The organism is Pseudomonas nitroreducens, from assembly GCF_014204515.1.
In the GTDB taxonomy this organism is placed as follows: Bacteria; Pseudomonadota; Gammaproteobacteria; order Pseudomonadales; family Pseudomonadaceae; genus Pseudomonas; species Pseudomonas nitritireducens_A.
The window spans coordinates 281,643-336,510 of sequence record NZ_JACHLI010000002.1 but is presented as its reverse complement, the minus strand read 5'-3'; the positions used below and the strand labels follow the sequence as shown (position 1 = coordinate 336,510).

56 protein-coding genes (2 of these 56 only partly in view) are annotated in these 54,868 nt (G+C 67.0%); 22 read left to right on the top strand and 34 right to left on the bottom strand.

What is annotated here, in order from left to right; all coding sequences use genetic code 11:
• From HNP46_RS04335 to HNP46_RS04255, 17 genes are all read right to left on the bottom strand, one after another.
• Nucleotides 1-297: the start of an OmpA family protein gene (locus HNP46_RS04335; protein WP_184586274.1), read on the bottom strand. It extends 708 nt beyond the left edge of the window; only the first 297 of its 1,005 coding nucleotides appear in the window; it begins with the start codon at nt 295-297; its stop codon lies beyond the left edge, outside the window.
• Nucleotides 294-1,166, bottom strand: a complete 873-nt coding sequence (gene motA, locus HNP46_RS04330) for a flagellar motor stator protein MotA (RefSeq protein ID WP_138213252.1) — start codon at nt 1,164-1,166, stop codon at nt 294-296. Before motA ends, HNP46_RS04335 begins: the two co-directional genes overlap by 4 nt.
• A gap of 13 nt (nt 1,167-1,179) precedes the next feature.
• Entirely contained in the window at nt 1,180-1,941 is a 762-nt protein-coding gene (locus HNP46_RS04325; RefSeq protein WP_260403077.1) for a FliA/WhiG family RNA polymerase sigma factor, read from the bottom strand.
• Nucleotides 1,942-1,947: 6 nt separating this feature from the next.
• Complete coding sequence (locus HNP46_RS04320) at nt 1,948-2,436, bottom strand: flagellar basal body-associated FliL family protein (protein WP_184586273.1); 489 nt, start codon at nt 2,434-2,436, stop codon at nt 1,948-1,950.
• A 44-nt stretch (nt 2,437-2,480) separates the two neighbouring features.
• Entirely contained in the window at nt 2,481-3,629 is a 1,149-nt protein-coding gene (locus tag HNP46_RS36035; RefSeq protein WP_184586272.1) for a flagellar hook-length control protein FliK, read from the bottom strand.
• Nucleotides 3,630-3,632: 3 nt separating this feature from the next.
• Nucleotides 3,633-3,950, bottom strand: coding sequence for a hypothetical protein (locus HNP46_RS04310; protein ID WP_184586271.1), 318 nt, complete (start codon nt 3,948-3,950; stop codon nt 3,633-3,635).
• Complete coding sequence (gene fliS / locus HNP46_RS04305) at nt 3,934-4,332, bottom strand: flagellar export chaperone FliS (RefSeq protein WP_184586270.1); 399 nt, start codon at nt 4,330-4,332, stop codon at nt 3,934-3,936. The genes HNP46_RS04310 and fliS overlap by 17 nt, the downstream gene beginning before the upstream one ends.
• Entirely contained in the window at nt 4,329-5,678 is a 1,350-nt protein-coding gene (gene fliD / locus HNP46_RS04300; protein ID WP_184586269.1) for a flagellar filament capping protein FliD, read from the bottom strand. The genes fliS and fliD overlap by 4 nt, the downstream gene beginning before the upstream one ends.
• Nucleotides 5,679-6,310: 632 nt before the next feature.
• Nucleotides 6,311-6,751 (bottom strand): flagellar protein FlgN, encoded by a 441-nt coding sequence (gene flgN, locus HNP46_RS04295; protein ID WP_184586268.1) that lies wholly within the window; start codon nt 6,749-6,751, stop codon nt 6,311-6,313.
• Nucleotides 6,748-7,032, bottom strand: a complete 285-nt coding sequence (gene flgM, locus HNP46_RS04290) for a flagellar biosynthesis anti-sigma factor FlgM (protein WP_184586267.1) — start codon at nt 7,030-7,032, stop codon at nt 6,748-6,750. The genes flgN and flgM overlap by 4 nt, the downstream gene beginning before the upstream one ends.
• A gap of 201 nt (nt 7,033-7,233) precedes the next feature.
• A complete protein-coding gene (locus HNP46_RS04285; protein WP_184586266.1) occupies nt 7,234-7,656 on the bottom strand; it encodes a flagellar FliJ family protein in 423 nt (140 codons plus the stop codon).
• The gene (gene fliI, locus HNP46_RS04280; RefSeq protein ID WP_184586265.1) at nt 7,656-8,987 is read right to left on the bottom strand and encodes a flagellar protein export ATPase FliI; all 1,332 of its coding nucleotides are present in this window, start codon (nt 8,985-8,987) and stop codon (nt 7,656-7,658) included. Before fliI ends, HNP46_RS04285 begins: the two co-directional genes overlap by 1 nt.
• 1 nt (nt 8,988) lies before the next feature.
• Nucleotides 8,989-9,687 carry a flagellar assembly protein FliH gene (gene fliH / locus HNP46_RS04275; RefSeq protein ID WP_184586264.1) on the bottom strand — a complete coding sequence of 233 codons (699 nt, stop codon included), beginning with the start codon at nt 9,685-9,687 and terminating at the stop codon, nt 8,989-8,991.
• Between the two features lie 6 nt (nt 9,688-9,693).
• Nucleotides 9,694-10,734 (bottom strand): FliG C-terminal domain-containing protein, encoded by a 1,041-nt coding sequence (locus HNP46_RS04270; RefSeq protein ID WP_184586263.1) that lies wholly within the window; start codon nt 10,732-10,734, stop codon nt 9,694-9,696.
• Nucleotides 10,712-12,406 carry a flagellar basal-body MS-ring/collar protein FliF gene (gene fliF / locus HNP46_RS04265; protein ID WP_184586262.1) on the bottom strand — a complete coding sequence of 565 codons (1,695 nt, stop codon included), beginning with the start codon at nt 12,404-12,406 and terminating at the stop codon, nt 10,712-10,714. Before fliF ends, HNP46_RS04270 begins: the two co-directional genes overlap by 23 nt.
• Nucleotides 12,407-12,415: 9 nt before the next feature.
• Nucleotides 12,416-12,763: a flagellar hook-basal body complex protein FliE gene (locus HNP46_RS04260; RefSeq protein ID WP_184586261.1), complete on the bottom strand. Its 348-nt coding sequence runs from the start codon at nt 12,761-12,763 to the stop codon at nt 12,416-12,418.
• A 22-nt stretch (nt 12,764-12,785) separates the two neighbouring features.
• Complete coding sequence (locus HNP46_RS04255; protein WP_221454643.1) at nt 12,786-14,243, bottom strand: sigma-54 dependent transcriptional regulator; 1,458 nt, start codon at nt 14,241-14,243, stop codon at nt 12,786-12,788.
• Nucleotides 14,244-14,636: 393 nt separating this feature from the next.
• Between HNP46_RS04255 and HNP46_RS04250 the strand changes: the two genes are divergently transcribed.
• Genes HNP46_RS04250 through HNP46_RS04220 form a run of 7 tightly spaced genes read left to right on the top strand, consistent with a single transcriptional unit; the run spans nt 14,637 to nt 20,938 of the window.
• Complete coding sequence (locus tag HNP46_RS04250) at nt 14,637-15,476, top strand: flagellar motor switch protein FliM (protein WP_184586259.1); 840 nt, start codon at nt 14,637-14,639, stop codon at nt 15,474-15,476.
• A complete protein-coding gene (locus HNP46_RS04245; RefSeq protein WP_017521280.1) occupies nt 15,473-15,844 on the top strand; it encodes a FliM/FliN family flagellar motor switch protein in 372 nt (123 codons plus the stop codon). Before HNP46_RS04250 ends, HNP46_RS04245 begins: the two co-directional genes overlap by 4 nt.
• Nucleotides 15,844-16,614: a flagellar type III secretion system pore protein FliP gene (gene fliP / locus HNP46_RS04240; RefSeq protein ID WP_184586258.1), complete on the top strand. Its 771-nt coding sequence runs from the start codon at nt 15,844-15,846 to the stop codon at nt 16,612-16,614. Before HNP46_RS04245 ends, fliP begins: the two co-directional genes overlap by 1 nt.
• A 21-nt stretch (nt 16,615-16,635) precedes the next feature.
• Nucleotides 16,636-16,908, top strand: a complete 273-nt coding sequence (locus HNP46_RS04235; RefSeq protein WP_184586257.1) for a flagellar biosynthetic protein FliQ — start codon at nt 16,636-16,638, stop codon at nt 16,906-16,908.
• Nucleotides 16,909-16,912: 4 nt separating this feature from the next.
• Nucleotides 16,913-17,713 (top strand): flagellar biosynthetic protein FliR, encoded by an 801-nt coding sequence (fliR, locus tag HNP46_RS04230; RefSeq protein ID WP_184586256.1) that lies wholly within the window; start codon nt 16,913-16,915, stop codon nt 17,711-17,713.
• A complete protein-coding gene (gene flhB / locus HNP46_RS04225; protein ID WP_184586255.1) occupies nt 17,706-18,839 on the top strand; it encodes a flagellar biosynthesis protein FlhB in 1,134 nt (377 codons plus the stop codon). The genes fliR and flhB overlap by 8 nt, the downstream gene beginning before the upstream one ends.
• A gap of 2 nt (nt 18,840-18,841) precedes the next feature.
• Complete coding sequence (locus tag HNP46_RS04220; protein WP_184586254.1) at nt 18,842-20,938, top strand: flagellar biosynthesis protein FlhA; 2,097 nt, start codon at nt 18,842-18,844, stop codon at nt 20,936-20,938.
• Nucleotides 20,939-21,347: 409 nt separating this feature from the next.
• Here HNP46_RS04220 and HNP46_RS04215 read toward each other — a convergent pair whose 3' ends face one another.
• Complete coding sequence (locus HNP46_RS04215; protein WP_184586253.1) at nt 21,348-21,710, bottom strand: PilZ domain-containing protein; 363 nt, start codon at nt 21,708-21,710, stop codon at nt 21,348-21,350.
• Between the two features lie 358 nt (nt 21,711-22,068).
• Here HNP46_RS04215 and HNP46_RS04210 point away from each other — a divergent pair, with 358 nt between their 5' ends.
• From HNP46_RS04210 to HNP46_RS04185, 6 genes are all read left to right on the top strand, one after another.
• The gene (locus HNP46_RS04210; RefSeq protein WP_184586252.1) at nt 22,069-23,190 is read left to right on the top strand and encodes a PAS domain-containing protein; all 1,122 of its coding nucleotides are present in this window, start codon (nt 22,069-22,071) and stop codon (nt 23,188-23,190) included.
• On the top strand, nt 23,187-24,623 hold the full coding sequence (locus HNP46_RS04205) for a sigma-54 interaction domain-containing protein (protein WP_184586251.1): 1,437 nt from the start codon (nt 23,187-23,189) through the stop codon (nt 24,621-24,623). Before HNP46_RS04210 ends, HNP46_RS04205 begins: the two co-directional genes overlap by 4 nt.
• Before the next feature lie 522 nt (nt 24,624-25,145).
• A complete protein-coding gene (locus tag HNP46_RS04200) occupies nt 25,146-25,745 on the top strand; it encodes a dimethylamine monooxygenase subunit DmmA family protein (protein ID WP_184586250.1) in 600 nt (199 codons plus the stop codon).
• Entirely contained in the window at nt 25,742-26,710 is a 969-nt protein-coding gene (locus HNP46_RS04195; RefSeq protein ID WP_184586249.1) for a PDR/VanB family oxidoreductase, read from the top strand. The genes HNP46_RS04200 and HNP46_RS04195 overlap by 4 nt, the downstream gene beginning before the upstream one ends.
• Nucleotides 26,711-26,724: 14 nt before the next feature.
• On the top strand, nt 26,725-27,741 hold the full coding sequence (locus HNP46_RS04190; protein ID WP_184586248.1) for a heme-dependent oxidative N-demethylase family protein: 1,017 nt from the start codon (nt 26,725-26,727) through the stop codon (nt 27,739-27,741).
• A gap of 110 nt (nt 27,742-27,851) precedes the next feature.
• Nucleotides 27,852-29,381, top strand: coding sequence for an APC family permease (locus tag HNP46_RS04185; protein WP_184586247.1), 1,530 nt, complete (start codon nt 27,852-27,854; stop codon nt 29,379-29,381).
• 406 nt (nt 29,382-29,787) lie between these two features.
• On the opposite strand, the gene HNP46_RS04180 is transcribed toward HNP46_RS04185, so the two are convergent.
• Nucleotides 29,788-30,723, bottom strand: coding sequence for an AEC family transporter (locus tag HNP46_RS04180; RefSeq protein WP_184586246.1), 936 nt, complete (start codon nt 30,721-30,723; stop codon nt 29,788-29,790).
• Between the two features lie 101 nt (nt 30,724-30,824).
• On the opposite strand from HNP46_RS04180, the gene HNP46_RS04175 reads away from it, so the two are divergent.
• Nucleotides 30,825-31,706, top strand: a complete 882-nt coding sequence (locus HNP46_RS04175; protein ID WP_184586245.1) for a LysR substrate-binding domain-containing protein — start codon at nt 30,825-30,827, stop codon at nt 31,704-31,706.
• Between the two features lie 212 nt (nt 31,707-31,918).
• On the opposite strand, the gene HNP46_RS04170 is transcribed toward HNP46_RS04175, so the two are convergent.
• Together HNP46_RS04170 and HNP46_RS04165 are read right to left on the bottom strand one after the other, a co-directional pair.
• Nucleotides 31,919-32,599 (bottom strand): SDR family NAD(P)-dependent oxidoreductase, encoded by a 681-nt coding sequence (locus HNP46_RS04170; protein WP_184586244.1) that lies wholly within the window; start codon nt 32,597-32,599, stop codon nt 31,919-31,921.
• Nucleotides 32,600-32,961: 362 nt separating this feature from the next.
• Nucleotides 32,962-33,912 carry an adenosine deaminase gene (locus tag HNP46_RS04165; protein WP_184586243.1) on the bottom strand — a complete coding sequence of 317 codons (951 nt, stop codon included), beginning with the start codon at nt 33,910-33,912 and terminating at the stop codon, nt 32,962-32,964.
• A gap of 198 nt (nt 33,913-34,110) precedes the next feature.
• Between HNP46_RS04165 and HNP46_RS04160 the strand changes: the two genes are divergently transcribed.
• The 4 genes from HNP46_RS04160 (at nt 34,111) to HNP46_RS04145 (ending at nt 36,947) form a co-directional block, all read left to right on the top strand.
• On the top strand, nt 34,111-34,590 hold the full coding sequence (locus HNP46_RS04160; protein WP_184586242.1) for a hypothetical protein: 480 nt from the start codon (nt 34,111-34,113) through the stop codon (nt 34,588-34,590).
• Nucleotides 34,591-34,719: 129 nt separating this feature from the next.
• Complete coding sequence (locus HNP46_RS04155; RefSeq protein WP_184586241.1) at nt 34,720-35,202, top strand: hypothetical protein; 483 nt, start codon at nt 34,720-34,722, stop codon at nt 35,200-35,202.
• Nucleotides 35,203-35,358: 156 nt separating this feature from the next.
• Nucleotides 35,359-36,441, top strand: a complete 1,083-nt coding sequence (locus tag HNP46_RS04150) for a calcium:proton antiporter (RefSeq protein WP_184586240.1) — start codon at nt 35,359-35,361, stop codon at nt 36,439-36,441.
• 2 nt (nt 36,442-36,443) lie between these two features.
• A complete protein-coding gene (locus tag HNP46_RS04145) occupies nt 36,444-36,947 on the top strand; it encodes a nucleoside 2-deoxyribosyltransferase (protein WP_184586239.1) in 504 nt (167 codons plus the stop codon).
• A gap of 145 nt (nt 36,948-37,092) precedes the next feature.
• Here the strand turns inward: HNP46_RS04145 and HNP46_RS04140 are convergent, their stop codons facing one another.
• On the bottom strand, nt 37,093-38,118 hold the full coding sequence (locus tag HNP46_RS04140; protein ID WP_184586238.1) for an energy transducer TonB: 1,026 nt from the start codon (nt 38,116-38,118) through the stop codon (nt 37,093-37,095).
• Nucleotides 38,119-38,203: 85 nt separating this feature from the next.
• On the bottom strand, nt 38,204-39,166 hold the full coding sequence (locus HNP46_RS04135) for a CobW family GTP-binding protein (RefSeq protein ID WP_184586237.1): 963 nt from the start codon (nt 39,164-39,166) through the stop codon (nt 38,204-38,206).
• A gap of 76 nt (nt 39,167-39,242) precedes the next feature.
• Here HNP46_RS04135 and HNP46_RS04130 point away from each other — a divergent pair, with 76 nt between their 5' ends.
• On the top strand, nt 39,243-39,596 hold the full coding sequence (locus HNP46_RS04130) for an NADH:ubiquinone oxidoreductase (protein ID WP_184586236.1): 354 nt from the start codon (nt 39,243-39,245) through the stop codon (nt 39,594-39,596).
• A 149-nt stretch (nt 39,597-39,745) separates the two neighbouring features.
• Here HNP46_RS04130 and HNP46_RS04125 read toward each other — a convergent pair whose 3' ends face one another.
• The 3 genes from HNP46_RS04125 to dksA are packed head-to-tail and all read right to left on the bottom strand — an operon-like array spanning nt 39,746 to nt 42,004.
• Nucleotides 39,746-40,378, bottom strand: coding sequence for a DUF1826 domain-containing protein (locus HNP46_RS04125; protein WP_184586235.1), 633 nt, complete (start codon nt 40,376-40,378; stop codon nt 39,746-39,748).
• Nucleotides 40,378-41,580 (bottom strand): zinc metallochaperone GTPase ZigA, encoded by a 1,203-nt coding sequence (gene zigA, locus HNP46_RS04120; protein WP_184586234.1) that lies wholly within the window; start codon nt 41,578-41,580, stop codon nt 40,378-40,380. Before zigA ends, HNP46_RS04125 begins: the two co-directional genes overlap by 1 nt.
• A 19-nt stretch (nt 41,581-41,599) precedes the next feature.
• Nucleotides 41,600-42,004, bottom strand: coding sequence for an RNA polymerase-binding protein DksA (gene dksA / locus HNP46_RS04115; RefSeq protein WP_184586233.1), 405 nt, complete (start codon nt 42,002-42,004; stop codon nt 41,600-41,602).
• Nucleotides 42,005-42,120: 116 nt separating this feature from the next.
• On the opposite strand from dksA, the gene HNP46_RS04110 reads away from it, so the two are divergent.
• The gene (locus HNP46_RS04110; protein WP_409372399.1) at nt 42,121-42,519 is read left to right on the top strand and encodes a hypothetical protein; all 399 of its coding nucleotides are present in this window, start codon (nt 42,121-42,123) and stop codon (nt 42,517-42,519) included.
• A 69-nt stretch (nt 42,520-42,588) separates the two neighbouring features.
• Nucleotides 42,589-43,476 (top strand): GTP cyclohydrolase FolE2, encoded by an 888-nt coding sequence (gene folE2 / locus HNP46_RS04105; protein WP_184586231.1) that lies wholly within the window; start codon nt 42,589-42,591, stop codon nt 43,474-43,476.
• An 8-nt stretch (nt 43,477-43,484) separates the two neighbouring features.
• Here folE2 and HNP46_RS04100 read toward each other — a convergent pair whose 3' ends face one another.
• Together HNP46_RS04100 and cfaB are read right to left on the bottom strand one after the other, a co-directional pair.
• Complete coding sequence (locus HNP46_RS04100) at nt 43,485-43,961, bottom strand: GNAT family N-acetyltransferase (RefSeq protein ID WP_184586230.1); 477 nt, start codon at nt 43,959-43,961, stop codon at nt 43,485-43,487.
• A 131-nt stretch (nt 43,962-44,092) separates the two neighbouring features.
• Entirely contained in the window at nt 44,093-45,277 is a 1,185-nt protein-coding gene (cfaB, locus tag HNP46_RS04095) for a C17 cyclopropane fatty acid synthase CfaB (RefSeq protein WP_184586229.1), read from the bottom strand.
• A gap of 408 nt (nt 45,278-45,685) precedes the next feature.
• Between cfaB and HNP46_RS04090 the strand changes: the two genes are divergently transcribed.
• Entirely contained in the window at nt 45,686-47,104 is a 1,419-nt protein-coding gene (locus HNP46_RS04090; protein ID WP_409372398.1) for an MDR family MFS transporter, read from the top strand.
• A gap of 15 nt (nt 47,105-47,119) precedes the next feature.
• Here the strand turns inward: HNP46_RS04090 and HNP46_RS04085 are convergent, their stop codons facing one another.
• From HNP46_RS04085 to HNP46_RS04060, 6 genes are all read right to left on the bottom strand, one after another.
• Nucleotides 47,120-48,421: an MFS family transporter gene (locus HNP46_RS04085; RefSeq protein ID WP_184586227.1), complete on the bottom strand. Its 1,302-nt coding sequence runs from the start codon at nt 48,419-48,421 to the stop codon at nt 47,120-47,122.
• Nucleotides 48,422-48,941: 520 nt separating this feature from the next.
• Nucleotides 48,942-50,777 carry a glutamine--fructose-6-phosphate transaminase (isomerizing) gene (glmS, locus tag HNP46_RS04080; protein ID WP_184586226.1) on the bottom strand — a complete coding sequence of 612 codons (1,836 nt, stop codon included), beginning with the start codon at nt 50,775-50,777 and terminating at the stop codon, nt 48,942-48,944.
• A 15-nt stretch (nt 50,778-50,792) separates the two neighbouring features.
• The gene (locus HNP46_RS04075) at nt 50,793-51,563 is read right to left on the bottom strand and encodes a DeoR/GlpR family DNA-binding transcription regulator (protein ID WP_184586225.1); all 771 of its coding nucleotides are present in this window, start codon (nt 51,561-51,563) and stop codon (nt 50,793-50,795) included.
• 246 nt (nt 51,564-51,809) lie between these two features.
• Complete coding sequence (locus HNP46_RS04070) at nt 51,810-53,852, bottom strand: GGDEF domain-containing protein (protein ID WP_184586224.1); 2,043 nt, start codon at nt 53,850-53,852, stop codon at nt 51,810-51,812.
• Nucleotides 53,849-54,721: an endonuclease/exonuclease/phosphatase family protein gene (locus tag HNP46_RS04065; protein WP_184586223.1), complete on the bottom strand. Its 873-nt coding sequence runs from the start codon at nt 54,719-54,721 to the stop codon at nt 53,849-53,851. Before HNP46_RS04065 ends, HNP46_RS04070 begins: the two co-directional genes overlap by 4 nt.
• Before the next feature lie 12 nt (nt 54,722-54,733).
• Nucleotides 54,734-54,868, bottom strand: the end of a protein-coding gene (locus HNP46_RS04060) for a thiol:disulfide interchange protein DsbA/DsbL (protein ID WP_184586222.1). Its footprint extends 507 nt past the window's final position; only the last 135 of its 642 coding nucleotides appear in the window; its start codon lies beyond the right edge, outside the window; it ends in the stop codon at nt 54,734-54,736.

Here is a 54,868-nt window from a genome sequence, read left to right as displayed (position 1 = left end):
TTTCTCCGGCGTCTTGAGCGGCTGCGGCATGCCGTCCAGTTCGACGGGCGTGCGGCTGGCGCCATCGAACACGCCGGCGCCACCATCCACCACCGGGTTGGCATCCTGATCGCCCACCGCCACCGGTTGCGGCTCGGTCTGCGGGTGGACGATCCACAGCACCATGAACAGCGCCATCATCGCCAGGGTGAAGTCGGCGAAGGCGACTTTCCAGGCACCGCCGTGTTCATCATCGTGGCCCTTCTTGCTGCGCCGCTTGATGATGACTTCGCTGTGCTTGTCGGCACGTTTCTTCATGCTGCGTCCCGCTCTTCCTCATAGCGGGTGACCCAGGTCTCCAGCTGCTTGAAGGCCGGCTTGACGTCCTGCTCGATCAGCTTGCGCCCGGCGTCCACCGCCAGCAGCGTGGGCTTGCCGGCGACATGGGCGACCAGCGTGGTGCGCACGCACTCCAGCGCCGACAGTTCGGTCTTCACCCGCTGCGACATGGCGTTGGACAGCGGGTCCATCAGGCAGTAGCAGACGAAGATGCCGAAGAAGGTGCCCACCAGCGCGGCGGCGACGTGGGCGCCGATCTCGGCCACCGAGCCGCCAATGTTGCCCATGGTGATGATGATGCCGAGGATCGCCGCGAGGATGCCGAAACCGGGCATCGCCTCGCCGACCTTGTGCAGCGACTTGGACGGCTGCAGCAGGGCGTGCTCCATGGCGTCCAGCTCCTGTTCGAGGAAGCCTTCGAGTTCGTGGGCGCTGATCTTGCCCATGGCCATCAGGCGGAAGTTGTCGGCGATGAACGCCATCAGGTTCTTCTCCTGGAGGATCAGCGGGTAGCGGGCGAACAGGTCGCTCTGCTCCGGCTCCTCGATGTGCGCGTCGAGCACCTTGAGGCCGCCGACGTCGACCATCTCCAGCAGCTCGTAGAGGAGCATCAGCAGCTGGCGCTGGAACTCTTCGCCGCGGCGCTTGAAGACGAACACGCCCTTGATCTGCGAGCACATCTCCAGCAGCACTTCGCGCGGGTTGGCAACGACCAGGGTGCCCAGGCCCGCGCCGAGGATGATGAGCATCTCCGCCGGCTGCCAGAGCGCGCGCATGTCGCCGTGGGCCATGGCGTAGCCGCCGAGCACGGCGGCGATGATGATCAGGGCGCCGATGATTTTCTGCATGGTTGTGGGTTCTTCAGAGAGTGTCGGGGTCGTTGAGGAAACGGCTGCACTTGCCGATCGCCTGCTTCATCAGCTGGCAGATGCGCGCATCGGTCAGCTCCAGCACCAGGGCGATTTCCTTGAGGTTCAGCTCGTGCTGGTAATACAGGTTGAGGATCAGCCGCTCGCGCTCGTTGAGGCGCTCCAGGGCCTGGGCCAGCAGGCGCTCCTTGAGCACCCGTTCTTCCAGCACGTCGCCGCTGCCCTGCACGCCGTCGTGGCCGTTCTGCAGCAGCGCGTCGAAGCTCTCGATGGCCTCGGAGGATTCGGCGCGCAGGTAGTCCTGGTAGCCGGCTTCGTCGAGGCCGGTGGCGGCGAGCACTTCCTCGTCGCTGGGCACCCGGCCGAGCCGGCGGGCCAGGGAGCGGATCGCATCACGCACCTTGTGCGCCTGCTGCCGCACCTGGCGCGGGCGCCAGTCCTGGCGGCGCAGTTCGTCGAGGATGGCGCCGCGGATGCGCAGCGCGGCGAAGCGGCCGAACTGCTCATCCGGCTCGCCATAGCGGCGCAGGCCTTCGAGCAGGCCCATCAGGCCGATCTGCTCCATGTCCTCGCGATCCAGCACCTGGTTGGCCTGCAGCGACAGCTGGCTGACGATGCGCCGCACCAGCGGCAGGTACTGCATCATCCAGCGCTGTTCGGCTGCCGGCGACAGGCGCGCGTGGCCGCCATCGGGGCTGGCGTAGCCGGCGGCGCCGCTGGCATGGCTGAGGGCAGGATCGCGAAGGGCGTGCATCACGGCTTACTGGACGATCATCTTGCTGAGCAGCACGTGCTCGAAAGGCACCACCACCTTGCGCGCGGCAAAGTCGTCGATCACCGCCTTTTCCAGGCGCGTCTGCACCTCGCCGATGGGCATCGCGCGCAGCACTTCGAACTTCTCCGGGGTCAGGTTGGCGACCACCGAACTGCGCACCATCGGCGCAACGCTCTCAAGCTTCTTGCGCTCCTGCTCGGCCTTGGCCTGCAGCACCAGGTCGATCACGAAGTAGTGTTCGCGGTCCTCGCCACGGGAGCTGACGATGATCTTCTCCACCGGCACGAAGAGGTATTCGGCGCTCTCCTGCTCTTCCTCTTCCTTGGCTTCTTCCTTGCTGCCGTCCTTGTCGGCGGCAGCGGCGGCCGGGCCGAGGCTGGCAGACTTGATCATCTGGTAGTTGATGAACACGCCACCCAGTACGACGGCGATATTCACGATGAGCATCAGTAGAACGAGACGCGGCGTGGACATGGGGTTTCTCGAAAAATCCTGTGGAAGTAGGGGCCGCTGGCGGCCTACACGGTAATCAGTACGTCGCTGTCGCCTCGCGGCGCGGAGCGCTGGCCCGACTGCGCATCGCGCGGGTTGGCGTCGACCACGGCCTGCTCGTCGGTGAAGCGCTGGCGCTGCTGCTGGCCCGGCTGGCCGGACTGCGAGTCCGGCGAGACCTGCACGTTGACCTGCAGGAAGTTCTGCCCGACCAGATCCTGGCGCAGGCGCTCGCTGGTGTTCTGCAGCAGGCGCACGACGTCGCCGTTGCTGGCGGAAATCTGCACGTTGAGCTGGCCGGCTTCGTGACGCACGAGGATTTCCAGGGCGCCCAGCTCCGGCGGGTCGAGGCGGATCGTGGCGTTCTGCACGCGCTGGCTGATCTGCAGGTCGACGTTGTCGCGCAGCGCGCCGAGCATCTGCTCGCCCCAGTGCGCCTCGTTGTTGCCCTTGAGGTGCAGCGGTCGGTCGAAAAGCGGCGATACCGGTGGTGTGGCGATGGCGGGTTGGGCGTTGCCATCGGTGGCCGGCAGGCGCGCATCGAGCGCAACGGTCGGCTGCGTTGGCACTGTGGAATCCGGTGCCTGCGCGGTAGCGGCCAGGTGCTGCTGGAGCAGGGTCTGCGCCTGGCTCTGAGTGGCCTCGCGGGGCGCTGGCGTTGTGGATTTGGCGGGCTCTTCGGAGAGCTCGGCGGGCGGCAGCAGCAGGTCTTCCGGCTTCACGGCGGCGGGTGCCGGCTGGACGGAAGCATCCGCCGCCTGGGTGGCGAAGCCGGCGACCTGGGCGCGGGTCTGCGCGGGCGGATTGTACCGCGCCTGCACCACCAGGCCGGCCTGGCTGAGCATCCCAGCCAGCCAGTTTTCCGCGCCGGAGGGCGAAGGTTCCCCGGCCGGCTCCTGCACCTCGTTGTCGCGGGTTTCCGCCGGCAGCGCCTCGGGCAGCACCGGCAATGCAGCGTCGGATGGCGGCAGCGAATGCTCGACCTGCGCGGTGTCGAACTGGGCCAGGAAGGATTGCACCGTGAGCCGGCGTTCAGCGGCGCCGGGCTGCTCGTCTCGCGCGCGGAATCCGGCCACCGCAGCATCGTCGTGGGCAGGCTGCTGCGGACGCGCTTCGGCCACCGCAGGCGCGCCGCGGTCGGTGTTCGGCAGGGATTGAGTCGGTAGCTGGATCACGGTCTAGCGACCCTCCTGGTAGGTGTCCACCTGCAGGTACGCCGAGCGGCCCTCGGCGTATTCCAGGTGCGAGAGCAGCAGGCGGCGCAGGCGCTCGCACTCCTCGGCGCAGGCCTGCGACGCCTGCTCGTGCAGGCGCTTGAGGTGTTTCCTGGCCAGCAGCACGTCGGCGGCCAGCTCGGTCTGCGACGACATCGCCACCAGTTGCGCACGGATCGCCAGGTCGACCTGCCCCATGGCTTTCCAGTCCTTGCGCTGCAGCGCCCCGCCGAGGCGTTCGTACAGCAGCAGCAGGCGCTGGCGATCATCCACGGGCGGCACTCACGCCCTCCCAGCCTTCACGCAGGATGCCCAGCAGGCGCACCACTTCGTCGATGCCGGCGACCTCCAGCGACACGCTGACGTCGGAGAGGCGGTAGATGCAGTAGTCATACAGGCGCGCCAGGCCCTGCACGGTCTCGCCGCCGTTCTCGTAGTCGAGGGCGCCGTTGAGGCCGTTGAGGATGTTCAGGCACTTCTCCAGGGAGCGGCCCTTCTGCTGGTAGCGCTTGTGCTCGATGTGCCCGCGGGCGCGGGCCAGTTCGTCGAGCAGGCCGTCGAACAGCACCAGCACCAGTTCATAGGGCGAGGACGACGCGGCCTTGGACTCCAGGTCGATCATCCGGTAGCTGTCGTAGCTTTCGTTCATGCCGTAGGCGCTCATCCGAACATCCCGCTGGTCTGGTCCATCGACTGCATGGTCTGCATCATCGAGGTGTATTGCTTGAGGTAGCGCGCGTAGTAGGTGTCGTACTGCTTCTGCAGGTTGTCGTAGTCATCGTCGACGCGGCGCAGGCTGTTGTTCAGGGCGTCCTTGCGGTTCTTCATGACGCCGTTGGTGCTGTTGGTGTAGACGGCGACGCCCTTGTCCAGGCTGTCGAGCAGGTTGCCCTTGCTCATGAACAGCTTGTCCAGGGCCTCGGGGTCGCTGCTGATGGCCTTCTCGAAGCGGCTGGCGTCGAGGGTCAGCTTGCCGCTGCGATCGGCGCTGATGCCCAGGGAGATCAGGTTGGCGCCGCCGAAGCTGGTGCGGACCATCTGGTTCAGCGCGTTGTCGATGGCGCGCACGCTGGAGTCGCCGGCCAGGGCGCCGCGAGCATTGCCGCTCTGGTCGCCGGCGGCGGTCAGGCTGTCGATGGTGCTGGCCAGGGCGTTGAAGGCGTCGATGAAGGTCTGCACCTTCTTCTTGGTTTCGCTCTGGTCCTGCGCCACGGTCAGGCGGATCGGCTGCTCGCCGGACTTCTGCGCCTGGGTGAAGGTGGCGCTGACGCCGTCGATGATGTTGTCGAAGGTGTTGCTGGCGTTGGTCAGCAGCATGCCGCTCTCGCCGCCCAGGCGGACGCGGGCATCCTGCGCCCTGGACAGCTCCTGCGGGTTGCCGATGGCGTTCTCGAAGGCGCTGTTGGCGCCGTCGGTGCCGCTCAGCGACAGGCTGATGGCATTCGCTGCGCCGGACTTCTCGGCGCCCAGCACCAGCGACACCTGGCCGTTGCTGCGCACCAGGGTGGCCTTCACCCCGGTGTTGTCGCTGGCCTTGTTGATCGCCGCGGCCAGCTCGTCCAGCGAGTTGGCGCCATCGCCGTCGGTGTCGACCTTGCTCAGGTCGATATCGAAGGACTTGCCGTTCTGGCCGATGGTCAGGGTGCCCTGGGTGTCGATGTCGCCGGCCTGCAGGCCGGAAAAGGACAGCTGGTGGCTGGTGGCGAGCTGCTCGACGAAGAAGTCGTAGCTGCCGGGCACGGCGTTCTTGTCCACCTTGGCGGTCAGGTAGCCGTCCTTGCTGGTGGTGGCGCTGTTCACCAGCATGCTGGCGTTGCTGCCGGTCACGCCCTGCAGGCTCTTCACCGCGCTGGAGAAGGTCTTGAGCGCCGACTCCAGGGAGGTCACCGCGGTCAGCTGGGACTGGTACGAGGACTTGTTGCGGTCGGCCTTGTTCAGGCCGTTCTGCACTTCGTACGTGGCCAGCTGCTGGGCCATGCTTTTGACGTAATCGGAATCTATGGTCGCCATCTGGTTCCACCTCTTTCATGCCGGAAGAGCAATTACGATGCCAATGCCGGAAGGCCCGCCGTGCGGGGCTTTGCGGGTTTACCGGGGAGAAGTTTCACTTCCGCCCGGGGTGCTTTGGCGCGCAGCGGGAAGCGGCCTTTCCGCCTGCCGGGCGCACGCCCTGATGCAGGGAAAGGGCGACCGTGGAGTGGGATTGGTTAAGGGCGGCTGGCGGATGTTTTTGTGGGTGCGGTGAGCTTGTTCGGACGCTGGGTGCGGCGGCTTTCCCTCACCCCAGCCCTCTCCCAGAGGGAGAGGGGGCCGTCCGTGCCGGCTGACACTATGGCTGCTCCCTGCACTGGCCTATCCCCTCTCCCTCCGGGAGAGAGTCGGCCCGAGCGCAGAAACTTCCCGTCGGAGCGGACCTTGTCCGCGAAATCCATCGCGACGAAATCCGCATCGATCGGGAAACGCTTCAATACTGCGCTTGCGCCGACAGGGGCATTCAACCTTCGCCACGGGAGCTGCTTCAGGACTTCGCGGACAAGGTCCGCTCCTACGAAGAGCACACCGGAGTTCAGCGGTAGGAGCGAGCTTGCTCGCGAACCGCTTTGCGCCGAACCAACCAGCGGATGAAGGGATCGACGCCGCGCTCAGTACAGCTGGCGGGAATACACCGCCTGCTCGCGCGGGTCGCCCATCAGCTGGCTGAGGATGTCGTGGTGCATCGCCAGCAGCTTGCCGTTGCGTTCGTTGAGGCGCTTGCACTGGGCAGTGAGCTGGCCCAGTTGCAGCCACTCCTGCTGGAGCTCCTCGCGACGCGGCGGCGGGTAGTTGGACAGCAAGGTGCGCATGCCGTCGGCGTCCATCGGCAGGTGGAAGGCGCGCAGCACGCGGCTGCGGCGCTGGGCGCGGGCGGCGACGGACTCGAGCAGCGCCTGGATGTCCGGGTTCAGCGCTTCGATCTGCGCGCTGTCCCGCGCCAGCAGGTGGCGATACAGCTCCTGCAGGCGGTCGCGCAGCGCCAGGCAATCGCGGCCGTCCTGCTGGACGTCCTGCTCGATCACCTGCAGCAGCCGCGCGCGCTGGGTCATGCGTCGCTGCCGCGGTGGTAGGAGAGGATGCTGCTGGCGAGCACGCTGGTGTCGTTCTGCAACTCGCCATTCATCAGGGCGCGGCGGATTTCCGCGACGCGGGCCTGATCCACGTCGGGCATGGCGCGCAGGGTTTCCTGCATCTCGTCCAGGCGCAGCGAATCATTGACCGGCGCGCTGGCGCTGGCCTGCGCCACCGGGGCGGTAGGCTCGCTGCGCGCGGTCCTGGCGGACTCGCTGGTGGCCAGCGCAACGCTGGTCAGTTGCCGGGTGATTTCCATGGTGGGTATCCGAATGTTCTGGGGCTTTCCCTCAGAGGGCGACCGCCGCGAAGGAAAACTTAAATGCTGTATTCACTGGCGCCGATTGCGCTCGAATCGGCGGATAACCGCAATCGGTTATTCGCCCTACAGGTCGAGGTTCCGTCATGGGTTCCTGCGTAGGGCGCATAACGCGGAACGCGTTATCCGCCATTCCCGTGCTCAAGCCCGCGCCCGCCACCAGGACTGCGCGGCGAGGCCATCCTGGATCTTCTGCTCCTGCTGCGCCAGCTGCAGCTGCCACTGGCCGATCTTGGCCTCGATGACTTGCGTGAGGACCTTCTCGCTGCGCATGGCGACCATCAGTTCGCCCTGGATGCGCGCCAGGGTCTGCTCGGCGACTTCCAGCTCGCGGCGCTGCAACTGCAGCATCTTGTGCAAAGTGGCCTTGTACTGCTGCTGGTTGTGCCGCTGCAGCGGCGTGCTGGTGGCCACGCTGAAGCCGCACAGGCGGTCCAGCCCGGTGATGTTGTTGCGGTAGCGCTGGCAGAGGTTCTGCTGGTAATTCACCCGGCCCAGCAACTCGCGGACCTTGCCGCCGCGCACGTCGGCCAGGCGCCCGAGCATGTCGATCTGCGCCTTCATCAGCGGCCCCCGACGATGCTTTGCAGGGTGGCGACGCTGTTGCCCAGTTCGGCGCCGTCAGCCGTCTCCTGGCGCAGGTAGCGTTCCAGCATCGGCGCCAGCTGCACGGCGCGGTCGGTCTTCACGTCCATGCCCGGCGTGTAGCCGCCCAGCGGGATCAGCTCCTTGATGCGCTCGTAGGTGCCGCTGAATTCCTTGAACTGCCGCGCCGCGGCCAGATGCAGCGGGTCCGCCACCTGGCTCATGCAGCGGCTGACCGAGGCGCCGATGTCGATGGCCGGATAGTGGCCGACGTCCGCCAGCCGGCGCGTCAGCACGATGTGCCCGTCGAGGATGGCGCGGGCGCAGTCGACGATCGGGTCCTGGTGATCGTCGCCCTCCGCCAGCACCGTATAGATGGCGCTCAGACTGCCTGTCTCGCCCTCGCCGTTGCCGGCGCTTTCCACCAGTTCCGGGAGCATGCCGAACACCGATGGCGGATAACCCTTGGTGGCCGGCGGCTCGCCCAGGGCCAGGGCGATCTCGCGCTGGGCCATGGCGTAGCGGGTCAGCGAATCGACCAGCAGCAGCACGTCCTTGCCCTGGTCACGGAAGTAGGCGGCGATGCTGTGGCACAGCTCGGTGGCCTTCAGGCGCATCAGCGGCGACTCGTTGGCCGGCGCCACCACCACCACGGCTTTCTGCAGGCCTTGCGGGCCGAGGGAATGCAGGATGAATTCCTGCACCTCGCGGCCGCGCTCGCCGATCAGCCCGACCACCACCACATCGGCCTTGGTCTGCCGGGTAATCATGCCCAGCAGCACGCTCTTGCCCACGCCGCTGCCGGCAAACAGGCCGACGCGCTGGCCCTTGCCCAGGGTCAGCAGGCCGTTGATGGCACGCACGCCGACGTCCAGTGGCTCCGACACCGGGCGCCGACGCAGCGGGTTCACCTGCGGCAGCTCGCTGGGCAACGGGTGGCGACCGGCGAGCTTGCCGAGGCCGTCGAGGGGTTCGCCAAGGCCGTTGACCACGCGCCCCAGCCAGGAATGATCGATATGCAGCACAGCTTCGTCCGGTGCCGGGAAGACCCGCGAGCCGGAGGTCAGGCCGACGGGCTTCTTGAAGGGCATGAGGTAGGTGATGTCACGGTTGAAGCCCACGACCTGCGCTTCCAGGCGCTCGCCGTCGGCGACTTCCACGTAGCAGCGCTGGCCGGTCATGCGCCGGCAGCCGAGGCTTTCCAGCAGCAGCCCGGAGACCCGCACCAGGCGACCGCTGACCCGCGCCAGCTGGACCGAGTCCAGCGAGCGCAGCGCTTCTTCGAGCTTGAAGCCGTCGCCCAGGGCCATTTCAGTCTTCGTCCTGCAGGTGCGCGCTCAGGGCTTCCATGCAGCTGTCCAGGCGCTGCTGGCAGCCGATGTCGGCTTCGGCCTGGGCGGTGACCACGCGGCACTCGCCCAGCGCCAGGCGCTCGTCCGGCACCAGTCGCCACTTGGCGGCGCGCTCGGGGTTCAGCTCGCGGATGCGCGCGCACTCTTCCGGGTTGAGCAGGATCTGCACCTCGCCCTGCTCGCCCGGCATGGCGGCCAGAGCTTCTTCGGCCAGGGTCAGCAACTGCGTCGGGTTGAGCGTCAGCTCGACGCGAATCACCTGCTTCGCCACCTTCTGCACCAGCTCCAGCAGCTCTTTCTGCCGCGCACCCTGGAAGGCCTGGTGGTAGTCGGTGAAGGCATCGACGGCAGCCTGCAGCGGCGCACTGGCTTCATCGAACACCTGGCGGCCGGTGGCGCGGCCTTCGTCGCGGCCCTTGCGCAGGCCGTCCTGGCGGCCGGCTTCGAAACCTTCGCGCAGGCCGGCTTCACGGCCTTCGGCCACACCGTCCTGATAGCCCTTCTCCAGGCCTTCCTGAAAGCCCTCGGAGATGGCGCGCTGGCGCGCCGCCGGGTCGCTGTCCCAGCCGTGGTTGTCGGCGCTGGCGGTGGCGCAGCGCGGCGGGAAGCGGTACGGGCGCCAGGGGCGGCTGTCGGCCTTGATGACTTTGATCGCCATGCCCGGTTACTCCACCGTCTGCTCGCGGAACAGCTGCACCTGCAGGTCGCCCTCGGCGGCCAGCTCGCGCACCACGCCCATGATGTCCTTGCGCACCTGCTCCACGCGGCTCAGCGGCACCGGGCCCTGGCGGCGGTTGATCGACTCCATCTGCTGCGCCTGGCGCTTCGGCATGGCGCCCTGGATGGCGCGCACCAGCTCGGGCTCGGCGCCCTTGAGGGCAACCACCCACTCGTCCAGCGGGATGACTTCCAGCAGGGTCTGCAGCACTTCCTGGTTCTGTCGCGAAAGAATGAAGAAGTCGTACATCTCGTCTTCGATCCGGCCGACCAGGCTGTCGTTATGGGCGCGCAGCAGTTCGAACATCTGGTTACGGTCGCCCTTGAAGCGGTTCATGATGTCCGCCGCCTGCTTGACCCCGCGCACCTGCGAGCCCTGGGTAGAAAGCACACGCAGGCTGCGGTCGATCAGTTGCTCAAGCTCGGCGATGACATCGCTGTTCACCTCGCTGAGGTTGGCGATGCGGAACAGCAGCTCGTCCTGGCGCTCCGCCGGCATCGCTTCGAGCACGTCGGTGGCCATGCCCGGCGGCAGGAAGGCGAGGAACACCGCCTGCATCTGCGCGTGTTCCTTGGCGATCAGCGCGGCGAACTGCTTGGGATCGATCCACTCCATGCGCGCCATCTTGGCGCGGATTTCCTCGCCGTAGATGCTGTCCAGCAGGTTGCGCGTGATGTCGCTGCCCAGCGCCTTGCCGAGCATGCCGGCGAGGTAGGAGCGCGAGGCGCCCTTGATGCTGGACTGCAGCTTGTAGTCGTCGAAGAACCGGCCGATCACGTCGGACACGGTGTTCTGCTTGACGTTGGACAGCCGCGCCATCGCCTGGCTGATGCTGACGATCTCCTCGCGGCTGAAGTTGCGCAGGATGCCGGCAGAGGCTTCGTCGCCCATGCTCAGCATGAGGATCGCCGCCTGTTCCAGGGAGCTCACGGCGCGCAGCTGCGGGCCGCGCTTTTTCGTTTCTTCAGGCAGGCTCGTGTCGGTCATTGCGGCCAATCCAGTGCTTGATCACTTCCGAAACCCGTTCCGGGTCGTTTTTCGCCAGCATCTGCAGATGCTCGATCTGGTGCTCCAGGCCCGAGCCCGGCGCCGGCAGGCGGATTTCCGAGAGCGGGTTCAGCTCGCCGAGCACGTTGAGCCCGCCGACGCTTTCGCTGCCCAGCGCCAGGCGCCGCTCGGCGTCGACCGCCAGCGGATACTCGCTGCTGCCTTCGGGCAGCGCGGCGGTGGCCGTCGGCTGCGCACGCTGGGTGAGGCTGCGCACTGCCGGGCGCACGCCGAACAGCAGGAACAGCAACGCGATCAGGCCCAGCACCGTGTAGCGCACCAGCGACTGCAGGGCGCTGCTTTCCCACCAGCTGGCGGAAGACTCTTCCACCGCCGTGGCGGCGAAGGGGAATACGCTGACGGTGATCAGGTCGCCGCGCTGGGCGTTGAAGCCCACGGCGCTCTTCACCATGGTTTCCAGGTCGGCTCGGGCCTTGTCGGTCCAGCCGCCCTCGGGCGCGGTGGCGGCGTTGATCACCACGGCAACGCTCTGCTGGCGCAGGGCGAAGGCCGGGTACTTGATGTGGGTGACGCGCTGGTCGAAGTCGTTCTGCCGGGTGGTTTCCTGGCGGGTCGAGGTCGCGGCCTTGTTGTCGGTGCTGGCGACCTTGCCGGTGCCCGGCGGATTGGCAGCCTGGGCGTTGTTCTGCCCTTGCTGCTGTTGCGGCGGCGGTTCCGGCGGACGGTTGCTCAGCGAGCCGGGCACGCCGAGGGCTAGCTGGTCCAGGGTGCTCTCGTTGCGCAGGGATTCGCTGCGCAGGCGCGGTGCCTCGCCGTAGGCCTGCTGGGTCTCTTCCTTCTGGCTGAAGTCGATGTCGGCAGACACGCTGATGCGGTAGTTGCCCAGGCCGAGCACCGGCGCCAGCACTTCCTCGACGTTGCCCACGGCCTTGCGCTGGTACTCGTCCACCGCCTGCCAGTTCTGCGCGGGACCACCGGCGCCGTTGATGCCACGCGAGAGCAGCACGCCGTTCTGGTCCACCACGCTGACGTCTTCGGGCTTGAGCTGCGGCACACTGCCGGCCACCAGGTTGACGATGGCGCCGACCTGCTCCGGGCTCAGCCGCTGGCCGGGCGCCAGTTGCAGCAGCACCGAGGCCTTGGCCGGATCGCGGCGACCGACCACGAAGGAGTTGCTGTCCTCGCGGGCGACGTGCACGCGGGCCTGCTCGATGCCCTTCAGGCCCATGATGGTGCGGGCCAGCTCGCCTTCCAGGCTGCGCTTGAGGCGCACGTCCTGGAGGAAGTGGCTGGTGCCCAGCGGCTCGTCCTTGTCGAACAGCTCGTAGCCGGCCGGCACCGAGACCTTCACGCCCTTGGCCGCCAGCAGCATGCGGGCGCGCGCCAGGTCTTCCTCGCGCACCAGCACCTGGCCGCTCTGCGGGTGCAGGCGATAGTCGAAGGCTTCGGCGTCCAGCACCTGCATCACCTCGGCAGCCGGATAGGCCTCGCCGGCACCGTACAGCGGGCGGTAGGCACCCTGGTCGCGCCACAGGTAGAAGACCACGGCAGCCGCCAGCAGCGCGGCGCCCAGGGCGATGCCGAGCAGGCCCAGGCGCGGGTCGAGCTTGAGTTTGTCGAGCGGCAGGCGCCCTTTGAGATTCTGCAGCACTGTCAGTCCTTACAGCGGCATGCGGATGATTTCGTCGAAGGCGCCGGTGAGCTTGTTGCGCACCTGCAGCAGCGCGGAGAACGACACGCTGGCCTTCTGGCTCTGGAGCATGGCGCCGACCAGGTCTTCGCTCTGGCCGCTGTCCACCGCGGCCATGGCGGCGCTGGACTTGTGCTGTTCGGTGTCCACCGAGCGCAGCGCCTGCTCGAAGCTGGCGCCGATGCCGGGAGCCTGCGCGCGCTCGTCAAACTGCGTGGCAAGCTGCGCGGCGGGCCGCACGGCCGGACCGCTGGCGAGGTCGGCGTAACGGTTCATCCGGTCCAGCATGTCCTGCTGCACCTGCATGATCGAACTCATGGAAGTCTCCTGGGGAAACGAATCAGAACTGCACCTGCACGCCCTGCTCGCGCATCGCGTTGAGCCGGTAGCGCAGCGCGCGGGTGGTCATGCCCAGGCTCTCGGCGGCCTTGGTCTTGTGCCCGCCGAAGCGGCGGATGGTGTCGATCACGTGCTGGTATTCGGCGAGCTTGCCGCTGGCGCGCAGGGCGGCGCGGCCGCCTTCGGCCGCCAGCGGGATCACCGCGGCGACGGTGGCCAAGGGCGCTGCCGGCGCCGCCAGGCCAAGGTCGCGGGGCTGGACGAACAGGCCGTTGCGCAGCACCAGGGCGCGTTGCAGGGTGTTCTCCAGCTCGCGCACGTTGCCCGGCCAGTCGTGTTGCAGCAGGGCGCGGCTGGCAGATTCGGTGAGCAGGTCGTGCTCGGCATCCTGCGGGGCGTACTGGCGAATGAAGCGGCGCGCCAGCGGCAGCACGTCTTCCTTGCGCTCGCGCAGGGGCGCGATGTGCAGTGGCAGCACGTCGAGGCGGAACATCAGGTCGGCGCGGAAGCGTCCTTCGCTGACTTCGGCCTGCAGGTCGCGGTTGGTGGCGGCGATGATGCGCACGTCCAGCTCGATTTCGCGGCGGCCACCCAGGCGCTCCACGCGCTGTTCCTGCAGCACACGCAGCAGCTTGGCCTGCAGGGCCAGCGGCAGTTCGCCGATCTCGTCCAGCAGCAGGGTGCCGCCGTTGGCCAGCTCGAACTTGCCCGGCTGGGCAGTCACCGCGCCGGTGAAGGCGCCGCGTTCGTGGCCGAAGAGGATGGATTCGAGCATCGCCTCGGGAATCGCCGCGCAGTTCACCGCGATGAAGGGCGCGTCGGGGCTGGCGATGCCGTGGATGTAACGGGCGAGCAGCTCCTTGCCGGTACCGGTCTCGCCGGTGATCAGGATCGGCGCGCGGGTCTGAGCCACCCGCTGCGCCATGGCCAGCAGACGGCGGCCGGCCTGGGAGCGCGAGACGAACAGTTCCTGGGCCGCGCTGGAAGCTTCCTGGCGGCGCAGCAACGCGGCCAGCTGGCCAGCGCCGAAAGGCGAGAGCAGGTAATCGACGCAACCGAGGTCGAGCAGGGTGGCGGCCTTGTCCTGCTCTTCATAGCCGACGATGGGCACCACGTCGCGCTCGCGGCCATCGCTGAGCAGCGCGCCGACTTGTGCGTAAAGATCAGGGGCAGGGAAGGCGCCGGCGAGAATAAACAGCAGGGCAGCGTCACTGCGCGCCCGGGCCAGTTCGGCGAAGCCGGAGAAGCGCTCGACGCGGCAGCCTTCGGCCAGCAGCGTCTGCAGAAGGACGGCGTGAGCGGCGTCCGAGGACGGCCCGATGATCGCAACTTTTTTCTGCGCCGGCCGCTCTACGAGCAGCGTTTCACATAATTGATCGATCGACTGGCTTACACTGTTCACCGCAACTTTCCATTCGCTAGTGCGTTCGAAAGCCCTGTCATCGTTTACCGCCAGCATCGCCAGAAAATTCAATCGGCGACTGCGCAACTTCATGACGACTCGGCTATCTCACGGGTGGCATCGCGACAACTTACGGCCATAAGACTTGTCGCAAAAAGGAACTAACCCACCCACACTAACAAGTGCCAGCACTACGCCATAGCTTCCCGCCGATTAATTAAGATCAATAGACAAAAAGTTCCGTCAAAAACAGCATTTGATATCTATTGATTTAATCAGAAGCCGTTCCAGCCGATACCATTTCGCCATGTCAGTGCCCCGTGACGCAGTCATGGCGCGCACCGGCACTACAGAGCATGCCGCGAACAACGGTCCAACGACGCCGGCGGCCATGACACCGACGTGTCCTTGAGCAAATGGCAGATCGAACCTGGAAGTACGACGCTGAGCATGACTGGCAAATCAAAAGTCCACCATGGCGTGCCCGCCGACAGTCTCACCAGACTGAAACCACAGAAACTCGGCCGGCATTATCACAAGATCCCGCAGTACATCAAAGAGATCTCCGGAAAATACCCGCGGATCATCAGCGACTATTTCCTGCGGCATTATCGAATCAATCTCGAACTGGATAACCTGACCGTTCACGAGGAACTTCCCCGTGAACTCGAATGTTTATTCGATTCGCCCCTGGGCAAGTTCGGTTTCGCCATGGACCGTGCCCTGCTCACCGAAGTCATCGAGTGCTATTACGGCGGTACCCTGGTCGCCCAGCGCGACACGCCGCCGATCAGCAGCTCCGAGCAGCGCATGCTCGATCGCCTCGGCCTGGACGTGGTGGACCTGTTCGGCCGCGCCCTGCTGATGGGTGAATCGGTGGGCCGCCTGCAGCAGATCGACCCCACCTATGAAGAAGTGCAGTGGGAGTACATCGCCGAGTTCAGCTACGTCAGCCACCTGACCGGCGAGCGCTCCTCGCTCTACCTCTATCTGGACACCCCGCTGGCGGACGAGCTGACCCGCCGCCTCGCCGGCCCGCCACCGCCGCGCCTGACCGGCAACCCGGTCGAGCACATCAAGCACCTGCCGCTGCGCCTGGATTGCGTGGTCGCCGCTGCGCGCCTGCCACTGTCGCAGGTGCTCGGCCTGGAGCCGGGCGATGTGCTGACGATCCGCCCGCTGGAGCGCGTCGAAGTGCGGGTCAACCAGCAGAAGCTGTTCCGCGGCGCCATCTTCGAAGACGACGGCACCCTCTTCCTCTCCTCCCTGGAAAGCGTGAAAAACCCATGACCGGTTCTCTCTCCGACTCCGAGTTCGAGTCGCTGATCAACGACGGCGACCTGGGCCTCACCCAGGACGTCACCGACATCCCCGCCGAACCTGCGCGCGCGCCGCTGCCGCAGCAGGACCTGGCGTTCTTCGGCAAGATCCCGGTGAACGTCACCCTGGAAGTCGCCTCGGTGGAAATCTCGCTGAAGGAGCTGATGGACGTCGACGCCAACAGCGTGATCATCCTCGACAAGCTCGCCGGCGAGCCGCTGGACGTGAAGGTCAACGGTGCGCTGTTCGCCAAGGCCGAAGTGGTGGTGATGAACGGCAACTACGGCCTGCGCGTGCTCGAATTGTGCGGCGCCAGCCTCGACGCCCTGACTGCGTGATGCTGCCGCGCCGTTTCCTGACAGGCAGGTCGCTGGCCACGCTTGGCCTGCTCATCGCCGCGCTTTGCCCGCTCTACGCGCAGGCGGCCGGCGGCGAGGTCACGCTGTTCAATCTGCACGACACCGGCGACGGCCAGGCCTTCAGCGTCAAGCTGCAGATCCTCATCGTCATGACGCTGCTGGGCTTCCTCCCGGCCATGCTCATGCTGATGACCTGCTTCACCCGCTTCATCATCGTGCTGGCGAACCTGCGCCAGGCCATCGGCCTGCAGCAGAGCCCGCCGAACAACGTGCTGGTGGGCATCGCCCTGGTGATGACGCTGCTGGTCATGCGCCCGGTCTGGCAGGACATCTACAGCAACGCCTACCAGCCCTTCGAGGCCGACCAGATCAGCCTGGAAGAGGGCCTCGGCCACGCCAAGCAGACCCTCAGCCGCTTCATGCTGGCGCAGACCAACCGCACCTCGCTGGAAACCATGGTCAGCCTGGCCGGCGAGACGCTGCCGCAGAACCTCGACGAGCTGGACTTCTCCCTGCTGCTGCCGTCGTTCGTGCTCAGCGAGCTGAAGACCGCGTTCCAGCTGGGCTTCATGATCTTCATCCCGTTCCTGGTGATCGACCTGGTGGTGGCCAGCGTGCTGATGGCGATGGGCATGATGATGCTCTCGCCGATGATGATCTCGCTGCCGTTCAAGCTGATGATCTTCGTGCTGGTGGACGGCTGGGCCCTGATGATGGGCACGCTGACCAGCAGCGTGCAGCCGTTCTAGCGGGCCGATTCGGAGAATCCCATGCTGACCCCGGAAACCGCCGTCGATATCGTTTCCAACGCCGTGCACATCACCGCGCTGATCGTCTGCGTGCTGATCCTGCCGAGCCTGATCGGCGGCCTGCTGGTGAGCATTTTCCAGGCGGCCACGCAGATCAACGAGCAGATGCTCAGCTTCCTGCCGCGCCTGCTGATCACCCTGGGGATGCTGGTGTTCGCCGGCCACTGGATCCTGCGCACGCTGTCGGAGCTGTTCATCGAATCGTTCCACCAGGCGGGCCGCCTGGTCGGTTGATGCCATGCAGCAAGGCGCATCCTTCCTGCAGGCCTTCGATCTCCTGCAAACGCTGCAGGCCTGGTGGTGGCCGTTCTGCCGGATCATGGCGGTGTTTGCCCTGGCGCCGATCTTCAGCCACAAGGCGATTCCCATGCGCCTGCGCATCCTCCTCGGGCTGGCCCTGACCGTCGCCCTGGGCGCCGCGCTGCCGCGCCCGCCGGCCATCGACCCGCTGTCGGCGCAGGGCCTGCTGGTGGCGCTGGAGCAGATCGCCTTCGGCCTGATGCTGGGGCTTGCGCTGATGCTGGTGTTCACCGTGTTCACCCTGGTCGGCGACGTGGTCTCCACCCAGCTGGGCATGAGCATGGCGGTGTACAGCAACCCCATGACCGGCTCGTCCTCGTCGTCGATCTTCTACCAGCTGTATTTCATCCTGCTGGTGTTCCTGTTCCTCTCCATCGACGGCCACCTGCTGGTGGTGAGCATCCTCTACCAGAGCTTCGTCTACTGGCCGGTGGGCAGCGGCCTGCATTACCTGGGGCTGGAGTCGGTGGCCGGCAGCCTCGCCTGGGTGTTCGCCGCCGCCGTGCTGATCACCCTGCCGTTGGTGTTCTGCATGACCCTGGTGCAATTCTGCTTCGGCCTGCTCAACCGCATCTCGCCGGCGCTCAACTTGTTTTCCCTGGGCTTTCCCATGGCAGTGCTGGCGGGGCTGGTGTGCCTCTGGCTGACCCTGCCGGATGTCCCCGAGAACTACCTGCGGCTCACTCGCCAGCTGCTCGACGCCATCGGCGTGATCTTCCGCGAGGGGCGCCATGGCTGATCAACACAGCGCCCAGGAGAAAACCGAAGAGGCCTCCCAGCAGAAGCTGAAAAAGAGCCGCGAGGACGGCCAGGTCAGCCGCTCCAAGGACCTCTCCACCACCCTCTCGCTACTGGCCACGCTGATCGCCCTGAAGTTCTGCGTGGAGCATTTCTACGACGGCCTGAAGCAGGGTTTCGCACTGTCCTTCATCGATTTCCGGCACAGCGAGATCGGCCTCGACGACCTGCCGCTGGTGCTCGGCCACCACCTGGTGCTGCTGATCACCACGCTGCTGCCGCTGCTGGTCACGCCACTGCTGGTGGTGCTGTTCTCGATGATTCCCGGCGGCTGGATCTTCTCCAGCAAGAACTTCATGCCCAGGCTGTCCAAGCTCAATCCCATCACCGGGCTTGGGCGCATCTTCTCGCTGCAGAACTGGACAGAGCTGGCCAAGTCGCTGCTGAAGATCGCCGTGCTGATCGCCGTCGCCCTCTACCAGCTGCACGGCGCCCTACCCGGCCTGCTGGCGCTGCAGCGCAGCAACGTGCACGACGCCATCGCCACGGCCTTCGGCACCTTCTACGACATCACCCTGGCGCTGCTGGTGGTGTTCATCCTGTTCTCGGTCATCGACATCCCGATCCAGTACTTCTTCTTCAAGAAGAAGCTGCGCATGACCAAGCAGGAGCGCAAGGAAGAGCACAAGAACCAGGAAGGCCGCCCGGAAGTGAAGGCGCGCATCCGCCAGATGCAGCGCCAGCTGGTGCACCGGCAGATCAGCAAGAGCATCAAGAGCGCCGACGTGGTGATCGTCAACCCAGTGCACTTCGCCGTGGCCCTGCGCTACGACCCGAAGAAGGCCCAGGCGCCTTATGTCGTCGCCAAGGGCCTGGACGAGACCGCGCTGTACATCCGCAAGCTGGCCAAGGCCCACGAGCTGGAAGTCATCGAGCTGCCGCCGCTGGCCCGCGCCATCTACGCCACCACCCAGGTGAACCAGCAGATTCCTGCGCAGCTGTACAAGGCCGTGGCCCACGTCCTCACCTACATCCTCCAGCTCAAGGCCTGGCGCTCCGGGCGCCGTGAGCGGCCGGAGCTGATACGCAACGTCCCCATTCCCGAAGAACTGCTGAACAGAGTCTGAGCATGCGCCTACTGCAGTCACTATTGCCGACCTTCCAGAGCGGCCGCATCGGCATCCCGCTGATCATCCTGTCGATCCTCTCGATGATCATCCTGCCGCTGCCGCCGCTGGTGCTGGACGCCCTGTTCACCTTCAACATCGTGGTGGCGATCCTGGTGCTGCTGGTCAGCGTGTCGTCGAAGAGTCCGCTGGACTTTTCCCTGCTGCCCACGGTGATCCTGGTCACCACGCTGCTGCGCCTGACGCTCAACGTCGCCTCCACCCGCGTGGTGCTGCTCGACGGCCACACCGGCACGGGCGCGGCAGGCAAGGTGATCGAAGCCTTCGGCCACGTGGTGATCGGCGGCAACTTCATCGTCGGCCTGATCGTCTTCGTGATCCTGATGATCATCAACTTCATGGTCATCACCAAGGGTGGCGAGCGCATCTCCGAGGTGACTGCGCGCTTCACCCTGGACGCCCTGCCCGGCAAGCAGATGGCCATCGATGCCGACCTCAACGCCGGCCTGATCGACCAGAACGAAGCCAAGCGGCGGCGCTCGGAAGTGGCGAAGGAAGCCGACTTCTACGGCGCGATGGATGGCGCCTCGAAGTTCGTCCGCGGCGACGCCATCGCCGGCATCCTGATCCTGCTGATCAACCTGTTCGGCGGCCTGGCCATCGGCGTGTTCGTCTACGACCTGCCAGCCGGTGCGGCCTTCCAGCGCTACGCCCTGCTGACCATCGGCGACGGCCTGGTGGCGCAGATCCCGGCGCTGCTGCTGTCCACCGCGGCGGCGATCATCGTCACGCGGGTCAACGAGTCGGCGGAAATCACCAGCCTGGTGCGCAGGCAGATGCTCGCCTCGCCCTCGCTGCTCTACACCGTCGCCGGCATCCTCGTGGTCCTCGGCCTGGTGCCGGGCATGCCGCACACCGCCTTCTTCGCCTTCGCCGCGCTGGTGGCCTTCATCGCCTGGCGCCTGGCGCTGGCCGGCCCGCCCATCGAGGCGCAGACCCTGGAGCAGACCCAGGCGCTGACGCAAGCGATGGACCAGGAGCGCGCGCAGCAACTGGGCTGGGAGGACATCCCGCTGGTGGAGCGCCTGTCGATCTCGCTGGGCTACAAGCTGGTCAGCCTGGTCAACGAGGCCAGCGGCGCGCCGCTGCCGCAACGGATTCGCGGGGTGCGCCAGACGCTTTCGGAGAACCTCGGCTTCCTCCTGCCGGAAGTACAGATCCGCGACAGCCTGCGCCTGAAGGCCTCGCAGTACGCCATTCACATCAACGGCGAACGCATCGACGGTGCGGAAATCCACGCCGACCGGCTGATGGCGATCCCCTCGCCGGAACTCTACGGCGAGATCGACGGCATCCTCGGCGTCGACCCGGCGTACCGCATGCAGGTGGTGTGGATCCTGCCGGCAGACAAGTCCCGCGCGCTGAACCTGGGCTACCAGGTGATCGACTGCGCCAGCGTGGTCGCCACGCATCTGAACAAGGTGGTGCGCGAGTACCTGCCGGACATTTTCAAGCACGACGACGTCGAGCACCTGATGCAGCGCCTGACCCTGCAGGCGCCCAAGCTGGCCGAGTCGCTGAAGGCGCAGCTGACTTATTCGCAGCAGCACCGGGTGTTCCGCCAGTTGCTGCAGGAAGAAGTCGCGCTCAAGGACATCGTCACCATCGCCAGCGCCCTGCTCGAAGGCAGCGAGAGCACCAAGGACCCGGTGCTGCTGGCCTCCGACGTGCGCTACGCGCTGCGCCGCAGCATCGTCTCCGCGATTGCCGGCGACCGCGCGGAGCTGAGCGTGTTCGTGCTGGAGAACGCCCTGGAGAACACCCTGCTCGGCGCCCTGAGCATCGCCCAGCAGGCCGGACCGGTGAGCCTGGACAACATCCCGGTGGAGCCCAGCCTGCTCAACCAGCTGCAACACAGCATGCCGGTGGTGAAGGAAAAGCTGCGCAAGGAAGGCCACCCGCCGATCCTCACCGTGATGCCGCAACTGCGGCCGCTGCTGGCGCGTTACGCACGGGTGTTCAGCCCGGGGCTGCACGTGCTGTCGCAGAACGAGATTCCGGAGCGGGTGGGGGTGCAGATATTGGGGACGTTGGGGTAATGGGCAGGCCGAGCGGGTGCTTTTCTGAGCGTTTGGCGCGGGGCTTTCCCCTCACCCTAACCCTCTCCCAGAGGGAGAGGGCTGGGGTGAGGGCCTGCCCGAGCGGAGAACTATCCAACGCGGAGACAGTCCGGAGCGGGCTGAAACCATCGAGCTCGCCGGCTAACGTCGAACCAACCACAAAACGCGAACGGCCCCCTCTCCCTCTGGAGCGGGGCGCGCAGCCAGGGCTGGGGTGAGGGCTTTCCCGAGCGGAGAACTATCCAACGCGGAGACAGTCCGGAGCGGCTGAAACCATCGCGCTCGCCGGCTAACGTCGAACCAACCACAAAACGCCGAACGGCCCCCTCTCCCTTCAGGGAGAGGGCTAGGGAGAGGGTGCTTCCGGCCGCACCCAAGCCCGCCCGAGTCAGGACAACCGCGCCCGCCCCAACAGACTGCGGTTGAAACTCACCGACATCGACGTCACCAGCTCGGTAAACGCCGCACTCGGCCGGTCCAGCTTGAAGCCCTGCTCGAAGCGCGCGTTCTTCGCGTCCTTCTTCGACCACTGGCAGATCGCGGTGATCTCCACCTGGCGGGTGTGGTCCTCGCGCACCGGAATCTCCAGGCACATGTCGTAGCAGCTGCCCGGCGCCAGCGGCTCCTCGGTCACCAGCCGCAGGCCGCCCATCGAGACATCCAGGACCGTGCCCATGGGGTCGCCGCTCAGGCGATTGGTTACGTTGATCTGGCCGATGTGGCGGAAGGTCAAACGACGGTGCTTGCGCATGGCGGCCTCTTGTAGGGAACGGGCTCTGGGAAGGGCGCTCCGCGGAGCGGAACGCGCGCGCACCTTACAGCGCCAGCATCTCAAACGCTCTCAAAAGCTATCAATTGGCCAGTATCGAAACCGCATCGGCGCGCCTTCCATCGCCCGGCGCGCCGCTGCACGGGCGCAGCGGATACTCTGCGGCAATGCGCTGCGCGAATGCGCAAAGTGCTGCGGTTTTGCACACACCCCTTCGCGAGCACCCCGGCGCCTGGGCGTTTCAGGCTGGCATGCAACATGCCTTGCTCTTCCTCTGGCCGCCCAGCGGCCGCACCGCCGTGTTGGGAATTTGCATTGGAGATCTGCCGTGGAGGGACAAATGGACCCACTGAAACTGCTGCTGGACCGAGGCCTGCTGCTGTCCGACAGCCTGACGTCCCAGGGACGCTTCATCGAGGTCTCCGCCGAGCAGACCGACCAGCTGGGCTACCCGCCGGGCTCCCTGGACGGCCAGGGCGCCGAGCTGATCTACACCGCCGACTCGCTGAACGCGCTGATGCAGCTGTTCGCCAACCCGCCGGCGGATGAGCGCGTGCAGGACCTGGAGCTGACCCTGATCCGCCACAACGGCGGCCTGCTGCCGGTGCTCGCCAGCGGCGTGCTGCTGTGGCGCGACGGCGAGCCGGCGCGCCTGCACCTGGTGAAGATGCCGCTGGGGCCGGTTAGCCGCCGCCTGGGCGAGCTGCAGAGCGCCAACGAGGTGATGAGCCAGATGCTCTTCAGCGCGCGGGTGGCCTACTGGTGCATCGAGTTCGCCGAGTCGGTGGACGTGCGCGAGACGCCCGACGAGATCGTCCGCCAGGTGTTCGAGAACCGCTCCTACTGGCGCATGTGCAACCGCGCCATGGCCAACATCTACGAGATGCCCGCCGACGTCGATTTCAGCGAGCAGCCGGTGCGCCTGTACTGGCCGCGCAGCCCGGCCAACGAAGAGTTCGTGCGGCGCCTGATCGAGGCGGAATTCCACGTCGACGGCGCGCTGTCGGTGGACCGCCGCCACGACGGCTCGCCGGCCTACGTGGAGAACGACGTGCGCGCCAGCATCCACAACGGCCGCCTGCTGCGCATGTGGGGCAGCCTGCGCGACGTCAGCCAGGAACTGCGCATGCAGCACGACGCCGAGCAGCGCATCGAGGCGCTGCGCCGGGTGTTCGACGCGGTGCCCGACGCCGTGCTGGTGATCGACGAGGCAGCCCAGCCGCAGTGGCGCAACGCAGCCTTCGAACAGACTTTCGGCATCACCCGCGCCGCCGGCCTGGCCTCGACGCTCAACCGCATGCCGCTGCCCGAACGCACCTGGCAGGTCCTCGACCTGCCCGACCAGTTCGGCAACTACCAGTCCTTCAGCAGCCACTGCTCGCGCATCCTCATCCGCGAGGGCGTGGCCTGGCGCGTCTTCGTGCTGCGCCAGGCGAACAAGGCCACGGAGCTGCATCCATGAGCGAGGAAGGCTTCTTCGCGCCGCTGCGCATGGGCATGCGTTCCTCGGTCAGCGCGTCCGGGGAGATGCTCAGCGCGCTGCTGGAAACCCCGGCGCTGCACGCGCTGCTGGACAGCTTCAGCGAGGCGGTGATCGTCTGCGACGGCGACTCGCGGGTACGCTTCGTCAACCTGGCGGCGGAGCGGGTCAACCGGGTCAACCGCATCGACGTGCTGGGCCTGGCGGACGTGGACTTCTTCCAGCGCTCGGCGCTGCAGTTCGACGACTTCCAGCAGGCCCTGCGGCGTGGCGGCAAGAGCGCGCTGACGCGCTCGCGCGATGGCCGGGTGTTCCTCACCCGCGCCCAGGCGGTGCCCACCGGCGCCTACGAGAAGCCCTACCACCTGCTGATCCAGCGCGAGTATGAACCCGGTACCGCCGGCAGCCTGCGCAGCCCCAGCGGGCGCGCCTCGACCACCGATCTGCAGGGCCTGGGCGACCCGCAGGACAATGCGCTGCACATGTCGCCACTGCTCTCCTCCATCGCCGACATGGGCGTGCGCGCCTTTCGCCGTCGCGCGCGCCTGCTGCTGCTCGGCGAGCCGGGCGTGGGCAAGACCGCCATCGCCCGGCACATCCACCGCGCCGCCGGCTGGGGCGACCGGCCCTTCATGGACGTGAACTGCGCGAGCATTCCGGAAACCCTGTTCGAGTCGGAGATGTTCGGCTACGAGCGCGGCGCCTTCACCGGTGCGTTGCAGTCGGGCAAGCGCGGCTACATCGAGAGCGCCTCGGGCGGCACGCTGTTCCTCGACGAGATCGGCGAAATCCCGCTGCAGGTACAGGCCAAGCTGCTCAAGTTTCTCGAGGACGGCACCATCCAGCCCGTGGGCTCGCCGTTGTCGAAACAGGTGCAGGTGCAGGTGATCGCCGCCACCAACAAGGACCTGCGTGCCCAGGTGGCGGCCGGCGAATTCCGCGCCGACCTCTACTACCGACTGGCCGTGCTGCCGGTGGAAATCCCGCCGCTGCGCGCCCACCGCGACGACCTGCCGGTATTGATGGACATCCTCCTGGCACGCATCAACCGCGACCGCCAGCCGCCGCTGCGGCTGGCCTCGGGCTGCCGCGAGCGCCTGCTGGGCTACGACTACCCGGGCAATATCCGCGAGCTGGTGAACATCTTCGAACGCCTCGCCGTGCTCGCCGACGACGTGGCGGAAGAACTGCACCTGCCGCCGGAACTGCTCGGCGCGCCGCCGGCCGGCAGCCCGGTCGCCCACGACGAACCGGCCGCCGCCATCGACGACCAGCCACTCAAGGCCCAGGTGCAGCGCTACGAACGCCAGGTGATCCTGCGCGCCGTGCGCCTGTGCGGCAGCAAGCGCAAGGCGGCGATCCACCTGGGCATCGACGTCGGCACGCTGATCCGCAAGTTGCAGCGGGATGATTGAGCGCCGCCTGACATAGCACACCTTGTCCCAAAGCCCCTCACCCTAACCCTCTCCCAGAGGGAGAGGGGACTGATCGGCGTGGCTTCACCCTATGAGCTCGCCGGCTGACTCCCAGCTTTCAGCGCGCTCCAGACGGCCCCCTCTCCCTCCGGGAGAGGGCTGGGGTGAGGGCAGCCGCAGGCACCGAGGCAGGACAAGGTTCGCGAACAAAGGCTAGGCGGGCCCCTCGCTCCTACAGAAAACCACCGCCCATGCATATGCGGCGCCACCCGGTCACGCCGCTTTCCCGCGTCCGAAAGAAACACCCCTGCGACAATCCACCGCTGCAGCCCCGCCTACAGGCGTTGTCATTTCTGCTTACACCTGTGCTTTCAGATTTTTAATTTATCCATACATTTCAATGACTTAACTATTTGGCACAGTCTGTGCGATGTCTCCTGCAACCCGTGACCGTGCACGGGTCCTCGAATCGAGCTGGCGCCGCTTCCTTCAAGCGCCGGCAATTCTGGAGACACAAGAACAATGCTCATCACAGGTATCAAGAGCCGGCCGGTCTATGACCAGTTGCGCCCGCTCGCTGGTGGCCACCACCACATCATCGCCGGTCAAGGCAGCGGCGGCGCCGCCATGCTTCGCCTGCTCGCCGAGATGCCGCGCCGCGCGCCGATCCGCGTGCTGTATTCCACCGAATCCTTCTCCGGCCAGAACCACCTCGCCGCGCTGCGCGACATCACCGACGTCGAACTGACGATCTACCCGAGCAATCGCGCGCTGGTCGACGACCTGCACGCGCTGCTGGGCCAGTCGCGCATGGGCACCCGCCTGTACCTGGCCGGCTCGGAGAGCTTCATCGGCACCGCCATGCAGGCCGCCGACGCGATCAACCTGAACAAGGACGAAGTGCTGCGCGAGCACGCCGGCTCCTTCGTGCGTCGCGTCTGGTGCGTGCACTGCGACGGCTACACCGAGAACGTCACCCAGCGCGTCTTCGAATGCCCGCACTGCGCCGTGACCCTGGTGGTGCGCGACCACTACTCGCGCCGCCTCGCCGCCTTCCAGGCGGTAAAAGCCGACGCCGAAGTCCCTGGCGAGATGCCGCAAGCCGAGGAGCTCGACACATGAGCCAGTCCACCGGAACCCTGAATGTCCGCGTCACCCGCATCGAGCAGGTGACCCCGGAGATCAAGCGCTTCACCCTGGCCTCCACCGACGGCGCGCACCTGACGCCGTTCTCCGGCGGCAGCAACGTCGTGGTGCTGATGCCCCACGCCAGCGGCACCTACCGCAACGCCTACTCGCTGATGAGTTCACCCTACGACGCCAGCGCCTACCAGATCGCCGTGCGCCGCGTGGAAGACGGCCGCGGCGGTTCCAAGCACATGCATGACGTGGTGAAGGAAGGCGACGAGCTGGAAATCCTCCGCCCGGTGAACCTGTTCCCGCTGAGCAAGCACGCGCGCCTGCACCTGTTCATCGCCGGCGGCGTCGGCATCACCCCGGTGTGCTCGCAGCTGGCCGAGCTGCGCCTGCGCGGCACGCCGTTCGAAGTGCACCTGGCGGTGCGCGGCGACGCCCACGCGCGCCTGGGTGAAGAACTGCTGCGCGAATACGGCGACGCCGTGCGCCTGTACCGCGACGACCGCGGCGAGCGCCTGGACATCGGCGCCGTGCTGGCCGACCGGCCGCTGGGCAGCGACGTCTACGTCTGCGGCCCCGAGGGCATGATCCAGGCGACCATCGACGCCGCCCATGCCCACGGCTGGACCGACAGCCACATCCACTACGAGCGCTTCCTCGAACAGGGCAGCGTCGGCGAGGCGTTCCAGGTCACCCTGGCGCGCAGCGGTGCGACCATCGACGTGTCGCCCGACCAGAGCCTGCTGGAGGCCGCCGAGGCCGCCGGCCATGAAATCCCGTACCTGTGCCGCGGCGGCGCCTGCGGCATGTGCGAGACCCACGTCCTGGAGCTGGACGGAGAAATCCTCCACACCGACGACTGGCTGTCCGACGAGGACAAGGCCGCCAACAAGAAAATCATGCCCTGCGTGTCGCGCGCCAAGTGCTCGCGGCTGGTCATCGACTGCTGAGCCGGAGAACGACCATGACGATCCAATTCCGCCCCGACGAAACCTACCGCGACGACTACACCTACGCCAACAGCCAGGCCTGCATCGACCGTGCGCCCTGGCCGTTCCCGGACGACGAGTACATGTACTCGATGAACCTGGAGCCGCACGTCAGCGTGGGCACCGATGCCTTCCGCGCAGTGTTCGACATCGACGAGCATTACATCAGCGAGTGCCGCGACCGTGCGATCACCCTGGAGAAGGACCCGGGCATGCACTACGTCTCCGCGCCGCACATGATGGAGGCGCAGTGGGACCTGCTCGAACTGATCATGGAGTCCTACGCCAAGGACTACCCGGAATACTTCTCCCTGGAGAAGGACGGCACCCGCTGGCACTGGACCAACAAGCTGCTGAACATCGACGACACCTTCACCTTCGGTGATCCGTCGACCCTGCCGTACGAGCCGATGGAGTACGTCACCCGCCAGGCCCAGGGCGACTGGGTCCTGCAGGAAGAGCGCGACGGCAACCTGTACTGGGGCGCGGGCATCGCCACCCAGCGCGCCGACTACTCGCTGCGCTTCAACCTGGGCATGGCCTGGCACGAGTTCCACGGCCCGGTGCCGCTGGTGAAGGAAACCGGCATGCTCGACCGCGCGCTGAAGTTCCTCCTGCGCCTGCGCAACGGCCATCCGGTGCGGCGCCTGAACTGGTCGCTGACCGTCAACCCGCGCCTGGACGTGTCCGCCGAGTCCCTGCCCGAGTGGGCGCCGGACCGCACCACGGTGACCGGCGAGAACGCCGGGGAAAAGGTCTACCTGCGCATCGAGCTGCAGCCGCTGCACCGCCTGCCGCGCAGCAACGCCATCGTGTTCCCGATCCGCACCTACCTGCTGAGCCTGGCCGACATCGCCACCAACCCGGCGTGGGCCAAGCGCATGCACCGCGTGCTCAAGTCCCTCAATCAGGAACTGGTCGACTACAAGGGCTTCACCCGCTACCACCCGCAGGCGGTGCAGTGGCTCTCGCAGTTCGACGACGGCCAGTAAGCAGGCCACGCAGCACACACAACCATAAACCCGAAAAGGGAACCGGCGGGCGTCGTGAGGCCCGCCGGAACATTGCCTTCTGCCCATCAACCCCCTGAGAGGAAACAACGATGAGTGGGTCTCCTGCCAAGCGTGCCGCTGGCGTCACCGATACCGATGCCGAGCAGCTCGCTGCTCTGGGCTACAGCTCCAACTTCGAACGCAGCATGAGCCTGTGGGAGAACTTCTCCCTGGGCTTCACCTACCTGTCGCCGGTGGTCGGCGTCTACACCCTGTTCGGCCTGTGCCTGGCCGCCGGCGGCCCGCCGATGTTCTGGTCGTACCTGCTGATCGGCCTGGGCCAGTTGCTGGTATGCCTGATCTTCGGCGAGATCGTCTCGCAGTTCCCCATCTCCGGCGGCGTCTATCCCTGGGCGCGGCGCCTGGTCGGCAAGCGCTGGGCGTGGATGGTGGGCTGGGTCTATGCCTGGGCGCTGTGCACCACCATCGCCGGCGTGTCCGTCGGCGCCGGGCCGTACCTGGCGGCGCTGCTGGGCTTCGAGCCGAGCGCCGAGGTGAGCATCTACATCGCCCTGGTGCTGATCCTGGTCTCCACCGGCCTCAACCTGGTGGGCACCAAGCTGCTGGCGCGGGTGGCGATGTTCGGCTTCCTCTGCGAGCTGATCGGCGCGATCCTGGTCGGCGGCTACCTGCTGATCTTCGAGCGCCACCAGAGCTTCAGCGTGCTGTTCAATACCTACGGCCTGAACGTCAACGGCTCGTACCTGCCGGCGTTCCTCGCCGCCTCCCTGGCCGGGCTGTTCCAGTACTACGGCTTCGAGGCCTGCGGTGACGTCGCCGAGGAAACCCCCAACCCCGGCACGCGCATTCCCAAGGCCATGCGCATGACCATCTACATCGGCGGCGCCGCCGCGATGTTCGCCTGCCTGGCGCTGATCCTCTCCGTGCCGGACATGCAGAAGGTGCTCAACGGCGAGGACACCGACCCGGTTTCCACCATCCTGGCCAACGCCTTCGGCCCGGTGGGCTCGCGCCTGGTGATGGCGGTGGTGCTGGTGTCGTTCATCTCCTGCGTGCTCAGCCTGCAGGCCGCCGCCAGCCGCCTGCTGTTCGCCTATGCCCGTGACGAGATGATCGTCGGCAGCCGCGTGCTGCAGCGCCTGTCCTCCAACCATGTGCCGTCCGCGGCGCTGGTGGTCAGCGGCGTGGTGCCGGCGGCGATCGTCTGCCTGGGCCTGTTCATGGCCGACGCCACCGCGACCATCGTTGGCTTCGCCGCCATCGGTATCTACGTGGCCTTCCAGCTGATCGTCATCGCCGCACTGATCGCCCGCGCCCGCGGCTGGGTCCCCGGCGGCCAGTTCACCCTGGGTCCCTGGGGCATGCTGGTGAACATCGGCGCGCTGATCTACGGCCTGGGCGCCATCGCCAACATGGTCTGGCCGCGCACCCCGGATGCGCCCTGGTATATGAACTACTCGATGATCCTCACCACCATCGTGGTGATGGGCGTGGGCTTCCTCTACATGCTGCTGGCCAAGCCCAACGACAAGGGCACCGCACCGGCGGGCGACGCCCACCGGATCTCCGGCCGCCAACTACCCGCGCGCGCCACGGGCGCGCTGACCGAACCGGCTTGATCGCAACGTTGACGCAATTCGGGCCATACGCCTGAGGGGCTGCGTCTGGAGCGTCACCTACCCCTGGTGACACTCCCCTGCGTTTGCGCAACGGACCCGCCATCCCCGTGATGGCCGGTCCGTTTTTTTATGCCTGCACGGAGCGCTTTTGTAGGATGGGTGGAGCGCAGCGATACCCATGCTGTCCGTGCATGGAATCGATGGGTATCGCAAGCTCCACCCATCCTACGTCCGGATTTTCCGGCGACTCCGGAGCTGGGCGGATCGCGAGCAAGAACCAGGCGTTCCCTCGCTCATACAGGTTTACACCGAAGCCCACGGATACGTAGGAGCGGACTGCGTCCGCGATGGCTTCCGGCGCAATGCGGACCTGTCGCGGACAGAGTCCGCTCCTGCGCAAGGTCGGCTATCGAGCGATCCACAGCAGGCACAAGGACAATGTGACGAGCGATCCCAGCGTCGACACCAGAATGCTCCGCGACACCACCGCCGCTTCGCGCTGGTAGTACTCGGCGAGCATGAACGGTCCGGTGCCGGTGGGCAGCGCGCTGAGCAGCAGCGCCGAATCGGCCCACAGCGGCGGCAGGTCGAACACCTGGTAAGCGAGGAAACCGGTGAGCAGCGGCTGGCCGATCAGCTTGATCGCCACCAGCGGCCAGGCGCCGACCGGCTCGCCCTGCGGCTCTTGCCGTTGCGCCAGGAACAGCCCCAGGGACACCAGCGCGCAAGGCGTGGTGGCGGCCGCGAGCATATCGAGGAAGTGCAGCAGCGGCGCCGGCAGGCCGATGCCGGTCACCGCCCAGAGGCCGCCGATGATCGGCGACACTACCAGCGGGTTCTTGCCCAGGGCCTTGGTCACCACCCACGCGGCGCGACCGATGTGCTTCTCCTCCTGCAGGCCGACCTCGATGCACACCACCGAAATGGCGAACAGCACGCAGACCACCAGCAGGGAGGCGATCAGCGCCGGCTCCAGGCCGTCCTGGCCGAACACCAGCAGGCACAGCGGGATGCCCATGTAGCCTGTGTTGGCGTAGGACGCGCTGAGACCATCGATGCTCGCCGCCGGCAGCGGGCGGCCCTGCAGCAGGCGCCAGATGAGGGTGGCGAAGAACACCAGCAGGCAGCCGCCGGTGAAGGCAGCGAGGAAGCCCGGCTGCCAGATTTCCGCCCAGGTCGCGGTGGCGGTGACCTTGAACAGCAGCGCCGGCAGGCACAGCCAGACCACCAGCTTGTTCACTTCCGAGGCCGCCTGTGGGCCGAGGCGGTTGGTGCGCCGGCACAGCCAGCCCACCAGGATCAGCGCGAAGATCGGCAGGACGACGGCGAACACGGTGTGCATGGCAGGGAACCTGGAGAGCGGGAGCGGCAGGCGAGCATAGGGTTGCCAATCGATACCGTCCAATGCTTACTAAGGCGCCAATCCATACCTGATCCGTATCGATGATCGACTTCCGCCAGCTGCGCTATTTCCTCGCCCTCGCCGAGCACCTGCACTTCGGTCGCGCCGCCGAGGCCCTGCACATCACCCAGCCGCCGCTGAGCCGGCAGATCGCCGCGCTGGAGGACGAACTGGGCACGCCGCTGTTCGCCCGGCATTCGCGCTCGGTGGAGCTGACCGCTGCCGGCCGCGATTTCCAGCAGCAGGCGCGAGCCCTGGTCGCCGGCCTCGAACTGGCGGTGCGCTCGGCCCGCGCCACCGCGCGCGGGGAACGCGGCGAGCTGCGCATCGGCTTCACCATGCTGGCTGCCTGGACTCTGCTGCCACGGCTGCTCAAGACCTTCGCCGACGGCCACCCGCAGGTGAAGCTGGTGCTCAACGAGATGCTGCCGCGCGACCTCGGCCCGGCACTGGACAGCGGCGAGGTGGACGTCGCCCTGACCTTCCCCGAACGCGAGCCGGGCCAGCGGCTCTACCGCACCCTGCAGCGCGAGCCGCTGTGCGCGGTGCTGCCGGCCGAACATGGCTTGGCGCTGGACGCCGAACTGGACGTGGCAAAGCTGGCCGGCGAACCCTTCATCACCTTCCCGCCGGCCACCGCGCCAGCACTGCACGAGTCGGTGATGGAGTGCTGCCGCAGCCATGGCTTCGCCCCGGCGGTGCGCATGGAAACGCACCTGCAGCAGACCATCGTCAACCTGGTGGCCGAAGGGCTGGGGGTGTCGCTGGTGCCGGACTCGATGCGGCGCATGCAACTGCCCGGTGTGGCCTTCCGCGCCATCGGCCAGTCGCCGCAGGTGGAATACGGCGCGGCCTGGAGCCCGCACAACGACAACCCGTGCCTGGCGGCTTTCCTGCGCAGCGTGGGGGCCGTGGAAACCTGAACCTGTGGGAGCGCCGTGCTGACCGGCCTCGTAGGAGCGGACTCTGTCCGCGATGTCTTCCGGCGCGATGCAGACCTATCGCGGACGGAGTCCGCTCCTACGTAGGCAGATGGCAACGCGGCCAGGGCGTAGGGCGCATAACGCCGAAGGCGTTATGCGCCATCGCGGCGGATAACCCGTGCCGGGTTATCCGCCCTACGAAAGCCGCGCGGTCACACCCGCCCCGTCACCGGAATGCACGCCCCGGTAATCGCCGCGGCATCCTCGGAAGCCAGGAACAGCAGCGTCGCCGCCAGTTGCTCCGGCTTCACCCAGCGGTCGAACTCGGCATTGGGCATGTCGGCGCGGTTCTGCGGGGTGTCGATGATGCTCGGCATCAGCGCATTGACGGTGATGCGCGCGTCCTTCAGCTCCTCCGCCAGCGCCTCGGTGAGGCGCATGACGCCGGCCTTGGACGCCGCGTAGGCGCCCATGCCCAGCGCCGCACGGGTAGCGGCTGCGGCGGCGATGTTGAGGATGCGTCCGTGGCCACGGGCCGTCAGGTGCGCCAACGCGGCCTGGCTGGAGACCACGGCGGTGCGCAGGTTGATGCGGTACATCAGGTCCCAGGTATCGACGTCGCCATCGCCCAGGGTTTCCCAGTGGAAGCCGCCGGCCACGTTGATCAGCGCATCCAGGCCGCCGAAATGCTCGCTGGCCTGGTCCAGCGCCGCGCGGGCGGCGGTCGCGTCGGTGAGGTCGACGCCACCGATGGACAGCGCACCGGCCTGTGGATAACGCGGGCTGACGGCGCGGTCGAGCAACGCGACCTGCCAGCCGGCCGCGGCGAACGCCTGGCCGACCACGCTGCCCAGATGGCCGAAGCCGCCGGTGATGGCGACGATCCTGTTCATGCTGCTACCTCGTGACGGTGGGAGAGGCGTTCTTATAGGGGTAGCAGGGGTTGGGCGAAAGGTGACGGGCGCCAGATGGGGGGACGGATCGGGACGGGGGGTTCGGGGAACGCCGGGGGAAGTTTCGCTGCTGGGGGTTCCCTCTCCCCAACCCTGGCTGCGCACCCCGCTCCGAAGGGAGAGGGGGCCGTTCGGAGTGCTTGGGAATGCCGGCATGCACCGGACATTCTCCAGCGGCTTTGAGGAAGTGAAGGGGAGCGGTGTATTCGAACTCGGCACGGACAGTCCCCTCTCCCTTCATGGGGGGGGACGCCTAGTCAGAGGGCTAGGGAGAGGGTCTTACAGGCCGACGCCGGACCTAATTACTTGACCAACCGCGCATCCAGGCTGTTCTGCGCCAGCTTCTGGGCCTGCGCCTGGGTCATCCCCAGGTGCTCGTGCAGGGCGTGGAAATTCTCGGTGACATAGCCGCCGAAGTACGCCGGGTCGTCCGAGTTCACCGTCACCTTCACGCCGCGTTCGAGCATGTCGAGGATGTTGTGCTCGCGCATGTGGTCGAACACGCAGAGCTTGGTGTTGGACAGCGGGCAGACGGTCAGCGGGATCTGCTCGTCGATGATGCGCTGCATCAGCCGCTCGTCCTCGATGGCGCGCACACCGTGGTCGATGCGCTCGATCTTGAGCAGGTCCAGGGCTTCCCAGATGTACTCCGGCGGGCCTTCCTCGCCGGCGTGGGCCACGGTGAGGAAGCCTTCACTGCGGGCGCGGTCGAACACGCGCTGGAACTTGCTCGGCGGGTGGCCGACTTCGGAGCTGTCCAGGCCGACGGCGATGAAAGCGTCGCGGAACGGCATGGCCTGGTCGAGGGTCTTGAACGCCTCTTCCTCGGACAGGTGACGCAGGAAGCTGAGGATCAGGCCGTGGCTGATGCCCAGCTGCTTCTCGCCATCCTTGAGCGCGCCCTGGATGCCGCGCAGCACCACCTCGAAAGGCACGCCGCGGTCGGTGTGGGTCTGCGGGTCGAAGAACGGCTCGACATGGACGACGTTCTGCGCCTTGCACTTGCGCAGGTAGGCCCAGGTCAGGTCGTAGAAGTCCTGCTCGGTGCGCAGCACGTCGGCGCCGGCGTAATAAAGGTCGAGGAATTCCTGCAGGTTGTTGAAGGCATAGGCCTTGCGCAGGCTCTCGACGTCGCCCCAGGGCAGGGCGATCTGATTGCGCTCGGCCAGGGCGAAGAGCAGCTCGGGCTCCAGCGAACCCTCCAGGTGCAGGTGCAGTTCGGCCTTGGGCAGGGCATTGAGCCAGTCGTACATGGGTGAGGTCTCGTTATGGGCGGGTCAGGCGCGGCCATTGGCACACAGGCTGACCCTGCAAGCAATCGGCAGCGGGGCAGCAAGCCCCATCAGGCGTGGACAAGGATAATTCTGACGCAAAAGACAGATATCCGCGAAATCTTCCGACCTCTGCCATTTCTAGAATTGCCTTCCTCCCCCTTCCCTCAGACCTCCCCGATGAAGAAGACCCTTCTGGTGCTGCTGTCACCTCTGCTGCTGATGGCCTGCGGCAAGCCCGTCGACCTCGACTACAACTCGGCGGTTGCGCCGATCTTCCTGCACAACGTGCAACGGCTTGACCACGACATGGAGCGCCTGATCAGCGGCGAATTTGATGCAGACCACGCGGCCACCCGCAGCGCCCAGGGCGACGATCCCGGCAGTCGCATTACTGAACTGGAGCAGAATCTGAATCAGGTACAGCAGCTCCAGCACAGTGAAGAGGCGAGCAAATTCGCCAGCAGTCTGTCGCACTACTACGAGCTGCAGATCGGCTATTACCAGCAGCTCAGGCTCTACAGCCAGACCCAGGACAAGGCGCGGCAGGAAACCCTGGTAAACGACCTGAACCATACCTATCAGGCACTGAAGGTGATGCCGGACCAGGTGCTGGCGGCGCAAAGGAACTTCCTCGCACGCGCCGACCAACTGCATTGAACAAACGGCTCCGTACCCAGGCGTCCTGGGCAGGAGAAATCTGACTGCGCTACCAGATATCCACGAAATCCCCCAACAAAGCGCCTCCCTAGAATCGCCTTCACCTCCATTGCCCCGGCTTCCGCAACCGTGAAAAAGATTCTTTCGATCCTGCTGCTTCCCCTGGCCCTATCGGCCTGTGGCAGGCCCACCGACCTCGCCTATAACGAGCAGGTGGGTGCCACGCTCCAGTTCAATATTCGCCAACTCCACAGCGATCATGAGGCCCTTCTGCGCGGGGGCCCCAACGCTGCTCAGGCCCCCTCCCGGGCCATCAGCCTGGCGCATGCCGACAGGCAGTTAGCTACACTGGAAACAGCCCTGGATCAGGTTCAACAACTACGCCACAGCTCGCTGGCCGGCGAGTTCGCCCGGAACGTGACGACCTACTACGAGCACCAGATCACCTACTATCGGGACTACCAACGCTACCTCGCCACCAGCGACCCTTCGCTGCAGGCCGAAATCGCTGCCAGGCTGGACGCCACCTTCACCGACCTCGATGCCAGACCGGTGCAGATTCGCGAAGCACAGAAAGCATTCGTGGGGATGGTCCGACAGACAGCCCATTGAGACATCGGGCGGCCTGCCAGCCACATTCTCGCGGCGGTAGTACAGCACCGGCCTCCAGGGCAGATCAGGGGGCCTGGGCGCAACTCCCGATGGTGCGCCTCCTGCCCATTGCCTAAGATGGCGCACTCGCCTCTCACGGAATGGACATCCCCCTCGATGCTGCCCGCGCTCAAAGAAGAAAAATTCCTGCTCCTCGCCCTGCTGGTGGCGATCGCGGTCTACCCGCTGGAGCACAGCCTGCTGGGCGGCGGCAAGCTGCTCGCAGGGATCACTGCCAGCGCGCTGCTGGCGGTGATCATCGGCGTCTCGCTGCGCGTGGCGCACCACGCCGAGATCCTCGCGGAGAAGGTCGGCGAGCCCTACGGCACGATGATCCTGACCCTGGCGGCGGTGCTGGTGGAAGTGGTGATCCTGGCGATCATGATGAACCACAACCACTCGCCGACCCTGGCCCGCGACACCATCTACGCCGCGGTGATGCTCGACATGAACGGCATCCTCGGCCTCGCCGCGCTGCTGGGCGGCCTCAAGCACGGCGAGCAGTCGTACAACGACGACTCGGGCAAGACCTACGTGACCATGATCCTCACCGCCGTGGGCATTTCCATGGTGGTGCCGGAGCTGATCCCGGCCGAGCAGTGGAAGCTGTATTCGTTCTTCACCATCGGCTGCATGGTCATGCTCTACGCGCTGTTCCTGCGCATGCAGACCGGTCAGCACAGCTACTTCTTCAGCTACAACTACGCCGCCCACGGCCAGCATGCCGAAGGCCATGAAGCCAGCGGCAACAGCAAGCAGTCCATGGGCCTGCTGGTGGTCGGCGTGGTGCTGATCGGCGCGTTGGCGGAGGTGATGTCCAAGGCCCTGGACGTCGGCCTGGAAGGCAGCGGCGTGCCGCCCATCGTGCCGGCGCTGCTGGTGGCGGCGATCTCCGCCAGCCCGGAAATCCTCACCGCCCTGCGCGCGGCCATGGCCAACCGCATGCAGCCGGTGGTCAACATCGCCCTGGGCGCCTCGCTGTCCACGGTGATCCTCACCGTGCCGGTGATCGAGGCCCTGGCGCTGTTCAAGGGCCAGCCGATCCAGATGGCGATGACCCCGCTGCAGACCGGCATGATGTTCATCACCCTGATGGTCGCCGGCTACAACCTGCATGACGGCAAGACCAATGCCATCGAGGGCATGACCCACTTCGTGCTGTTCGCCACCTTCCTGATGCTGTCGTTCATGGGACTGTGACCATGCTCAAGCTGTACCTCGCCGGCCCCGACGTGTTCCGCCCCGATGCCTTCGAGCAGGGCGAGCGGCTCAAGGTCCTGTGCGCCGAGTTCGGCGTGCAGGGGCTGTACCCGCTGGACCATGCGGTGCCGGACGGCATCGTCGAGCCGGCCGCGCAGGCGCGCTGGATCTACCAGGCGAACCTGGAACTGATCCGCCAGGCCGACGCGGTGCTGGCCAACCTCAACCCCTTCCGTGGTGCCGAGCCGGACAGCGGCACGGCCTTCGAGCTGGGCTTCGCCGCCGCGCTGGGCAAGCCGCTGTTCGGCTACCTCGACGAGGGCGGCAACTGCATCGAGCGCCTGCCCTGCGAATGGCAGGGCCAGGAACCGGGCCGCGACCGCGACGGCAACCAGGTCGAGGCTTTCGGCCTGCCGCTGAACCTGATGCTCGGGGTGCCGGCGAAGATTGCCGTGGGCGGCCCGCGCGAGGCGCTGGAACTGCTGCGAGAAGAAATGCTTTCGTAGGAGCGGACTCCGTCCGCGATAGGTCCGCATCGCGCCGGATGCCATCGCGGACGGAGTTCGCTCCTACGCCACATCGCGCCACGGTCTTTTGCCGGAAACAAAAAACGCGCCCTGGGGCGCGTTTTTCGTTTGGCTCGGCAGACCGTCAGCGACGCCCTTCGAGCTTGAAGAAGAACACCTTGGTCGCCTGCCGCGCGACGATCCGGCCGCCGCTGACGCGGGGCTCGAAGCGCCACTTGTCCATGGCGTCGCGCACGGCGTTGTCGAACATCCGCGGCGGCGTGGACTCCAGCACCTGGATGTCGGCGATACGGCCATCGCTGGTGATGGTGAACAGCACCTTCACCCGACCCTCGATGCCACGGGTCAGCGCCATGCGCGGGTAGACCGGCGGGTCCATGCGCAGTGGCTTGATATCGCTGTCGTTGAGGCTGCCGGTGGGCAGGCCGGCCGGGCCTTGCGAACCGGTCGGCGCGGCCTGGGCGCCCTGGGTGAACTGGCCCACGGTCGGCGCGGCGGGTGGCGGCGGTGCAGCCGGGGTTGGCGGCGCCGGGGCTTCCTCGGCCGGCTCGGGGTCAGGCTCGGGCTTGGGTTTCGGCTTGGGCTTGGGCGAAACCTTGGGCACGGCCTTCTCGGGCGGCTTGGGTTTGGGCTTGGGCTTTTCCACCGGCTTGGGCGGCTCGATCGGCTTGGGCGGCTCGGGCTCCGGCGGCGGCGGGGTCGGCGCGGCAGCGGGCGGCTGCTGCACCGGCTCGGGCTTGGGCGGCAGGGTGACGACGCTGACCTGCATGGCCTTGGGCAGTTCGCCCGCGCCCAGGTTCAGCTCGGCCGGGGTCGGCATCACCCAGATCAGCGCAGCGACGATGGCCACGTGCATGGCAATCGCCAGGCCCGAGGACTTCCACCAGCCACCGGGCGGCGGCGGCAAGTCGCCTTCTTCCACGCCTTCGACCGGCGCGGCGTAGGGGATCAGCACTTCTTCGGGAACCACTTCCTCGTCACGGCGCGGACCGGCGCAGCTGACGAGTCGCAGGTTGGCCTCATTGACGCGCTGGGCGTTCACGCTGGGCAAATGGGCGCCGTCATCCGCCGTGGCGGAAGTGAACAGCTGGTCCTCAGCGTCCACGGCGGGACTGGCGTCCGCCGCTTTGCGCGGTTGGGGTAACGACATGAGAAAGCCTGCGGAGAGAGTTCACGAAGCAACATCTTCTGATAATTATTATCATTCACTAGTTGCGCGAGGGCAACCTCGTCCGTCACTTAGGTGCGATGGCATGGCGCAAAAGCCCGTCCTGCAAGGCCTGCGGATCGCATTCAGCGGCGAGGATGAGCTCGATGCGGCTGTCCTTGCGCCACGCGCTGGGCGTCCAGGGCTCGGCAGCGACAGTGCGATTGCAGGCCAGCCAGCCCTCCTCGCCGTGCAACACCGCCTTGGCCCGCAGCAGGCCGGGAAGCCCCGCCAGCCAGGCGTCCAGCCCGTCGAGGTGGAAGCGCCAGTCACGGTGGAAGCGCCAGCCGATCGCCTGCCGACCGTCCTCGACGCGCACCTGGCGCAGGGGCAGCTCGCGGCGCAACAGCAGCGCCGGTTCGGCGGCCGATGCAGCCTGCGGCAAATCAGCGCTCGCCTCGGCGGCAGCACTGCTCGGCAGGTCCGCCAGGGCCAATCGGCCATGAGTGGTCCAGCGCAGCGGCACCGCCGGCAGCCGCGTCGCCAAAGCAGTGCGGGCGGCTTCGTCGAGGCCCTCGGACTTGTTCATCAGCAGCAGCGCCGCATCGCCGAGCGCCAGCTGCTGCGCCTCGGGCAAGGGCTGCCCGGCAGCCAGTGCGGCGGCATCCAGCACCATCAGCAGCGGCTGCACGGCCAGCACGCCCTGCCAGGGTGCGGCGCGCAATTGCGCCAGCAGCTGCGCCGGATGACCGAGGCCGGAGGGCTCGATGAACAGCCGCTGCGGTCTGGCCTTGCGCAGCAGGCGGCCCAGGCCCACCTGGAACGGCGCGCCGTTCACGCAGCACAGGCAGCCGCCGGCGACTTCGCCCAGGGCGATGCCGTCCTCGTCGCGCGACAGCAGCGCGGCGTCCAGGCCGACCTGGCCGAATTCGTTGACCAGCACGGCCCAGCGCTCGCCCGCCGGGCGTTGCGCCAGCAGGTCCTGCAGCAGGCTGGTCTTGCCCGCCCCGAGGGGGCCGGCGATGAGATGAGTCGGGATCTGCTTCAACATTCGCCCATGGTGCCGCCTGACGCTCGCGGGGAAAAGCGCTAGAGTCGCGGCTTCGTCAAACGCCCGCGGACCGACCATGCGCCAGCTCCTGCCCCTCGCCCTTGCCTGCCTGCCCCTGTTCGCCCACGGTGAGGCCTGCGTGGTGCACAGCCAGGGCAAGGATGTCGACGTGAAGCTCTGCCAGCAGAACCGCACCATCCCGGAAAAACTCTTCCGCGAAGGCTTCTGCCAGCCACAGCTGAAAGACCAGCAGGTCCAGGTGACCTATGCCGACAGCTGCCCCAGCGGCGCCTTCGGCGTCTGCGAAAACGCCCAGACCCAGGGCGTGCCCTACCGCCAGGACATCCACTACTACGGCGTCGCCAGCGACGCGCGCATCCTCCAGCCGTACTGCGAGCAGCAGAGCAACGGTCACTGGCGCAAACCCTGAGGCACGGTCATCGCCCTGTCACAAGCCTCGGGCTTACTGACGTCGGGTACCTCACACCCTCTCGGCACCCCACGCCGGGCATGATCTTGGTGAATCGGGTCGCTCCCCGCGAGCGGCCCATTTTTTTTCCTGCGCGCCGGCCGCCCTGATCAGCCCAGCCAGTCCAGCGTCAGCAATAGCCGGCGTTCACCCGGCGGTGGCGCAGGCGAGCGATGAACGATGCCACCGCCCTGGTTGCCAGCCCATTTCTCGCCCTTGAACAGCCCGACGTCACCCACGCGCATCCGGCGGATTTCCGCGCGGCTGTTCGGCTCCGCCGTCGCATCGCCCAGGCGGGCGCGGGCCATCGCCCACTCCTCCAGCCATTCGCTCGCCGGCCCGGCGTAGGTGGTGACCAGCCGCAAGGGCACATGGTCGACGTGGAAGCGCGGGCACATGGCACGTTCCAGGCTGCGCAGGCGCAGGCCGATGACCTTCGCACCGGTCAGGCAGGCGAAGGCTTCGGCCAGCCACTGCAGGTCGGCGCGCAACAGCGAGCACCCATCGAGCAGCGCGTATTCGCGCAACATGCCGCCCAGCTCCACGCGCTCGTCGCGCACCTCCAGGCTCTGCCGGATATCCACCGGCTGAGCACTCAGCCAGCCGGCGAAGGTGGCAACTTCCGGGTACAGCGTGCGCTCCCAGACGGCCAGGTTGACGTCCTCCTTGAGCACGTCGGCGAGCACCTGCGGGTCCTCGCCCAGCACCTGGCGCGGCCAGGTCGGCGTTTCCAGGGCGAGCATCAGGCTTGTCCCTCCCAGGGCTCGAAGGGATCGTCCAGCAGCTTCCAGGCAGTGGTGCCGGCGGCCATCTCGGCGTCGTCCAGCAGGCAGCCGTCCAGCTCGGCGAACAGCCGCGGGAAGTCCAGGTTCTGGCCGATGAACACCAGTTCCTGGCGGCAGTCGCCGCTCTCCTCGCGCCAGTGGCGCAGCACGCCCTGCAGCTCGGTGGTGTCCTGCGGCCAGTTCTCGCGCGGCACGAAACGCCACCAGCGCCCGGCCAGGCCGTGGCGCATCAGGCCGCCGGCCTGGGACCAACTGCCCGCCTGGCGGTAGCGGCTGCCCAGCCAGAAGAAGCCCTTGGAGCGCAGCAGCCGGCCGTTGCTCCAGGGCTGGGCGAGGAACTCGTGGAAGCGCTGCGGGTGGAACGGCCGACGCGCACGGTAGACATCCGAGGAGATGCCATAGGCTTCGGTCTCCGGCAGGTGTTCGCCGCGCAGCTCCTTGAGCCAGCCGGGTGCGCGCTCGGCGCGCTGGAAGTCGAAACGGCCGGTATCGAGGATGCGCGCCAGCGGCACCTGGCCCATCACCATCGGCTGGATGTCGGCGTCGGGATTGAGCCGGCGCAGGATCGCCAGCAACTCGTCGCGCTCGGCGCTGCCGATCAGGTCGATCTTGCTCACCAGGATCACGTCGGCGAACTCCACCTGCTCCACCAGCAGGTCGCAGAGCGAGCGCTCGTCGTCCTCGCCGAGGGTCTCGCCGCGCTCGGCGAGGCTGTCCTGGCCCTGGTAGTCGGCGAGGAAGTTCAGTCCGTCGACCACCGTGACCAGCGTGTCCAGCCGCGCCAGGTCGGACAGGCTGCGACCCTGTTCGTCGCGGAAGGTGAAGGTCTCGGCCACCGGCAGCGGTTCGGAGATGCCGGTGGACTCGATCAGCAGGTAGTCGAAGCGGCCTTCGCCGGCGAGGCGGCTGACCTCTTCCAGCAGGTCCTCGCGCAGGGTGCAGCAGATGCAGCCGTTGCTCATCTCCACCAGGCGCTCCTGGCCGCGGTTGAGGCTGACGTCACGCTGTACTTCGCGACCGTCGATGTTGATCTCGCTCATGTCGTTGACGATCACCGCGACCTTGAGGTCCTCGCGGTTCTTCAGCACATGGTTGAGCAGCGTGCTCTTGCCGGCGCCAAGGAAGCCGGACAGGACGGTGACGGGGAGTGGGGCATTCACGGTGGCTTTCTCCAGGGATTCAGGCTTCGCGGACGTGCAGTTCGCGCCGTTCCTGGCGCTCCTTGGCCTCGATGCACAGCGAGGCGGTGGGGCGCAGCAGCAGGCGGCGCAGGCCGATCGGTTCGCCGGTTTCCTCGCACCAGCCGTATTCGCCCCGGGCCAGGCGCTCCAGCGCCTGGTCGATCTTGTCGAGCAGCTTCTTCTCGCGCTCCAGCAGGCGCAGCTGCCACTGCCGGGCCTCCTCGCGGCTGGCGACATCGGCCTCGTCGCTGGCCCGCTCGGGGTCCTGCAGCGCCTGGAATTCCTCTTCGATGCGGACCTGCAGCTCGCCACGCTGGCCCAGCAGCAATTCGCGGAAATAGCCCTGTTGCGCCTCGCTCATGTAGGCCTCGCCGGGCTGGGCGAGCAGTTCCTGTTCGGTCATGACCGTCTCCGGAAGGGAGTGATCTTTTATGTTATATTATAACAATGCATTATCGACAACCGCCTTCCGACGTGCGATACCGGTGTTCCGCTCCACCCCTGCCGAGACCCACGATGCTGCGCCGTGTCCTGCTGCTCTGCCTGTTCACCCCCTTCGTCCACGCCAGTGGCTCCGCGCCACTGCCCTTCCCCGGCGAGGAACCGGCGCGCTGCGCCTGGTCGGCCAGCGTGCTGGCCTGCATGGACGATTCGGGCAATCTCTACAGCGTCGCCACCCAGGGCCACGACACCTACCTGCGCGGCTTCGAGGCCAGCAGCGGGCGGCGCTGGGCGCAGACCGGCACGCGCTACGGCAACCTGACCTTCTTCAGCGGCGTGGCCAGCGACGGGCAGGTGTGGGTCGGCACCAGCCGGGGGATCGGCTGGACCAACGTCAGCCGCTTCAGCAACTCGTCCGGCGACAGCGCGCGACTGACCTGCGGGCGCGTCAGTGGCTGCAAGCAGCAGCCACGTTGACGAGCCCATTGCAGGATTGTCGCGAAGCAAATACGTTATGTTATAACAATTGACGACCGTGACCCGCCCATGACCTCCCTGCTGCCCGATATCGCCTGCCAATCCACGCGCCTGCCCATCCCGCTCGACTGGGTCGGCATGCACGGCATCGCCCTGCCCTTGCTGATCGCCGGCGAGCGCGTGGCCGCCTTCGCCGACGCCGGCGTCAGCCTCGACGAAGCCGAGGCGCGCGGCATCCACATGTCGCGGCTGTACCTGGCGCTGGAAGCGCTGGCCGATGAAGAACTGTCGCCAGCGCTGCTGCGCGGCGTGCTGGAGCAATTCCTGCGCAGCCACGCGCAACTCTCGCAACGGGCGAGCCTGTTGCTGCGTTTCGAGCTGATGCTGCGGCGCGCGGCACTGGTCAGCCCATTGAGCGGCTGGAAGCGCTATGCCTGCGAAGTCCACGCGCAACTGGAGGATGACCGGCTGCAACTGGAGCTGCGCCTGACCCTGCCCTACTCCTCGACCTGTCCCTGCTCGGCGGCCCTGGCGCGCCAGCTGATCCAGGAGCGCTTCGACGCCGACTTCGGCCAGCGTCCGCTGAAGGCCAGCGAGGTCCGTGCCTGGCTCGGCAGTCCGCAGGGCATAGTTGCCACGCCGCATAGCCAGCGCAGCGAGGCGCGGCTCGCCCTGCAACTCGATCCGGCAACAGCGGCCTTTGCCTTCGGCGAACTGGTCGACCACGCCGAGGCGGCCCTCGGCACCGCCGTGCAGACGGCAGTCAAACGCGCGGACGAACAGGCCTTCGCCCTCGCCAACGGGCAGAACCTGATGTTCTGCGAGGACGCCGCGCGCCGGCTGCATCGGGCGCTGATGCAGCGAGAAGAGGTGTCAGGCTTCGAGGTACGCGTGGTGCATGCGGAAAGCCTGCACGCCCACGATGCGGTAGCGCTGAGTCGCTGGGTGCGCGACTAGCCGCGCGCTCAGGCGTTGAGGTCCAGCGCCAGGCGAATCTGGTCGCGGCACTGGATGCCGTTCTCGACGATCGGCTCGGGGTAATGCCGGACGAAATAGTCCGGGTCGATACCGACAATGCGGAAACCAACGCGCTGGTACAGGCCGAGCTGGGCCAGGCTGGAATTGCCGGTGGCGATGGTCAGGCGCTGCAGCCCGGCCTCGCGCGCCTGCTCGATGGCCGCCAGCAGCAGGCGTCGGCCCAGGCCGCGCTCCTGCCACTCTTCTTCCACCGCGACACTGGTGATCTCGGCGACGCCGGGCTCGCGCGGAGTCAGGGTGAGCACGCCACGCACCGAATCGGCTTCGTTGAGCGCCAGCAGGCGCGAATCGCCCAGGTAGCTTTCGATCTGCGCGCGGCTGGGATCGGCCTTGAGCAGCAGCGGCCAGGGCGCCTGCGCGGGCGAGAGTTCGACGAGGGACAGATCGGGGAAGAAATTCACCATGATTCATCTACCAAAGAGTCAGTGGGGAGGAGGGGTTTAGCCTCCCGAGCGTCCCGATGCAAGCTTTCAACGCCGCGCCGTAAACGCATCGGGCCCGCCAAGGCGGGCCCGATGCCGTGCGCTGAAAAGGCTCAGGCGTAGATGTCGCGCCGGCTCCAGGGCAGTTCCTGGCTACCGTCGGCGTGGGGTTTGCTGGCCAGAATCTGGTGCAGGTTGATCCAGCCCTTCCTGAAGCCGTAGGCGCAGCCGGCCAGGTACAGGCGCCAGATGCGCAGGGCCTGGTCGGGCACCAGCTTCGCCGCTTCGGCCAGCTTCGCTTCGAGGTTGGCGCTCCAGAAGTCCAGGGTGCGCGCGTAGTGCAGGCGCAGGCCCTCGACGTCGACCACTTCCAGCCCCGCCTCGCTCATCCGCGAGACGGCCAGGGACAGGTGCGGCAGCTCGCCGTGGGGGAACACGTAGCGGTCGATGAAGTCCCCGGCGCCGCGCCCGACCGGGCTGCCGTCGGTGTTGCTGGAGGTGATGCCGTGGTTCATCACCAGCCCGCCGGGACGCACTGCGTCGTACAGCTGCTGGAAATAGAGGCCGAGGTTGGCGTGACCGACGTGCTCGAACATGCCAACGCTGACCACCTTGTCGTAGCGGCCGTCACGGGGCAGGTCGCGGTAGTCCAGCAGCTCCAGAGTGACCTTGCCCTCCAGCCCATCGGCCTTGACCCTCTCGCGGCCCAGCTTGAGCTGCTCTTCGCTGAGAGTGATGCCGTGCACCTGGGCACCGAACTCCCGCGCCGCCAGCCGCGCCAGCCCACCCCAGCCGCAGCCGACGTCGAGCAGCCTCTCGCCTGGTTTCAAGCGCAGCTTGCGGCACAGGTGACGCAGCTTGGCCAACTGGGCAGTGGCCAGGTCCTCGTTGCCGGTCTCGTAGTAGGCGCAGGAATAGACCATCTGCGGATCGAGCCAGAGCTGGTAGAAGTCGTTGGAGAGGTCGTAGTGGTAATGGATGGCTTCGGCGTCGGTGGCCTTGTCGTGGCTTTCGCGCACGTAGTCGGTGTCGCCGTCGTCATCGCCCAGAGCGGCGCTCAGGGCGTCGGCCATGGCAATCACTTCGCCGATCGGCCCTTCGATGTCCATGCGCTTCTCAACGTAGGCGCGGCCGAGGATGTCGAGGCTGGGGTGGGTGATCTCGGTCAGCAGAGTCGGATCGCGAACGACGAGAGTTACCTGCGGATCGGGCCCCAGGTCGAAAGCCTGGGCGTCACCGATGCGGATACGCAGCGGCAACTGCAGGGACAGCAACTCAGAGGGCAGATTGGCTTTCATGCAAACCTCCTGGTCACAGGGCTGAGGAACTATAGACCAGCACGCCCATAGTCTTCGCCTATGGCCTGGCCCGCGAAAAACTATCGGGCGCCGACCACTGCGGTAAGCCTGACGATTCCATTGCAGTGGAGTACGCCCCGGCGGGTTGCGTTCCAAAAAGAACAGCACGGCAAGACAGCTCGCCCATGAAGCGTAGCAGCCGCTTCGCTGGGCATCTTTGTCAGCCCTGAGATAGAGCCTTTCCTCAGTCGTAACTATCGCCGAGGTGTGACAGTTCGTCGCTGCCTTGCACTACACTGGGGACCGCCCGCGCCCATCCCGGCCGGAGCACCTCTGCAGTGAAGGGGGCCTTCCTTGAATACCTTGTCCGCGCCGCGTCCGGCGGTCCGCACCGTACTGGTGGGGCTGATGCTGGCGATCTTCCTCGGTGCGCTCGACCAGACCATCGTCGCCGTGTCCCTGCCGGCGATCTCCGCCGGCTTCGGCGACTTCGACCTGCTGGCCTGGGTCATCTCCGGCTACATGGTGGCGATGACCATCTCCATGCCGATCTACGGCAAGCTCGGCGACCTCTACGGCCGTCGCGTGCTGATGCTCTTCGCCATCGGCCTGTTCACCGTCGCCTCGCTGCTCTGCGGCGCCGCCCAGAGCATGGAGCAGCTGGTGCTCGCCCGCGTGCTGCAGGGCATCGGCGCCGGCGGGATGATGTCGGTGAGCCAGGCGATCATCGGCGACATCGTCCCGCCGCGCGAACGCGGGCGCTACCAGGGCTACTTCAGCAGCATGTACGCGGTGGCGAGCATTGCCGGCCCGGTGCTGGGTGGCGTGCTCACCGAATACCTGTCCTGGCGCTGGGTGTTCCTGATCAACCTGCCGGTGGGCCTGGTCGCCCTCGCCGTCTCGCGCCGGACCCTGCGCGGCCTGCCCGTGCCGGGACGCAAGCCGGTGATCGACTACCTCGGCACCCTGCTGATGATCGCCGGCCTGGGCAGCCTGCTGCTGGCGATCACCGAGGTCGGCCAGGGCGCGCGCTGGAACGATCCGCAAATGCTCGCGCTGTTCGCCGCCGCCCTGGTGCTGATCGCGCTGTTCGTGACGCAGGAACGCCGCGCGCCGGAGCCGCTGGTGCCGATGCATCTGTTCGGTATCCGCGCCGCCACCCTGAGCTGGCTGATCTGCTTCTTCGCCAGCTTCCAGGTGATCTCGCTGTCGGTGCTGGTGCCGCTGCGCTTCCAGTCGGTAACCGGCGCCGGTGCCGACAGCGCCGCGCTGCACCTGTTGCCGCTGGCCATGGGCGTGCCGATCGGCGCGTACTGCTGCGGCCGTCTCACCGCGATCATCGGCCGCTACAAGCCGCAGATCGTCGCTGGCGGCCTGCTGATGCCGCTGGCCATTGCCGGTCTGGCGCTGACGCCGCCAAGCTCCTATTTCCTCTCGGGCGTCTGCATGCTGCTCACCGGCATCGCCGCTGGTACGCAGTTCCCCACCAGCCTGGTGGCGGCGCAGAGCGCGGTGGAAACGAAGCACCTGGGTGTTGCTACCAGCAACATCACGCTGTTCCGCTCCCTGGGCGGGGCAGTGGGGATCGCGCTGATGTCCGCGCTGTTGCTGGCGATGCTGCAGCCACTGGCGGGGGAAGCGGGGCACGGGCTGTCGGCCAGCGCGCTGCTGGCCAGCCTCAGCGGCGCCGGCCACGAAGCGCAGCGCCTGGCGCTGGATGGGGTGTTCGGCCACCTGTTCCTGATCAACGCAGGCTTCGGCGCCCTGGCCCTGCTGATCGCCCTGGCGCTGCCCGACCACGCGCTGCGCGGCCGGGGCAACGATTAGCGATGTCGCGCAGGGTCAGTCCTCGTCGTTGAGGTAGCTGACCTTGCGCAGGTCCGGCAGCAGCAGGCAAACCAGCAGCGCCACGCCGCACATGACCGAGACGTAGATGTAGAACACCTCTTCCTGGCCGATGCTCTTCAGGCCCAGCGCGGCGTATTCGGCCGAGCCGCCGAAGATCGCATTGCCCACCGCATAGGACAGGCCCACACCCAGGGCGCGGATCTGCGGCGGGAACATCTCTGCCTTGATCAGGCCACTGATCGAGGTGTAGAGGCTGACGATGGCCATGGCCAGGATGATCAGGCCGAATGCCGCGTAGGGGCTGCTGACGGTCTTCAGTGCGGCGAGAATCGGCCAGGTGCACAGCATCCCCAGGGCGCCGAACCAGAGCATCGAGGTCTTGCGGCCGATGCGGTCGGACAGCGCACCGAACAGCGGCTGCATGCACATGTAGCAGAACAGCGCGAAGGTCATCACGCCGCTGGCCACCTTGGCGTCCATCCCGGCGGTGTTGACCAGGTACTTCTGCATGTAGGTGGTGAAGGTGTAGAAGATCAGCGAGCCGCCGGCGGTGAAGCCGAGCACGGTGAAGAAGGCGCGCTTGTGGTGGGTGAACAGCTCGGTGAGGGTGCCCGACTCCTTGCGGTTGAGGTTGGCCTCCTTGGCCGTCTCGTTCAGCGAGCGGCGCAGGTAGAAGGCGATCACCGCGGTGACGGCGCCGACCACGAAGGGAATCCGCCAGCCCCAGTCCTTGAGCTCCTCGGTGGTCAGCAGTTGCTGCAGGATCACCACCACCAGCACCGCCAGCAGCTGGCCGCCGATCAGGGTCACGTACTGGAAGGAAGCGAAGAAGCCACGCTGGCCCTTGAGCGCCACTTCGCTCATGTAGGTCGCGCTGGTGCCGTACTCACCGCCCACCGACAGGCCCTGGAACAGCCGCGCAATCAGCAGCAGCGCCGGCGCCGCCACGCCGATGCTGGCGTAGGTCGGCATCACCGCGATCGCCAGGGAGCCGCCGCACATCATCAGCACGGAAATCATCATCGCCGTCTTGCGGCCCTTCTTGTCAGCAATACGGCCGAACATCCAGCCGCCGATGGGGCGCATCAGGAAGCCGGCGGCGAACACCCCGGCGGTGTTGAGCAGTTGCACGGTGGGGTCGTCGGAAGGGAAGAACGAATGGGCGAAGTACAGGGCGGTGAAGGCGTAGACGTAGAAGTCGAACCACTCCACCAGGTTGCCCGAGGAGGCGCCGACGATGGCGAGGATGCGCGAGCGGCGCTCATGGGCGGAGTACTGCGGGGCAGGTGCGTTCATGGGGATTCTCTTGTCGGTTGTTCTCGTGTCGGTACTGCGGCTTCCCGTCTCGATGGACGGAATTCCCTCTGCCGTCCCGTGCCCGCGTGTGACTCCAACGATGGAATTTTTCACGGACACAATCTGAAACAGTATAGACATCTCCGATAGCCGGCTAACGAAATCCGTGGGGTTGGCCGGTCCTTTCGGTTCGAATATCGGACACTTGTGAACGCGCGTTTGTCGTTTCCGATTGACCGGCCACTAGCCACCTTCTATCGTTGGCCCCGCTCCCCGCCCTGCGGGAGACTTGTCAGGTACCCCTCGCAGGGCCGGAGCCCGACCTTGTCCACAAGACAAGGTCGATTTCCATTCCCCTCGTGTAGCGGCCTCTGCCGCCTGGCCTCGGTGCCCCGTCCACACCCCCGGACGTGCAGGCACCGGGGGAATGTTGATCTTCCCCTCGCCGCTTCATTTCAGTGCCCAAGCCCAGAAACGAAAAAAGGCCCCCGCAGGGACCTTTCTTCATGTGCGCCCGCGATTATTCCACGGTCACCGACTTCGCCAGGTTGCGCGGCTGGTCGACGTCGGTGCCCTTGAGCACGGCGACGTAGTAGGACAGCAGCTGCAGCGGCACGGTGTAGAGGATCGGCGCCAGGCAGTCGTGGATCGCCGGCATGCCCACCACGTGGGTGCCCTCGCCATTGGCGATGCCACTGCCGCCTTCGGCGAAGACCACCAGCTCGCCGCCCCGGGCGCGGACTTCCTGCAGGTTGGACTTGAGCTTCTCCAGCAGTTCGTTGTTCGGCGCCACGGTGACCACCGGCATGTCGGCGTCGACCAGGGCCAGCGGACCGTGCTTGAGCTCGCCGGCCGGGTAGGCTTCGGCGTGGATATAGGAGATTTCCTTGAGCTTCAGCGCACCTTCCATCGCCACCGGGTACTGCGCGCCACGGCCGAGGAACAGGGTGTGGTGCTTCTCGGCGAACAGCTCGCTGACCTTCTCCACCACCTTGTCCATGGACAGGGCTTCTTCCAGGTGGGTCGGCAGGCGGCGCAGCTCGTTCACCAGCTCGGCCTCGACGCCTTCGCCCAGGCGCTTCTGCACCTGGCCGATGCCCAGCGTCAGCAGCAGCAGGGCGACCAGCTGGGTGGTGAAGGCCTTGGTGGAGGCCACGCCGATTTCCGGGCCGGCGTTGGTCAGCAGGGTCATGTCCGACTCGCGCACCAGCGAGCTGGTGGCGACGTTGCAGATCGCCAGGCTGGACAGGAAACCCAGCTCCTTGGCGTAGCGCAGCGCGGCCAGGGTATCGGCGGTCTCGCCGGACTGGGAAATGGTGACGAACAGCGAATCGGGGTGCACCGCTACCTTGCGGTAACGGAACTCGCTGGCGACTTCGACCTGGCAGGGAATGCCGGTCAGGCTTTCCAGCCAGTAACGGGCGACCATGCCGGCGTGGTAGCTGGTGCCGCAGGCGACGATCTGCACGGTGCGCACCTTGCCCAGCAGCTCGCGGGCCTGCGGGCCAAAGTTGTCCACCAGCACCTGGGAGGTGCCCAAGCGGCCTTCCAGGGTGCGCTGCACCACGGCCGGCTGCTCGTGGATCTCCTTGAGCATGAAGTGGCGATAGCCGCCCTTGTCGGCCGCCTCGGCGCCCTCGTGGTAGCGCACTTCCTCGCGCTGCACCGGGTTGCCGTTGACGTCCCACAGGCGCAGGCCATCGCGGCGGATTTCGGCGATGTCGCCCTCTTCCAGGTAGATGAAGCGGTCGGTGACCTGGCGCAGCGCCAGCTGGTCGGAGGCGAGGAAGTTCTCGCCGTGGCCCAGGCCCACGACCAGCGGGCTGCCGCTGCGGGCGGCGAGGATGCGGTCGGGCTGCTTGCTGCTGATCACCGCCAGGCCGTAGGCGCCGTGCAGCTCCTTGACCACCGCCTTGAGCGCGACGGTCAGGTCGCCCAGCTCACCCAGGCGCAGGTGCAGCAGGTGGGCGATGACTTCGGTATCGGTCTGCGAGGTGAACTCGTAGCCGCGCGCCTTGAGCATCTCGCGCAGGGGCTCGAAGTTCTCGATGATGCCGTTGTGCACCACCGCCACTTCGCCATGGGAGAAGTGCGGGTGGGCGTTGGCCTCGGTGGGCGCGCCGTGAGTGGCCCAGCGGGTGTGGGCGATGCCCAGGCGGCCGAGCAGCGGTTGCTCCTCGATGGCCTGTTCCAGGCTGGAGACCTTGCCGGCACGACGGCGGCGATCGAGTACGCCGGCGTTGTCGATCACCGCCACGCCGGCGCTGTCGTAGCCCCGGTATTCCAGGCGCTTGAGGCCTTCGACGAGGATCGGGGTGATATTGCGCTCGGCGATGGCGCCTACGATTCCACACATGGCTTGGGTCTCCTGTCAGTCTTCGCAGCGCGCGCGGATCACTTTCACGCCGCGCGCCTGGATCAGTTCGAACGCTTCATCAGTCAGGCGTTCGTCGGTAATCAGGGTCTGGACGCTGCTCCAGGGCAGCTCCAGGTTGGGAATGCGCCGGCCCAGCTTGTCGGACTCGGCCATGACGATCACCTCGCGGGCGACCTCGGCCATGACCCGACTCAGGCCCAGCAGTTCGTTGAAGGTGGTGGTGCCGCGCTCCAGGTCCAGCCCGGTGGCGCCGATGAACAACTGGTCGAAATCGTAGGAGCGCAATACCTGCTCGGCCACCTGGCCCTGGAACGACTCCGAGTGCGGGTCCCAGGTGCCGCCGGTCATCAGCAGCACCGGCTCGCGCTCCAGCTCGCGCAGGGCGTTGGCCACGCTCAGGGAATTGGTCATCACCACCAGGCCGGGCTTGCGGCCCAGCTCGGGGATCAGCGCGGCGGTGGTGCTGCCGCTGTCGATGATGATCCGCGCATGCTCACGGATGCAGCCGGCCGCCGCCCGGCCGATGGCCTGCTTGTAGCGCGACAGCGGCTGGCTCGGCTCGGCGATCAGCTCATGGGGCATCGGCACCGCGCCGCCATAGCGGCGCAGCAGCAGGCCATTGCCTTCCAGGGCGGCCAGGTCCTTGCGGATAGTCACCTCGGAGGTGGCGAAGCGGCGCGCCAGGTCGTCCACGCTGACCTCGCCCTGTTCGGCGAGCAGCGCCAGGATGTCATGACGACGTTGTGGAGTGTTTCGTTTCGACATGAACGATTAAGTTTCGATTCGAAAGATAAGTGCGCGAATCAAAACTCAATATGTTTCGTTCGTCAAGATTTTCCAGGATGAACGGAAGTCGTTTTTAGCAGGAGCGAGCTTGCTCGCGAATCGGGCCATCGCGGACGAAGTCGGCTCCTGCAGAGCTGCACACCCCGCGGGGGCGGACTTCGGCCGCGATCAGCACAGGCCGTGGTGGGGTTCGCGAGCAGGCTCGCTCCTGCACGGATCTTGGTTTCAGTCGACTTCCAGGCGGTTGCGCCCGCCGCGCTTGGCGCGGTAAAGCGCCTGGTCGGCCCGCTCGAAGGCGACCTCGCCGGCTTCCTCGTTGCGGAAGGCGGTCAGGCCGACCGAACAGGTGATGCTCAGGCGCTGGCCCTTGAAGTGGAACGGGCAGGCCTCGATGGCCCCGCGCAGCCCGTCGAGCAGCTGGCGGCCGCCGTCCAGGGGCGTTGCCGGCAGCAGCACGACGAACTCCTCGCCGCCGTAGCGGGCGATGAAGTCGGTCTTGCGCAGGCGCTTGGCCAGTTCGTTAGCGATGATCTTCAGTACCTTGTCACCGGCCAGGTGGCCGAAGCCGTCGTTGATCCGTTTGAAGTGGTCGACGTCGATCACCGCCAGCAACAGATCGCCGCCATAACGCTGCCAGCGCGAAACCTCCAGCTCCAGGCGTTCGCTCAGGGCCGCGCGGTTGGGCAGGCCGGTCAGCGCGTCGGTCATGGCCTTCTGGCGCTGGTCCTCGATATTGGCCTGGAAGGTCCGGGCCTCCTCTTCCATGCTGGACACGCGGGTCATCAGCGACTGGATGCGCTCGCCCACCTCACGCTCGCGGGTCTCGCGCTCTTCGCGGAAGCGGTCCATGGTGCCGACCAGCCCCTGCAGGCGCGACTCGACATTGCGCTTGAGGCCTTCCAGGTCGGTAGCCTCCAGCACGCTGTCCTTCAGGCCGCTGACCTGTTCGCGCAGGGTATCGTCGAGGTCGCGGGCGCTGGAACTGGAGCCGGAATAGTTGTCCTGCACCGCCTGCAGGCCGTCGAGGAAGGCCCCCAGGCGTGCATTGAGCTGGTGCAGATAGCCTTCGAACTCACGCTGGCCGCTGTCGTTGAGCGACAGCACGAGCACCGCCAGATCGTCCAGCACCGGCACCAGTTCGTACCAGTTGAGGCTGCCGTGGATGCGCGAGCGCAGGGCTTCGGCCTGGGGTTGCTGGGCGGCCGGCAGGTTCATTTCGTCCAGCAGGTGCAGCAGGCTGGCCTCGATGTGCGGCGCCACGGCGCTGTAGCCCGGCTCCGGGCGCGGCGGCAGGGCATAGGGATCGCTGGCGTGGCTGGCCTCTTCGGCGCTGCCGAACAGCCCCGGCGGCACCGGCAGGCTATCGAGCAGGGTGCTATCGGGTTGATCGGCGGGCCCGGCGGTGAAGGCTTCCCCGACCGCTGTCGGCAGGGCGACCGGCTCGACCGCCGGGTCGGCCAGCACCACCGGCTGCAGGGCGGCGATGGACGGCGACGGTGCGCTGGCCACCCGCTGGGCGATGGCCGCGGGCGCCTCGGCCAGCGGCTCGGGCACAGTCTCGGCGGAATCGGCCTCGGCAAGCGCGGGCACAGGGATAACCGGGGCTATCGGGACAGGCGCAGGCGCCTCGGCTGCCACACGGGCGGGCGCCTCGGGCGCTGGCTCCTGGGCAGGTGCCGGGGCTGGCGCAGCAGTCTCGGCCGCTTCCGCCACGGCAGCGGCCGGGTCGGCGGCTGCGTTGTCGCGGCTGCCGAACAGCCGCTGGAGGAAGCCGGGGCGCTGCTCCGCTGCGGCGTCACCGAAATGCTCGATCACCTGGCGCTGCAGGCGGCTCAGCTCGCTGAGCAGCACCGGCAGTTCACGGGAGGTGCTGGCGCGGCTGGGGATGTCCTTGGCCAGGCGCTTGAGCGGTTTGCGCACGTCGCCCGGCAGGTCCAGCGTCAGCAGTTGCTGGGACAGCTGGCTGAGGGCGGCGATGTTCTGTTCGATGCGCTGCTGGCGGCGCTGCTCGGAGTCGAGCACGGCCTTCTCCAGCTGTGGAATCAGCCGCGACAGGCCGGCGTCCATGTCGTCGCGACGCAGCACTTCGCGCAGCTCGGCCATGCAGGCGTCCACCGCCTTGTCGCTGCCTTCGGCCGCCAGGCTGCTGCGCACCAGGCCGCGGCGCAACAGGTCGACGCGGGCATCCCAGCGGCGCTCGAGCTTTTCCTGCTGTTCGAGGCTGTCGAGGTACTTCTGTTTCCAGCGTTGGTCGTCGTCGCGACTCATTCAGGGGCCTCGCCGCGCAAGACGAGCGACGAGGACGAACGCAGGGCATCCGGCAGGCGGATTTCCACGGCCACCGGCAGGTGGTCGGAAATCGGGTGCGGGAGGACACTGACGCGTTCCAGCGCCAGCTCGGAACTGAGCAGGATGTGGTCCAGGCAGCGCTGCGGGCGCCAGCTGGGGAAGGTGGCCTCGACCTGCGGGGCGATGAGCTGGAGGTCGCGCAGCGGCGAGCTTTCCAGCAGGTCGGTGGCGTGGGTGTTCATGTCGCCCATCAGCACGTGGTGGCGATAATCCTGCAGCAGCTCGCGGATGTAGGCGAGCTGGCGGGTGCGGGTGCGCGCGCCGAGGGCCAGGTGCATCATCACCACCGCCAGTGCGTCCTTGCCTTCGCCGAAGCGCATGAGGATCGCGCCGCGTCCGGGCGGGCCGGGCAGCGGGTGGTCTTCCAGGGCGCTGGGCTGCAGGCGGCTGAGCAGGCCATTGCTGTGTTGGGCAAGGCGCCCGAGGTTGCGGTTGAGCTGCTGGTACCAGTACGGGAAGGCACCGAGATGGGCCAGGTGTTCGACCTGGTTGATGTTGCCGGAGCGGATGCTGCCGCCGTCGGCTTCCTGCAGGGCGACTACATCGTAGTCCTGGAGCAGCTCGCCGATGCGCTGCAGGTTGCCGGCGCGCCCGGCAGCCGGCAGCAGGTGCTGCCAGCCGCGGGTCAGGTAGTGGCGGTACCTTTCGGTACTGATGCCAACCTGGATATTGAAGCTGAGCAGGCGCAGCCGGCCGTCGTCGGGCAGCCCGGCAGGCGTGCCGTGAGTCGCATTCACCCGCGGAACGCAGGCTCCTGCGACACGATCACGGGTACGCCGGCGCAGCATCGTCGTCGGCCCTTACTGCGCGGCCTTGGCGTCGGCGCGTTCCTTGGCGATCAGCTGGTCGGCCAGCTGCAGCGCCTCGTCCGGGCTGCCGGCCGAACCGATGTCGAAGCGGTACTTGCCATTGACCACCATGGTCGGCACGCCGCT

What these genes read in the sequence shown, in the direction of transcription:
- motA (WP_138213252.1), bottom strand. Translation starts at nt 1,166, where the DNA reads ATGCAGAAAATCATCGGCGCCCTGATCATCATCGCCGCCGTGCTCGGC.
- HNP46_RS04325 (WP_260403077.1), bottom strand. Translation starts at nt 1,941, where the DNA reads ATGCACGCCCTTCGCGATCCTGCCCTCAGCCATGCCAGCGGCGCCGCC.
- HNP46_RS04320 (WP_184586273.1), bottom strand. Translation starts at nt 2,436, where the DNA reads ATGTCCACGCCGCGTCTCGTTCTACTGATGCTCATCGTGAATATCGCC.
- fliS (WP_184586270.1), bottom strand. Translation starts at nt 4,332, where the DNA reads ATGAGCGCCTACGGCATGAACGAAAGCTACGACAGCTACCGGATGATC.
- fliD (WP_184586269.1), bottom strand. Translation starts at nt 5,678, where the DNA reads ATGGCGACCATAGATTCCGATTACGTCAAAAGCATGGCCCAGCAGCTG.
- flgN (WP_184586268.1), bottom strand. Translation starts at nt 6,751, where the DNA reads ATGACCCAGCGCGCGCGGCTGCTGCAGGTGATCGAGCAGGACGTCCAG.
- flgM (WP_184586267.1), bottom strand. Translation starts at nt 7,032, where the DNA reads ATGGAAATCACCCGGCAACTGACCAGCGTTGCGCTGGCCACCAGCGAG.
- HNP46_RS04285 (WP_184586266.1), bottom strand. Translation starts at nt 7,656, where the DNA reads ATGAAGGCGCAGATCGACATGCTCGGGCGCCTGGCCGACGTGCGCGGC.
- fliI (WP_184586265.1), bottom strand. Translation starts at nt 8,987, where the DNA reads ATGGCCCTGGGCGACGGCTTCAAGCTCGAAGAAGCGCTGCGCTCGCTG.
- fliH (WP_184586264.1), bottom strand. Translation starts at nt 9,687, where the DNA reads ATGGCGATCAAAGTCATCAAGGCCGACAGCCGCCCCTGGCGCCCGTAC.
- HNP46_RS04270 (WP_184586263.1), bottom strand. Translation starts at nt 10,734, where the DNA reads ATGACCGACACGAGCCTGCCTGAAGAAACGAAAAAGCGCGGCCCGCAG.
- HNP46_RS04260 (WP_184586261.1), bottom strand. Translation starts at nt 12,763, where the DNA reads ATGAGTTCGATCATGCAGGTGCAGCAGGACATGCTGGACCGGATGAAC.
- HNP46_RS04255 (WP_221454643.1), bottom strand. Translation starts at nt 14,243, where the DNA reads ATGCTGGCGGTAAACGATGACAGGGCTTTCGAACGCACTAGCGAATGG.
- HNP46_RS04250 (WP_184586259.1), top strand. Translation starts at nt 14,637, where the DNA reads ATGACTGGCAAATCAAAAGTCCACCATGGCGTGCCCGCCGACAGTCTC.
- HNP46_RS04245 (WP_017521280.1), top strand. Translation starts at nt 15,473, where the DNA reads ATGACCGGTTCTCTCTCCGACTCCGAGTTCGAGTCGCTGATCAACGAC.
- fliP (WP_184586258.1), top strand. Translation starts at nt 15,844, where the DNA reads ATGCTGCCGCGCCGTTTCCTGACAGGCAGGTCGCTGGCCACGCTTGGC.
- HNP46_RS04235 (WP_184586257.1), top strand. Translation starts at nt 16,636, where the DNA reads ATGCTGACCCCGGAAACCGCCGTCGATATCGTTTCCAACGCCGTGCAC.
- fliR (WP_184586256.1), top strand. Translation starts at nt 16,913, where the DNA reads ATGCAGCAAGGCGCATCCTTCCTGCAGGCCTTCGATCTCCTGCAAACG.
- flhB (WP_184586255.1), top strand. Translation starts at nt 17,706, where the DNA reads ATGGCTGATCAACACAGCGCCCAGGAGAAAACCGAAGAGGCCTCCCAG.
- HNP46_RS04220 (WP_184586254.1), top strand. Translation starts at nt 18,842, where the DNA reads ATGCGCCTACTGCAGTCACTATTGCCGACCTTCCAGAGCGGCCGCATC.
- HNP46_RS04215 (WP_184586253.1), bottom strand. Translation starts at nt 21,710, where the DNA reads ATGCGCAAGCACCGTCGTTTGACCTTCCGCCACATCGGCCAGATCAAC.
- HNP46_RS04210 (WP_184586252.1), top strand. Translation starts at nt 22,069, where the DNA reads ATGGACCCACTGAAACTGCTGCTGGACCGAGGCCTGCTGCTGTCCGAC.
- HNP46_RS04205 (WP_184586251.1), top strand. Translation starts at nt 23,187, where the DNA reads ATGAGCGAGGAAGGCTTCTTCGCGCCGCTGCGCATGGGCATGCGTTCC.
- HNP46_RS04200 (WP_184586250.1), top strand. Translation starts at nt 25,146, where the DNA reads ATGCTCATCACAGGTATCAAGAGCCGGCCGGTCTATGACCAGTTGCGC.
- HNP46_RS04195 (WP_184586249.1), top strand. Translation starts at nt 25,742, where the DNA reads ATGAGCCAGTCCACCGGAACCCTGAATGTCCGCGTCACCCGCATCGAG.
- HNP46_RS04190 (WP_184586248.1), top strand. Translation starts at nt 26,725, where the DNA reads ATGACGATCCAATTCCGCCCCGACGAAACCTACCGCGACGACTACACC.
- HNP46_RS04185 (WP_184586247.1), top strand. Translation starts at nt 27,852, where the DNA reads ATGAGTGGGTCTCCTGCCAAGCGTGCCGCTGGCGTCACCGATACCGAT.
- HNP46_RS04180 (WP_184586246.1), bottom strand. Translation starts at nt 30,723, where the DNA reads ATGCACACCGTGTTCGCCGTCGTCCTGCCGATCTTCGCGCTGATCCTG.
- HNP46_RS04175 (WP_184586245.1), top strand. Translation starts at nt 30,825, where the DNA reads ATGATCGACTTCCGCCAGCTGCGCTATTTCCTCGCCCTCGCCGAGCAC.
- HNP46_RS04170 (WP_184586244.1), bottom strand. Translation starts at nt 32,599, where the DNA reads ATGAACAGGATCGTCGCCATCACCGGCGGCTTCGGCCATCTGGGCAGC.
- HNP46_RS04165 (WP_184586243.1), bottom strand. Translation starts at nt 33,912, where the DNA reads ATGTACGACTGGCTCAATGCCCTGCCCAAGGCCGAACTGCACCTGCAC.
- HNP46_RS04160 (WP_184586242.1), top strand. Translation starts at nt 34,111, where the DNA reads ATGAAGAAGACCCTTCTGGTGCTGCTGTCACCTCTGCTGCTGATGGCC.
- HNP46_RS04150 (WP_184586240.1), top strand. Translation starts at nt 35,359, where the DNA reads ATGCTGCCCGCGCTCAAAGAAGAAAAATTCCTGCTCCTCGCCCTGCTG.
- HNP46_RS04145 (WP_184586239.1), top strand. Translation starts at nt 36,444, where the DNA reads ATGCTCAAGCTGTACCTCGCCGGCCCCGACGTGTTCCGCCCCGATGCC.
- HNP46_RS04140 (WP_184586238.1), bottom strand. Translation starts at nt 38,118, where the DNA reads ATGTCGTTACCCCAACCGCGCAAAGCGGCGGACGCCAGTCCCGCCGTG.
- HNP46_RS04135 (WP_184586237.1), bottom strand. Translation starts at nt 39,166, where the DNA reads ATGTTGAAGCAGATCCCGACTCATCTCATCGCCGGCCCCCTCGGGGCG.
- HNP46_RS04130 (WP_184586236.1), top strand. Translation starts at nt 39,243, where the DNA reads ATGCGCCAGCTCCTGCCCCTCGCCCTTGCCTGCCTGCCCCTGTTCGCC.
- HNP46_RS04125 (WP_184586235.1), bottom strand. Translation starts at nt 40,378, where the DNA reads ATGCTCGCCCTGGAAACGCCGACCTGGCCGCGCCAGGTGCTGGGCGAG.
- dksA (WP_184586233.1), bottom strand. Translation starts at nt 42,004, where the DNA reads ATGACCGAACAGGAACTGCTCGCCCAGCCCGGCGAGGCCTACATGAGC.
- folE2 (WP_184586231.1), top strand. Translation starts at nt 42,589, where the DNA reads ATGACCTCCCTGCTGCCCGATATCGCCTGCCAATCCACGCGCCTGCCC.
- HNP46_RS04100 (WP_184586230.1), bottom strand. Translation starts at nt 43,961, where the DNA reads ATGGTGAATTTCTTCCCCGATCTGTCCCTCGTCGAACTCTCGCCCGCG.
- cfaB (WP_184586229.1), bottom strand. Translation starts at nt 45,277, where the DNA reads ATGAAAGCCAATCTGCCCTCTGAGTTGCTGTCCCTGCAGTTGCCGCTG.
- HNP46_RS04090 (WP_409372398.1), top strand. Translation starts at nt 45,686, where the DNA reads ATGCTGGCGATCTTCCTCGGTGCGCTCGACCAGACCATCGTCGCCGTG.
- HNP46_RS04085 (WP_184586227.1), bottom strand. Translation starts at nt 48,421, where the DNA reads ATGAACGCACCTGCCCCGCAGTACTCCGCCCATGAGCGCCGCTCGCGC.
- glmS (WP_184586226.1), bottom strand. Translation starts at nt 50,777, where the DNA reads ATGTGTGGAATCGTAGGCGCCATCGCCGAGCGCAATATCACCCCGATC.
- HNP46_RS04075 (WP_184586225.1), bottom strand. Translation starts at nt 51,563, where the DNA reads ATGTCGAAACGAAACACTCCACAACGTCGTCATGACATCCTGGCGCTG.
- HNP46_RS04070 (WP_184586224.1), bottom strand. Translation starts at nt 53,852, where the DNA reads ATGAGTCGCGACGACGACCAACGCTGGAAACAGAAGTACCTCGACAGC.
- HNP46_RS04065 (WP_184586223.1), bottom strand. Translation starts at nt 54,721, where the DNA reads ATGCTGCGCCGGCGTACCCGTGATCGTGTCGCAGGAGCCTGCGTTCCG.